Raw genomic sequence first — 55,301 nt, forward strand, 5'->3', positions numbered from 1 at the left:
CAACCGTACGGGTTGCAAGAAAGAACGGTCCGACCCAGATCCCAGCGCTCTCCCACGGGCTTGAGGTCCCAGAGGGCAGTCGGGCTACTGAGCCGGTCCAAATCCCAACCATTAAGATACAAGGGCAGCCGACCGAAGCGGTCGACTTGCCGATCAGCCCTTGCGCCCCAGCCGCCAGAGCGAAGTCGTCTCCGCCGCGCGCGCCGCATGCAGCGGGTCTTCGGCATCGCTGGCACGCGAATGCCGCGGCTTGATGTCGATGCGCCCCAGCACGGCCAGTCCCGCGCCGTCGATCCATTCCATCAGCGCCTCTCGCGTGCGCAGCTGCAAATGCTCGGCAAGGTCGGACAGGATCAGCCAGCCTTCGCCACCCTCGTCCAGATGACCGGCCAGACCGGACAGGAAACCGCGCAGCATGCGGCTGTCCGGATCGTAGATGGCATGCTCGATGGGCGCGTTGGCGCGCGCCGGGACCCAGGGCGGATTGCAGACGATCAGCGGCGCCTGTCCCTCGGGAAACAGGTCGGCCCGCACGATCTCGACTTGTCCTGCCAGCCCCAGTCTGGCGATGTTCTCGCCGGCGCAGCCCAGCGCCCGCGGGTCCTGGTCCGTCGCGACGACCCGCTTGACGCCCCGACGAGCGAGCATCGCGGCAATCACGCCGGTGCCGGTGCCGATGTCGAAGGCGAGAGACCGCGCTGTCATTGCCCTGGGCAGCGGCGCCTGGGCGATCAGATCGACGTACTCGCCGCGCACCGGCGAAAACACGCCATACCAGGGATGGATCCGCTCCCCGAGCGCCGGCACGGGTACGCCCTTCTTGCGCCATTCATGTGCACCGATCAGCCCGAGCAGCTCGCGCATCGACGCGACATAGGGCTGGTCGGCTGCGCCATAGGCCTCGGCGCAGGCCTCCCGCACGTCCGGCGCCCGCCGCAGCGGTACCGTGTGGTCGGCGTCGAACGGCAGCAACAGCATGGCCAGCGTGCGGGCACGTTGCGCCTGCGCCTGCCTGTGCAGGTGGAAGGCCTGTGCGGGCGAGGCGGGGGGCGCGGCCGACTTCGCCTGCCGCTGGGCACGCCGCGGCTTGCGCTCGGTGCGGCGGGCCATGGCCTGTAGCAATTGCCGCGCATTGTGATAATCGCCGCGCCAGAGGAGGGCCGTTCCCTCGCATGCCAGCCGGTAGGCGGTGTCGGCATCGGTACGGTCGTCGGCGATGACCACGCGCCGAGGCGGCGGCATATTGGCCTCCGAACGCCAGCGGGCGTGGTGCGTCTGCCCGTCTTCTTCCCAGTGCAGCATCGGCTGGGCGTCGTCGGCGGGCCGGTCCTGGTTCATTTGCGTCACGGCTTGGGTCACAGTTCGTAGGCCTCGTGGTCGCCGGACATCGCCTGCTCGACGAGCTTGCGGTTCAGCGTCGGCGAAAACAGCTCGATAAAGGTATAAACGAAGCTGCGCAGATAGGCGCCCTGCTTGACGGCCAGATGCGTCACATTGGTGCCGAACAGGTGGCCGACCGGGATGCCGCGCAGGCCGCGGTCCCGCTCCGGATCGAAGGCGACCCCGGCGACGATGCCGATGCCCAGGCCGATCTCGACATAGGTCTTGATGACGTCCGCGTCGATCGCTTCGAGCACGATGTCCGGCTTGAGCTGGCGCAGCTCGAACGCCTTGTCGATCTTCGGGCGACCGGCGAAGTTCGGGTCGTAGGTGATGATGGGATAGCCCATCAGGTCTTCCAGCGAGATGTGCGCCTTTTCCAGCAGCGGATGGTCGGGCGGCGTCACCACGGTGTGCTGCCACTGATAACCGGGCAGGGAGACCAGATTCTTGTCGCGGGAGACGCCTTCGGTCGCAATGGCAATGTCAGCCTGGTCGTGCAGCACCATGTCGGCAATCTGCGCGGGATTGCCCTGCTGAATCGACAGGCGGACCTTCGGGTAGCGCTTGGTGAACTCGCCAATCACGCGGGGGAGGGCGTAGCGCGCCTGCGTATGGGTGGTGGCAATGGTGAAGTTGCCCTGGTCCTGTGCGGCGTAGTCCTTGCCGACCCGCTTCAGGCTCTCGACCTCCTGCAGGATCTTCTCTACCGAGACGAGGATTCGGCGGCCGGGCTCGGTCAGGCTGCGAATCCGCTTGCCGTGGCGCGTGAAGATGTCGACGCCCAGCTCCTCTTCCAGCTCGATAATCGCCTTCGATACGCCCGGTTGTGACGTATATAGCGCTTTCGCGGCCTCGGTAAGGTTGAAATTCTGTCGGACGGCCTCGCGTACGAAGCGAAATTGGTGGAGGTTCATATATCCGCGTCCGTATAAACAAACAACTTCTTATTAGTTTGAGATATGAGGCCAGTTTATTACGATTTGCGGACTTTGTTAATGAACGGCTAGTCCCCGTGCGCCCAACGTAGCTCCCGGCGCCGCACGTGAAGGGGACGCCACTCGGTGCGCCCCCATGTCCCTGGCCTTTACCGTTTCCGGTCTGCTGGTAGGCGTCCTCGTCGGTCTGACCGGCGTGGGCGGGGGCTCGCTGATGACGCCGCTGCTGACGCTGCTGTTCGGCTTTTCGCCGGCGACCGCGGTCGGCACCGACCTGGCCTTTGCGGCCATCACCAAGAGTTTCGGCACCCTTGCCCACCGCGCTCACGGCCATGTGCAGTGGCATGTCGTGCGGCGCCTGTGCCTGGGCAGCCTGCCCACCGCGCTGATCACCATTCTCGTGCTCAAGAGCGCCGGCGAGCTCGACGCGGGATGGTTGCATGCCATTCGCGTGTCGATCGGCGTGTCGGTGATCCTGACGGTGCTGTCGCTGCTGTTCCGCCGCCAGTTGCTGGAGTGGCTGGCCCGCAATCCCCGTTTTCAGCTGGAAGGCCGCCGTCAGGCGATTGCCACCGTCCTGGTTGGCGCGGTGATCGGCGTGCTGGTCACCGTGTCGTCGATCGGTGCTGGCGCCGTCGGCGCGACGCTGATCCTGCTGCTGTACCCGAACATGAAGCCGGCGCAGGTCGCCGGCACCGATATCGCCTACGCGGTGCCCCTGACCGCGCTGGCGGGCCTGGGCCACGTCTGGCTGGGCACCGTCGACTGGAACCTGCTGCTGGCCCTGCTGGTCGGCTCCATCCCCGGCATCTGGCTTGGCACGCAGCTCTCGCGCGCGCTGCCCGAGCGGCTGGTGCGCGGCGCGCTTGCCACCACGCTGACGCTGGTGGCGATCAAGCTGGTTTCCTGAGCGCGGGCACGAACAACAACGCATCCAACGCATACTGAACGGACCTCACACCATGTATCAGTACGACCAATATGACCAGCGCATCGTCGAAGAGCGCGTGGCCCAGTTTCGTGACCAGGTGCGCCGCCGCCTGTCGGGCGAACTGACCGAGGAAGAGTTCCTGCCGCTGCGCCTGCAGAACGGCCTCTATCTGCAACGCCACGCCTATATGTTGCGCGTGGCGATTCCCTATGGCCTGCTGGCATCGCGGCAGCTGCGCATGCTGGCGCATCTGGCGCGTGACTACGACCGTGGCTACGGTCACTTCTCCACGCGGCAGAACATCCAGTACAACTGGATGGAGCTGGAGCGCGTGCCCGATGCGCTGGCCGACCTGGCCTCGGTGCAGATGCATGCGATCCAGACCTCGGGCAACTGCGTGCGCAATATCACTACCGACCACTTCGCCGGCGTCGCGCCGGACGAGGCGGTGGATCCGCGCCCGCTGGCCGAACTGCTGCGCCAGTGGAGCACCTTCCAGCCGGAGTTCGCCTTCCTGCCGCGCAAGTTCAAGATCGCCATTTCCGCTTCCGCGGACGACCGTGCGGTGGTCCAGATGCACGACATCGGCGTCTATGCCTATCGCAATGCGCAAGGCGAGCTGCGCCTGCGCATCCTCGCCGGTGGCGGCCTGGGCCGCACGCCGATTCTCGGCTCGATCATCAAGGACGACCTGCCGTGGCAGCACATGCTGACCTATATCGAATCGGCGATCCGGGTCTACAACCGCTATGGCCGCCGCGACAACAAGTACAAGGCGCGCATCAAGATCCTGGTCAAGGCACTCGGCGTGGAGAAGTTTGCCGAGGAAGTCGAGGCCGAATGGCAGCACAGCAAGGATGGTCCGGCCACGCTGACGCAGGCCGAGTTCGACCGCGTTGCCGCCCAGTTCGCGCCGCCCGCCTACGACAAGCTGCCTGACACCGACGCCAGCTTTGAAAAGCACCTGCTGGAAGACAAGGCGTTTGCCCGCTGGGTGCGCCGCAGCGTGCATGGTCACAAGGCGCCCGGCTACGCCGCGGTCACGCTGTCGACCAAGCCCGGCATCGCCGCGCCTCCGGGCGATGTCACCGCCGAGCAGATGGAGCTGGTGGCCGACTGGGCCGACCGTTTCGGCTACGGCGAACTGCGCGTCGCGCACGAGCAGAACCTGGTGCTGCCGGACGTGCGCAAGCGCGACGTGTACACCCTGTGGCAGCTCGCGCGCGATGCGGGCCTTGCCACCGCCAACATCGGCCTGCTGACCGACATCATCGCCTGCCCGGGCGGCGACTTCTGCTCGCTGGCCAACGCGAAGTCGATCCCGATCGCGCAGGCCATTCAGCAGCGCTTCGAGGATCTGGACTTCGTCCATGACCTGGGCGAGATCTCGCTGAACATCTCGGGCTGCATCAACGCCTGCGGCCACCACCACGTCGGCAATATCGGCGTGCTGGGCGTCGACAAGGATGGCGAGGAGTGGTACCAGGTCACGCTCGGCGGCGCCCAGGGCAACCAGACCGCGCTGGGCAAGGTGATCGGGCCCTCGTTCAAGGCCGAGGAAATGCCCGACGTGGTCAGCCGCATTATCGAGACCTTCGTCGAGCACCGCATCGAGGACGAGCGTTTCATCGAGACGCTGACGCGAATCGGCATCGCGCCGTTCAAGGAACGCGTCTACGCCGACAAGCGCAACGACCGGCGCGAACGCGCCGAGGCGTAAGGAACCCGCGGAGAGAATGCAAATGGCAAAGATCATCAAGCTGCAAGCCGGCGCCGACGGCAAGGCCACCGTGCCGGCCATCGTCGAGGACGCATGGACCGTGCTGCGTGGGGAAGAGGGTGCTGCCCCGACCGATGAGCAGATCGCGGCCGCCGCTGCCGGCGACGCATCCGTACTGTTCCCGTTGGCCGTGTGGAAGGCACACCGCGACGGCCTGCTGGCCAACCGCGCCGTGGAAACTACCGGCATCTGGCTCGCGCCGGACGATGAGCCCGCGGACGCCGAGAGCGAGTTCGGCCGCATCGCGGTGCTCGCGGTGGACTTCCCGGTATTCCGCGACGGCCGCGGCTTTTCGACGGCTTACCTGCTGCGCAGCCGCTACGGCTGGAAGGGCGAGCTGCGCGCCATCGGCGACGTGCTGCGTGACCAGCTGAACTTCATGAAGCGCTGCGGCTTCGATGCATTCGCCGTGCGCGCGGACAAGAACATCGAGGACGCGATCAAGGGCTTCAGCGAATTCACCGTGGCCTACCAGGCAGCGGTCGACGAGCCGCTGCCGCTGTTCCGCCGGGCCCGTACCGCGCAGAAGGAAACGGCATGAGCGCGATTCCTGTGGCGATTCCCGTCGTGCCGCTGGCCGAGGGTGCGGGCGAAGCCGCGGCCCCGGTATCGGTACTGCGCCCGTCGCTGTGGACGCCGCCTGCGTATGACGGCAGCGAAGCCGAGCTGGATCGCAAGGAGCGCGAGCTGAACGCGCGCCTTGCCGAGATCGCGGCGCGATTCTACCGGGCGCGCTTCGCCTCCAGCCTGGCGGCCGAAGACATGGTGATTACCGACGCGATCCTGCGTGGGCCCGAAGCCGTGCGCTCGGGCATCCGCGTCTTCACGCTGGAAACGGGTCGGCTGCACGCCGAGACGCTGGCGATGCTGGACGAGGTGAAGGCGCGCTATGGCTATGACATCGAGCGCTTCACGCCGGACCCGGATGCGGTTGCCGCCTATGTCGAGCGCCACGGGCTGAACGCCTTCTACGACGGCGTCGAGATGCGCAAGCAGTGCTGCGGCATCCGCAAGGTCGAGCCACTGAACCGGGCGCTGTCGCATGCCGATGCCTGGCTGACCGGCCAGCGCCGCGAGCAGGCCGTCACGCGCACCGAGCTGCCGTTCGAGGAACAGGACGAGGCGCGCGGCATCCCCAAGTTCAATCCGCTGGCGGACTGGACCGAGGCCGAAGTCTGGGCCTACCTGCGGCGCCACGCGGTGCCGGTGAACGCGCTGCACGCCAAGGGCTATCCCAGCATCGGCTGCGAGCCCTGTACCCGTGCCGTGCGCGCGGGCGAGGATCTGCGCGCGGGACGCTGGTGGTGGGAAAGCCGCGACTCCAAGGAGTGCGGCCTGCATGAACAGAACATCAAGCATTGAGGCCAAGATGGGCATCATGAACGAACTTCAGGCGAACGCGGCGCAAGCACGCGATGTCGCCCACCTGACCACGGTACAGAACGACCATCTGGACCGGCTCGAGGCCGAGTCGATCTACATCATCCGCGAGGTGGTGGCCGAATGCCGCAATCCGGCGCTGCTGTTCTCCGGCGGCAAGGATTCCATCGTGATGCTGCATCTCGCGCTCAAGGCGTTCCGCCTGGGTGAGCGCAAGATCGAGCTGCCGTTTCCGCTGGTGCATATCGACACGGGCCACAACTATCCGGAAGTGATCGCCTTCCGCGACCAGCGCGTGGCGGAAATCGGCGCGCGGCTGGTGGTCGGCCACGTCGAGGACTCGATCAAGCGCGGCACGGTGCGCCTGCGCAAGGAAACCGACTCACGCAACGCCGCGCAGGCGGTCACGCTGCTGGAAACCATCGAGGCGCACCAGTATGACGCTCTGATGGGCGGCGCCCGCCGCGACGAGGAGAAGGCGCGCGCCAAGGAGCGGATCTTCTCGTTCCGGGACGAGTTTGGCCAATGGGATCCGAAGGCCCAGCGCCCCGAGCTGTGGAGCCTGTACAACGCGCGCATGGCCGCGGGTGAGCAGATGCGGGTGTTCCCGATTTCCAACTGGACCGAGCTGGACGTGTGGCAGTACATCGCGCGCGAGAACCTGGCGCTGCCGCCGATCTATTACGCGCATCAGCGCGAGGTGGTGCGGCGCAACGGTCTGCTGGTGCCGGTCACGCCGATCACGCCCAAGCAGGACGGCGACCAGAGCGAAGTGCTGTCGGTCCGCTTCCGGACCGTTGGCGACATCAGCTGCACCTGCCCGGTGGCCAGCACGGCGGCAACGCCCATCGACATCATCGCGGAAACCGCGGTGACGGAAATCACCGAGCGCGGCGCCACGCGGATGGACGACCAGACCAGCGAGGCGTCGATGGAACGCCGCAAGAAGGAAGGCTACTTCTGAACAGGATTTGCATCATGACGAACCAGGCCACCCCCCAGGGGCTTCTCCGCTTCATTACCGCCGGCTCGGTGGACGACGGCAAGAGCACGCTGATCGGCCGCCTGCTGTTCGACAGCAAGGCGGTGCTGTCGGATCAGCTCAGCGCCCTCGCCAACGCGCGCAACAAGCGCACCGCTGGCGAACAGATCGATTTCTCGCTGCTGACCGACGGCCTCGAAGCCGAGCGCGAGCAGGGCATCACCATCGACGTTGCGTATCGCTATTTCTCGACCGCGCGCCGCAAGTTCATCATCGCGGATACCCCCGGCCATGAGCAGTACACCCGCAACATGGTGACCGGCGCCTCCACGGCGCATGCGGCCATCGTGCTGATCGACGCGACGCGCGTCACGGTCGAGAACGGCCGCGCGCAGCTGCTGGCGCAGACCAAGCGCCACTCCGCGATCGTGCGTCTGCTGGAACTGCAGCACGTGATCGTCGCGGTCAACAAGATGGACCTGGTCGACTACAGCGAGCAGCGCTTCGACGAGATTCGCGCCGCCTATGGCGAACTGGCCAGCCAGCTCGGCCTGCGCGACGTGCGCTACGTACCGGTCTCCGCGCTGCGGGGCGACAACATCGTGCACGCCAGCGAGGCGATGCCGTGGTACCAGGGCGAGCCGCTGCTGCAGCTGCTGGAAGACCTCACGGTCGAAGACAGCGCATCGCGCGACGAGACGGCCCTGCGTTTCCCGGTACAGCTGGTGATCCGCCAGGACGGCGCGCAGGCCGACGACTTCCGCGGCTACGCGGGACGCGTCGAGGCGGGCACCGTGCGAATCGGCCAGAGGGTGCGCGTGCTGCCCGCCAACCGCGAAGCGGAGGTGGCCGAAGTGCTGACGCCCAACGGCGCCGCCGAGTCGGCCGCTGCCGGAGAAACCGTCACGGTGCGCCTGAGCGAAGATGTGGACGTGTCGCGCGGCGATATGTTCGTCGCCGCGGAGAGCGAGCCCAATGCCGCCCGCAAGCTGCAGGCGGACCTGTGCTGGTTCGATGACGCCGCGCTGAACCCGGCGCGCAAATACGTGCTCAAGCACACCACGGCCAGCGTGTTCGCGCGGGTGTCCGCGGTGGAGCGCGTGCTCGACGTGCATACGCTGTCGCACGAAACCGGCCGTCACGACATCGGCCTGAACGATATCGGCTCCGTGCAGATCACGCTGCAAAAGCCGGTGGTGTGCGACACCTACAGCGCCAACCCGGCCACCGGCGCCTTCGTGCTGATCGACGAGACCACGAATCACACCGTGGCCGCGGGCATGATCCGTGCATATTCCTGAAGCACGAACCTGACGGACGACACGAGGAGCAGCAAATGGGCAAGGTCTACCTGATCGGCGCCGGTCCCGGCGCCGCAGACCTCATTACGGTGCGCGGTGCACGGATTCTGGGCGAGGCCCAGGTGGTGCTGCACGACGCGCTGGTTTCGCCCGAGATGCTGCAGTGGTGTCCGCAGGCGCAGTTGATCGAGGTCGGCAAGCGCTGCGGCAAGCGCTCGACCGCGCAGCGCTTCATCAACCGGCAGATCGTCGATCTCGCCGGCAAGCATGAGCGCGTGGTGCGCCTGAAGGGCGGTGATCCGATGCTGTTCGGGCGCGCCGACGAAGAGCTGCAGGCGCTGGAGGAAGCCGGGATCGAGTACGAGATTGTGCCCGGCATCACCGCCGCGCTGGCCGCCGCATCGGCCATCGCCCGGCCGCTGACGCGCCGGGGCATCGCCCGCAGCGTCGCCTTTGCCACGCAGGCCAAGGCGCCGGACACCGAGGACGCCCAGCTGGACGCCAGTGCCGACACGCTGGTCTACTACATGGGCCGCGACCAGGCCGCCGCCATCGCCGCGCGCCTGATCGGGCAGGGCCGCTCGCCGGCCACGCCGGCATGGGTGGTCGAGGCCGCATCGACCCCGCATCAGCGCAGCCGCCAGTTCACGCTGCGGCAGATGGCCGCCGGCGAAGCGGCCGCCTGGATCGATCCCGAGCATCCCAGCCTGCTGATGATTGGCGAGGCGCTGGGCATGCGCGCCTGCGAGGCTGCGCCAGAGGGACTGGACGCCGCCCGCGAGTCCCGCGCCGCCTGATCCTGGCCGGGCCGGGGACATTTCCCCGGCGTGCTCCCTGCAAGACCGGCCATTTCCGGTATAAGGTTGCTAGCAGCCGTTGCCGGAGTCGAGCCATGTCCTGGTCCCCCAGCCAATACCTCCAGTTCGAGGACGAACGCACCCGCCCGGTGCGTGACCTGCTCGCGGCCGTGCCCGAGCCGCCGGCGGACCGCGTCGCGCGCGTGGCCGATCTCGGCTGCGGTCCCGGCAACTCCACGGAACTGCTCGCCGCCCGTTTCCCTGGTGCCGACCTCGTCGGCATCGACAACTCGCCAGACATGATCGCCGCTGCCCGGCAGCGCTTGCCCCAGGTCCGCTTCGATCTCGCCGACATTGCCGCCTGGCAGCCGCCCCACGCCTTCGATCTGTTGCTTGCCAATGCCTCGCTGCAGTGGGTGCCCGAACACGAGCGCCTGATGCCCGCACTCGCTGCGAGCCTGGAGGAGGGCGGCACGCTTGCCATCCAGATGCCGGACAACCTGGAGGAGCCGGCACACCGGCTGATGCGCACCGTCGCCGCACAGGGCGAGTGGGCCGCGGCGCTGGCCGATGCGGTGCAGGCGCGCACGGTGCTGCCGCCCGCGGGCTGGTATTACGACCTGCTCCGCCCGCTATGCAGGCGGGTCGATATCTGGCGTACCGTCTATCATCATCCGCTGGCTGGCGCCCCTGCCGCGGTCGAGTGGTTCAAGGGGTCGGGGCTGCGGCCATTCCTGCAGCGGCTGGACGAGGCGCAACAGGCGGGCTTTCTGGCCCGCTATACCGATGCGCTGGCGATGGCCTACCCAATTCGCGCGGACGGCACGTTGCTGTTGCCGTTCCCGAGACTGTTCATCGTGGCGACGCGCTGACAAGCCGGCACGCCCACCGTCATTTCAGCGGGCCGGCGAGGCAAGGAGAAGTTCGGCGCTGCAATAGGCGGCGATCGCGTCCAGCACGCTGTCGGCTTCGCCCACGGCCTGGGCACAGGCAATTCGCACATCGGGAAGCGCGGCCCGGCACTCGTCCAGCAGTGCCGGCAGATCGCGGCGCAGATGACCGCCCTGACCGAAGAACACCGGCACCACCAGCATGTCGCGCACGCCTTCGCCGGCGAGCTCGCGCAGCACGTCGGGCAGGGCAGGTGTCATCAGTTCGAGAAAGGCCAGGCGTACGGCATGACCGGGCAGGGATGCGGCCAGACGGGCTTGCAGGCGATCGAACGGCTCGCGCCAGCGCACGTCCCGGGCCCCGTGGGCGAACAGGACGAGTGCGCGGGCTGGCGGCTTGCCGCCTGCCTGGCTGGTGTGGATGGCGCTGGAGATCGTCATGCGGTTTCCCTTGGTATGCTGCCCTCTCCCCCGGCCCCTCTCCCGCAAGCGGGCGAGGGGAGCAAACCAGCGGCGCTGGATCGACTGCCGGTTCTCGTTCCTCTCCCGCAAGCTGGCGAGGGGAGCAGAACAGTGATGCTGCACAATCTGCCGGTTTTCTCCCCTCTCCCGCTTGCGGGAGAGGGGCGGGGGAGAGGGCCGCCGGGAGTCTCTAGTGCCGGTCCACCCAGCGCAGCGCCGTCAGCGCCACCAGCAGATACAGCGTGCCCGGCAGCAGCGCCGACACGATCGGCGGCCACGTATGCAGCAGCCCCACATGCGAGAACAGCGTGTTGGACAGGTGGAACGACAGCCCCAGCATGATGCCGCCGAACACCTTGACGCCGACCGCCCCGGCACGCGCATGCAGGTAGGCGAAGGGCAGCGCCAGCGCCACCATCACGAACAGGGTCAGCGGGTAGACCACCTTCTTCCAGAAGGCGATCTCGTAGCGCTGCGTATCCTGCTTGTTGTCGCGCAGGTGGCGGATATAGCGGAACAGGTCCAGCGTGGACATGCGTTCCGGCGTGACGAGCAGGACCGAGAGGATCTGCGGCGTCAGCTCCGACACCATTCGCATGTTGCCGAACGACTCGCGCGTGGCGCGAAACGCCGCCGCCAGGGGGTCGCGGTTGCCTCCTGCATTGGCGGCTTCGGCGAAGCGAGTCTCCGTCACCTTCGACAGCTGCCACGACTGGTTGCCCTCGTAGTGACCTTCCTCCGCTACGCGAATCACGCTGAGCCGATAGTCGCTGTCGAACTCGTAGATGGTGATGCCGTTGATCGACTGGTCCGGCCGCAGCCCGGCGACGTTGACAAAGCGCGTCAGCTCGCCGCCGTTGGCATCGCGGGCGCGGTCCTTGACCCAGACGCCCGAGCGGAACCCGGACGACACCGTGGCGCCGAGCGAGTCGAGCTTGACCTTCTGCGCATACTGCTCGGTCTGCGGCCCGATGAACTCGCCGAACAGGAAGGTGGCGATCGCCAGCGGCACCGCCAGCTTGAACAGCGAGAACAGCGCCTGCCGGGTATTCAACCCGGCCACCCGGAAGATCGTGAACTCGGACTGGCTTGCCAGTTGCGAGAAGACGTAGATCGCGCTGATCAGCGCCGCGATCGGCAGCACCTCGTAGATCCGCGTCGGCGCCTGCAGCACCACGTGGAAGAAGGCGATCAGCGAGGTATAGCCGCCAGTGACGTTCTCCAGCTCGTTGAGCATGTCGAAGAACACGAACAGCGCCAGCACCGCGAACAGGATGAAGGCGAAGACGCTATAGATCAGCCGGGCAAAATAGCGCTCGTAGACGTGCAGCACCCTCATGCGGCTTCTCCCGCGCGCAGCCGGCGGCGCAGGCCGAACACCGCGCGCCATCCGCCCAGCGCGAACTTCTGCCGGTAGCGGAACAGCATCACCGCGCCGAGGAAGGCCAGCAGGTGGAACGGCCACCATGCCATCGCGAACGGCAGCGAGCCGGAGCGCACCCAGGCCTGCGACAGGTTGATCAGGTTGCTGTAGGTCAGGTAGATCAGCACGGCAAACACCAGGGGGGTATAGCGGCCGAGCCGGGGATTGACATAGGCGAGCGGGATGGCGATCAGCACGAAATTGAAGGCGAGGATCGGCAGCGACAGCCGCCAGATCAGCTCACCGAGATTCTCGTTGGTGGGATTGCGCAGCAGTTCCATGGTCGGCCGGCTCTTGACCGGCAGCGTGGCATCGGTCTCGGGCGGCTTGCTGTCGACCTTGACTGCGTAGCGGTCGAATTCCACGATGCGGTAGTCCAGCTTGCCGGGCGTGCCGGCGTAGCGACGGCCGTCTTCCATCACCACCAGCCGGTCGCCGTTCGGCATGGTCTCGAACTGACCCTGGTGCGCCAGCGCGACGCCGATCTCGCCCGCCTCCGAATTGGCCACGAAGACGTTGCGGGCGTGCCGCATGTCGCCGTCGATGCTCTCGATGAACAGGACGTAGTTGGCATTGGCCGGCTCGATGAAGCGGCCCGCGGCGATCATCGACAGCACGCCGCGCTGCTGGAAGCGGTCACGGAACAGCGCGCTCTGCTGGTTGGCCCAGGGCCAGGCGAAGGCGCCCAGGAACAGCGCCAGCACCACGAAGGGCGCGGCGAACTGCAACACCGGCTTGATGAAGTCGCGCAGGGACAGGCCGGCCGAGAACCAGACCACCATCTCGGAGTCCTTGTACCAGCGCGTCAGCACGATCAGCGTCGAGATGAACAGCGTCGCGCACAGCAGGATCGACAGGTAGCCGAGCGCGGCCAGGCCGATCAGCATCAGGACGTCGTTCGGGCTGGCACGGCCGGTCGCGGCCATGCCGAGAATGCGGATCACGAGCGAGGTCAGCATGAATGTCAGCATGACCAGGAACACCGCCCCGGCGGTGTAGGCGAGCTCGCGACGCAAGGCTTGTTGGAAAATCATGCGAAGTCGGTTCCAGGCGGCGAGTCAGCGCGGCGAGCGGCGGCCGGAAGCTCGGATGGGGCTGCGGACATGACAACGTCGGCGCCTGCGGGCCTGCGGCGGCCAGTCGCTGCTCGTGACTGCCAGAAGTTCGCGAAGCAAAATCGCGGATAATGGAGGCTTTCGTCCTAAACGAGCCCCTGGAAGGAAGCGCGATGGAATTTAGCACAAAAGCCCTGGATTTGAGCAAAGCTGGCCAGAATGGTTTCCTGGCGAGCAGGACCGACTGCCTGGTGGTCGGAATGTTCGAAGGCCAGAGCTTGAGTGGGGTGGCCAAGGCGCTCGATACCGCAACCAGGGGCCTTGTCACGCGGCTGGTCAAGCTGGGCGATTTCGAAGGCAAGCGCGGCTCGCACCTGCTGCTGCACGAGGTCGCCGGGATCGGCGCCACCCGCGTGCTGCTGGTCGGCCTGGGCAAGGAAGCCGAGTTTGGCGACAAGGCCTTCGCCGAGGCGGCCCGTACGGCTCTGCGTGCTCTGAACGGCACGCGAGCCGCCAACGTGATCTGGTGCCTGGCCCAGTCCATGCCGCAGCTGCCGCAGGTCCCGGCCCAGGGCGCGGCCCACGACGTGCAATGGCGGGTCATCACCACCATCGCGCTGATCCGCGAGGCCGGCTACCGGCTGCTCGAGCGCCATCCCGAACTGCGCCGCAACGGCGCCAAGGCGGCCGACAAGCCGTTCGGCCTGCGCAAGGTCGTGCTGACGGTGGACGCCGCAGAGGCCAAGGTTGCCGCCCAGGCGGTGGTGCGCGGCATGGCCATCGCCAACGGCGTCGAGTTGACCAAGGATCTGGGCAACCTGCCCTCCAACATCTGCACGCCGACGTACCTGGCCGATACCGCCCGCGGCATCGCCCGCCGCTTCAAGCTGAAGGTGGAAGTGCTCGGCCGCAAGCAGATCGAGGCGCTGAAGATGGGCGCCTTCCTGGCGGTCACCAAGGGCGCCGCCGAGCCGCCCCAGTTCATCGTGCTGCGCTACGACGGCGCGGGCGTGCGCCAGGCACCGGTGGTGCTGGTGGGCAAGGGCATCACCTTCGATACCGGTGGCATTTCGCTGAAGCCGGGCGAGGGCATGGACGAGATGAAGTACGACATGTGCGGGGCCGCCTCGGTGCTGGGCACCATCCAGGCGGTGGCCGAGATGGGCCTGAAGCTCAATGTCGTGGCCATCATCCCGACCTGCGAGAACATGCCAAGCGGCACGGCGACCAAGCCGGGCGACGTGGTCACCAGCATGTCGGGCCAGACCATCGAGATCCTGAATACCGACGCGGAAGGCCGGCTGATCCTGTGCGATGCGCTGACCTACGCCGAGCGCTTCAAGCCCGCGGCCGTGGTTGACGTGGCCACCCTGACCGGCGCCTGCATCATTGCGCTGGGCCACCACAACACCGGTCTCTATGCGCGCAGCGACGCGCTCGCCGACCAGCTGCTGCAGGCCGGACGCAAGTCGCTCGACACCGCCTGGCGCATGCCGCTGGACGACGAGTACCAGGAGCAGCTGAAGTCCAACTTCGCCGACATGGCCAACATCGGCGGCCGCCCGGCGGGCAGCGTCACCGCGGCCTGCTTCCTGGCGCGCTTCACCGACAAGTACGACTGGGCTCACCTCGATATCGCGGGCACTGCCTGGAAGAGCGGGGCGGCCAAGGGCGCAACGGGCCGCCCGGTGCCGATGCTGACCCAGTTCCTGATGGATCGGGCTGGCTGATGCCCATGCCCCGGGCAGCATGCCGCTGCCCGGGGCAATCGCAACCTCCCCTGTCATGACGCGCATCGACTTCCACAGCAACGTCCCCGACAAGCTCGCCTACGTATGCCGACTGGTCCGCAAGGCCTACGGTGCTGGCCAGAAGATGGTGGTCCACGCCGAGCCGGAGGTGCTGGCGCGGCTGGACGGGCAGCTGTGGACCTTCTCCGCGCTGGACTTCCTTCCGCACTGCGGCGTCGACAGCCCGCAGGCCGGACAAACGCCGATCCTGCTCGCCGCGACGCTCGAGGCGGCGCCGCATCACGAACTGCTGATCAACCTGTCCGCCGACACGCCGCGCGGCTTTGCCACCTTCGAGCGCATGATCGAAGTCGTCGGCGCCGACGAGCAGGACCGTACCGCCGGGCGCGAACGCTATCGGCAATACCGCGAACGGGGCTATCCGCTGGCGCACCACGACCTGGCCGCAGGGGCGGAATCGCGGCGCTAGCCCGCGCCATCGAATGGCGCCTCGATTATCCTCATCGAGCGGCGTCCACAATGTTGATTTCCGCGCAGGTTTCCGCAAGAACGTAGCCAATGGGCTGGCATTGTCTGGGCTTCACAGCTCATCGAACGATGCCATGCGCTACGACACTGCGGAAGTACCCGGCGGGGGATGCTCGCCGTACTTCAGCCCGCCGTATTCCCCACTTTACCTCGTCCCCCCTGCCTGGAACGACTGGCATTGCGCGCAGGACCTGCTGCCCTACGACACGGGTAGCAACGGCCGCCAGCACGACGCGTCCTACAAGCTGCTGTTTTCGTTTCGAGAGATGGTCGCCGACCTGATCCGCGGCTTCCTGCCCGATGGAGGGCGCGCGGCGCTGGATTTCGACTCGCTGGAACCGGTCTCGTCCAACTTCATATCGGATCAGTTGCGGCAAGGCTGCAGTGACGCCGTATGGCGCATCGATGTGGAGGGGCGCAACACGCCGCTGTACCTGCTGCTGGAATTTCAGAGCCGCTACGACCCCACCATGCCGGCTCGCATGCTCAGCTATGTCGGACTGTTCTATCGCGATCTGGGCCGCCGCGTCGGGTCTGGCCATTCGTCGCGCTATCCGCCCGTATTGCCTATCGTGCTTTACAACGGCGCGCGGCCGTGGCGCGGGCCGACGGATATCCACCGCCTGATCCGGCAAGCCCCCGCGTTCGCAGCGGATCACCAGCCCCGGTTGACCTATGTCCTGATCGACGCGAGGCGCTATGACGACGCCGACCTCGCTTCACGTCGCAATCTGCTGGCGGCGGTCATGCGCCTTGAAAAGGGCCGCTCCGCCGAGGAGCTCGCTGCAGCCGCACAGCTGGCCTGCGAACTGGCCGCTCATAACCCGAGCCTGGACCGGGCCCTGTCTGCCTGGCTCGTCTCGCTGTTCCGCAGGGAAAGCGAAGGCAGAGTCTAATTGTCCGATGTCCACAACTTGATGGAGGTAACGATGGCACTGTCACCAAGGTTTGAACGTTGGGGGAGGGAGTACGCGGCGGTCCAGATTGCCGAGAGGGACCGCGCGTTGGAGAGGGCAGAGGCGGAAAGGGCGAGGGCAGAGGCGGAAGGGGCGAGGGCAGAGGCGGAAGGGGCGAGGGCAGGGGCGGAAAGGGCGAGGGCAGAGGCGGAAAGGGCGAGAGCAGAGGCGGAAAGGGCGAGGGCAGAGTCTCTACAGGAGCAGCTTGCGAAGGCGCTCTGCGCTTTGCTTCGCGTCAAATTCGGTTCTCTGCCGGCCGGGATGGTGCTACGCATCGAGTCCGCTACGCCGGGGCAGTTGCAATCGTGGGCTGACAACGCTATCGACGCCGCCTCATTGGAAGAGGTGTTCGAGCAAGACCGGTTATGAGGGATGGGAAGGACCGGGCCCGGGTGGAGCGAGCGCAAATCAAGGGGTCTTACCGTCAGACGCCAGGAACGGATGGAGGTAGAAATGGCACTGTCGCCGAGGTTCGAACGTTGGGGAAGGGAGTACGCTGCGGTGCAGGTCGCCGAGAGGGACCGGGCGCTGGAGAGGGCGGAGGAGGCGAGCCGACTCGTTCAGGCGCTACAGCAGCAGCTCCCGAAGGCGCTCTGCGCATTGCTTCGCGTCAAATTCGGTTCTCTGCCGGCCGGGATGGTACGACGCATCGAGTCCGCTACGCCGGATCAGTTGCAATCGTGGGCTGACAACGCAATCGACGCCGCCTCATTGGAAGAGGTGTTCGAGCAGGACCGGTAATCCAGCCACCCCATACCTTCCTGCTCGACGGCTGGCCGCTACGCCGGGCGGCACGCCCCCTCAATCCGTCACCGCCCCCTTGCTCGCACTGGACGCCAGCTTCGAGAACTTGGCCAGCACGCCGCGGTGATAACGCGGCGCGGGCGGCTTCCATGCCGCGCGCCGCCGCGCAAGCTCTTCATCGCTGACATTCAATTGCAGCAGCAACTGGTGCGCGTCGATGGTAATCGAGTCGCCTTCCTGCACGAGTCCGATGGTCCCGCCGACAAACGCCTCCGGCGCCACGTGGCCAACCACCATTCCCCAGGTCCCGCCCGAGAAGCGGCCATCGGTGATGAAGCCGACGGATTCACCCAGCCCCTTGCCGATGATCGCTGACGTCGGCGCCAGCATTTCCGGCATGCCGGGTCCGCCCTTGGGGCCGAGATAGCGCAGCACCAGCACGTCGCCCGCGCGGATCTGATCGGCGAGGATCGCATCCATCGCGCTCTGCTCGTCGTCGAACACACGCGCCGGCCCGGTGATGACGGGATGCTTCAGGCCGGTGATCTTCGCGACCGCGCCTTCTTCCGCCAGATTGCCCTTGAGGATGGCGAGATGGCCCTGCTTGTACAGCGCCTTGTCGATAGGCAGGATCACTTCCTGATCGGCGCGCGGCTGGGCGGGAACGTGTTCCAGTCCCTCCGCCAGGGTGCGGCCGGTAATGGTCAGGCAGTCCCCATGCAGCAGACCGGCATCGAGCAGGATCTTCATCACCTGCGGAATCCCGCCCGCCCGATGCAGATCGGTGGCGACATATTGGCCCGACGGCTTGAGGTTGCAGATCACCGGCACCTTGCGGCGAATGCGCTCGAAGTCGTCGATGGTCCATTCCACTTCCGCTGCATGCGCGATGGCCAGATAGTGCAGCACCGCGTTGGTGGAGCCGCCGGTCGCCATGATGAGGCTGACCGCGTTCTCGATGGACCGACGGTTGATGATGTCGCGCGGCTTGATGTCGCGCTTGATGGCTTCGACCAGCACGCCCGCCGACTCCGCCGCGCTGTCGACCTTCTCCTGGTCCGGGTTGGCCATCGTCGAGGAATACAGCAGCGCCATGCCCAGCGCCTCGAAGGACGAGCTCATGGTGTTGGCCGTATACATGCCACCGCAGGACCCGGTCGAGGGGCAGGCATTGCGCTCGACGCCTTCGAAGTCTTCCTGGCTCATTCGCCCGGCGGTGAACTCGCCCACCGCCTCGAAGGAGGAGACGATGGTCAGGTCCTTGCCTTTCCAGTTGCCGGGCTTGATCGTGCCGCCATAGACGTAGATGCCCGGCACATTGGTCCGTGCCAGCGCGATCATGCCGCCGGGCATGTTCTTGTCGCAGCCGCCGATCACCACCACGCCGTCCATCCACTGGCCTTGCGCCGCCGTCTCGATGCAGTCGGCAATGACCTCGCGCGAGATCAACGAGTACTTCATGCCTTCGGTGCCCATCGACATGCCATCGGAAATCGTCGGCGTGCCGAAGATCTGCGGATTGGCGCCCGCCGCACGAATGGCCTCCACGGCCGCGTCCGCGAGCTTCTGCAGCCCGGCATTGCAGGGAGTGATGGTGGAGTGCCCGTTGGCGATGCCCACCATCGGCTTGTCGAAGTCTTCCTTCTGGTAGCCGAGGGCGTAGTACATCGAGCGATTGGGCGAGCGGGCCACGCCTTGCGTGATGTTCTGCGAGCGCCTGTTGTATGCCATGGTGTCTCCGGGGATGTTGCGCATGGTCGCGCCGCCGGCACCATCGCCGGGTGCCCGCCACGCTTTGGTGAACGCCAGCATGCCGGCTGCAATATCACGTGTCAAATATATTATTCCGACGATATCCGGCGCCCGGACTGGCTCTCCGGCGCAGCATCGCGCGCTTTCATGACATCATTACCGGTTACCATCCGCGCCACGCGCGCTCGTGCCGGCGCTCTTGCAAGAATCCAAGACAGAGGTCCACACCACTCATGCTGATTCATCCGAACTTCGATCCGGTAGCCATCCATCTGGGACCCCTGGCGATTCGCTGGTACGGCTTGATGTACCTGGCCGGGTTCCTGATGTTTCTCGGATTCGGCCGGCTTCGCCTGCGACAGCCGCATATCGCGGGTCAGGGCTGGGTCGCCCGGGACCTGGACGACATGCTGTTCTTCGGCGTGCTGGGCGTGATCCTGGGCGGTCGGCTCGGCTACGTGCTGTTCTACAAGCCGTCGTTCTACCTGTCCAACCCGCTCGAGATCTTCAAGGTGTGGGAGGGCGGCATGGCCTTCCACGGTGGCTTCCTTGGCGTGGTGGTGGCGATGTGGCTGTTCGCGCGTCTGCGCGGGCGGCACTGGATGGAAGTGACGGACTTCATCGCCCCGATGATCCCCTGCGGCCTGGCCGCCGGGCGCCTGGGCAACTTCATCAACGGCGAACTGTGGGGACGGCCCACCGACGTGCCCTGGGGCATGGTTTTCCCGCAGGCGGGAGACAACATCGCACGCCATCCGTCCCAGCTTTATCAGTTCGCCGGCGAAGGGGTCGCGCTGTTCGTGCTGTTGTGGCTGTATTCGCGCCATCCGCGCCCGATGGGCGCGGTGTCGGGCGCGTTCCTGCTCGGCTACGGCGTGTTCCGCTTCCTGGCGGAATTCGCGCGCGAGCCGGACAACTTCCTGGGCCTGCTGGCGCTCAACTTCTCGATGGGGCAGTGGTTGAGCCTGCCGATGATCCTTGCCGGCGCCGCCCTGATGTGGTGGTCCTACCGCCGCCAGCCGCAGATCGCGGCCTGATCCTGCCGTTCCGGGCGGCGTCGGCCGGCGCCGCCCAAGCTCCTTCCCGTGCGCTCAAGGGGCGGCTTTTCCGCCGCCGCGCGCACCGCCAGTTCCCAAGCCTGACCTCGCTTGTGCCGGAGCCGAACGGCCTCGGCAGGGTAAACACGCGCCTCGCTTGGCCGAAAATTCCTTGCAAAGCGGTCCGTTATCCATAATTATGAATTACAGCAGTCGCCCGCCCTGGGCGGCCGCCCGACGCCAGACCCCACCGAGACAGCATGCGAATCATCCGCCAGGCCCTGTATCTCGAAGTTGCCGACCGGCTGCGCCAGATGATCGACGAGCGCTTGCTGGAGCCCGGCGCGTGGATCGACGAGGCGGCGCTGGCGACCACGCTGGGCATCTCCCGCACGCCGCTGCGCGAGGCGCTCAAGGTGCTGGCCGCCGAAGGCATGGTGCGGCTGGAACCCCACCGCGGCTGCTTCGTCAACAAGCTCTCCGAGCAGGACCTGGACGAGATCTTCCCGCTGATGGCGCTGCTCGAAGGGCGCTGCGCCTATGAGGCCGCGGTGCACGCGACCGCCGCCGATCTCGAGGCGCTGGAGGGCCTGCACGAGGAGCTGGCGCGCCATGCCCGCGAAGGGCGCATCGACGCCTATTACGAGGCCAACTACCAGATCCACGAAGCCATCCAGCGGCTGGCCGGCAACCGTTGGCTGTCCGGCCTGATCGGCGACCTGCGCAAGGTGCTGCGGTTGTCCCGGCACAAGAGCCTGCAGTTGCCGGGCCGCATCGCCGAGTCCTGTGCCGAGCATCTGTCGGTGTTCGCCGCGCTCAAGGCGCACGATCCCGAAGGGGCGGAGGCAATGATGAAGACGCATCTGCTGCGCCAGCGCATGGCGCTCAAGACGCTGAACGCCGCGGCTGCCGAACCGCCGGCCGCGCCCCAGCACCGGCGGGGTGGCGGGCTGCGCCTCGCGGCCAAGGAGCAGGACGGCTAGCTTCGGAAGTCCTATTTCCCTTTCTTTCGCAACCTTTCTTGCCCGGCAGGTAATACATGACCGCATTCGATACTGGAGACAAGACCCTCGTCGCCCCGCTGGGTGTCAACGAGACCGCAGCGGGGGAAGCGAGCGATACCTTGCTGGCCCGGTTCGGCCGCTGGTGGAGCCGCAAGGGGGGCTCCCCGGAAACCAAGGTCACGCGCGACGCCAAGGCGCGCGCGACGCAGCCGGCGACGTTGCCGACGCGGGTGCTGCGCCGCCAGCAGGACCAGCTGCGCCAGTGCTTCGATGCCCGCCTGACCGACAGTGCCGCCAATGCCGCGGCGCAGGCCTGGCGTGAGGAGTACGAGTCCGCCGACGAAGCGCACCGGCAGGCGATGCTCGGGGTGCTGGCGGAAGTCGCCGGCAACGGCAACCAGTCCGGCAGTGCCGGGGCCGCGCCCCCCTCCGGTTCGGGCCTGACCCACGCGCTGTCCAACGCCCGCATCCGTTTCTTCAAGCGCATCTCCGGCCTGCACGGCAAGGGCCCGGCGACGGCCTGCGGCTTGCACTTCCTGATCCACCTGCGTGCCGACATGCTGCGCTGGAACAAGCGCATCGTCGGCCTGGGCGCACTCGACGAAGACCTGGAAGCGCTGCTGTCGAACTGGTTCGATGTCGGCCTGCTGGAACTGCAGCCGATCACCTGGGATTCACCGGCCTCGCTGCTGGAGAAGCTGATCCGCTACGAGGCCGTGCATGAGATCGCCTCATGGGCCGACCTGCGCAACCGGCTCGATTCGGACCGCCGCTGCTACGCGTTCTTCCACCCCCGCATTCCGCGCGAGCCGCTGATCTTCGTCGAGGTGGCCTTCGTCCCCGAGATGGCGGCGGACGTGCACAGCCTGCTGGACGAAGCCGCGCCGCAGGAGGACCTGCGCCGGATCAAATGGGCGATCTTCTACTCGATTTCCAATACACAGCAGGGTCTGCGCGGCGTCAGCTTCGGCAACTTCCTGCTCAAGCGGGTCATCGAGGAATTGCAGCGCGAGTTTCCCAAGCTCAAGCAGTTCGCCACGCTCTCGCCAATCCCGGGTTTTGCCGAGTGGCTCAAGAAGCAGGACGGCGATACCGTGGCGAAGCTGTTGAGCCCGAAATGCCTGCAGCGCTGGCAGCAGCGCGCTGGCGAGGCCGGGGGCAATACCGACGGCAGGGACACGGCAGCCCAGGGTGGGGCGGCGCAGCCGGCGCCCGTGCCGACCTCGGGTGCGGAATGGCTGGCGGCACTGCCTGCCGGGTCCGACGATCCCCTGGTGCGCGACACCGCGATGACGCTCGCCGCCCACTTCCTGGTGCGCGAGCGCAAGGGCGGCCTGCCCGCCGATCCGGTGGCGCGCTTTCACCTGGGCAATGGGGCCTGCGTGGAGCGCCTGAACTGGAGCGCCGATTTGTCGCCCAAGGGCCGCGCGCAGTCGTGCGGCATGATGGTCAATTACGTCTACGTGCCCGAGGCGCTCGACGACAATCTGGCCAAGCTGGGCGAAGGCAACCCGCGCATCAGCCGCTCGATTGGCAAGCTGCTGACGCGGACCTGAGCAAGCGGGCGGCGGGAATCCTGCAAGACACGCCCGGCGCCATGGCGCCGCGGCGGCATAAAGCTGGTCGGTAGACAGGTTGATGAAAGGGGCCGCCATCAGGCTGGGGTGGCGGACCCGGCTTCGCTTCCAGCCGAACCACAATACATACAAGGAGACATCACCATGGTACGTCGTCAGTTCTTGCTGGCAGCGCGCATTCTCACGCTCGCGGCAGGCGCGGCCCTGCTGGCACCGGCCATGGCGGCCGACCCCTGGCCGTCCAAGCCGGTCACCGTCATCGTGCCGTTTCCCGCCGGCGGGGGCACCGATGCCTTCGCCCGTCCGCTGATGGCCCAGCTCTCCAAGCAGCTGGGCAAGCAGTTCGTGATCGACAATCGGGGCGGCGCGGGCGGCACCGTCGGCGCCAGCCTCGCGTCCAAGGCCGCCCCTGACGGCTACACCATCTTCATCGGCGGCGCCCATCACGTGATCGCGCCGTCGTTCTACAAGAAGCTCGACTACGACATCGAGAAGGACTTCGTTCCGATCACGGTCATCGCGCAGCCGCCGCAGGTGGTGGTCGTCAATCCGAAGGTCCAGGCCAACACGCTGCAGGAGCTGATCGCCTATGCGAAGCAGAACCCCGGCAAGCTGAACTACGGTTCGGCGGGCAACGGTTCCTCGCACCATCTGGCCGGCGAGCTGTTCAAGCTGCAGACCAAGACCTTCATCACCCATATCCCCTACAAGGGGGCCGGCCCGGCGCTTTCCGACCTGATTGCCGGTCAGGTGGATATCGTCTATGACGGCCTGGGGTCCTCGGCGCAACACATTCGCTCGGGCAAGATCAAGGCGCTCGCCGTGGCTGCGCCGAAGCGCTCGCCGGCGTTCCCCAACGTGCCGACCGCGGCGGAAGCCGGCGTGCCCAACTACGAAGTCTCGACCTGGTACGCCATGTGGGCGCCGAAGGGCACGCCCAAGGACATCACCGACAAGCTGTATGCCGAAGTCACCAAGGCGCTGAACTCGCCCGAGATGAAGCAGATCTGGCTGAACAACGGCTCGGAGACGCCGCAGTTCACGCAGCAGCAGTTCGCGCAGTTCCAGGAGGCCGAGATCAAGCGCTGGGCGCAGGTGGTCCAGCAATCCGGCGCAAAGATGGACTGAACGCGATGCGTCGAACCGTCGAGAGCCAGGCAGGGGGAAAGCCGTGAGTGGCACCGTTTCCATCGAACGGGAGGACGAGATCGCCTTCGTCACGCTGGCCAATCCCGGCAAGCTGAACGCCATCTCGGTGACCATGTGGCAGTCGCTGGCCGGCGCTTTCGAGCGCCTGTCGGCCGACCGCAGCCTGCGTTGCGTGGTGCTGCGCGGGGCCGACGGCAATTTCGCCGCCGGCGCCGACATCGCGGAGTTTCCGCAGGTGCGCGGCGATTTCGATTCGGTGCGCGCCTATCATCTCTCGACGCTGGCGCCCGCCCTGCGGGCGATCGCGCAGTGCGTGCATCCGACCGTGGCGGCCATCGAGGGCGTCTGTGTCGGCGGCGGGCTGGAGATCGCCTGCCAGTGCGACCTGCGCATCGCCGCGGAGGGCAGCCGTTTCGGCGTGCCGATCAACAAGCTGGGCTTTCCGATGGCGCCCGACGAGCTGCGCGGACTGCTGGCGCTGGCCGGGCGCGCGGCGACGCTCGAGATCCTGCTCGAAGGGCGCGTCTTCGACGCCCAGGAGGCGCTGGCCAAAGGCCTGCTGACGCGCGTGGTGGCGGCCGCCGACCTGCCCGCGCAGGCGCTCGCCACCGCCCGTCGCATCGTCGCCGGGGCGCCGCTGGCCGCCCGCATCAACAAGCTCACCATCCGGCGCCTGACCCCCGAGCCGGAGCCGCTGTCGGAGGAGGAACTGCGCGCGCATTTCTCCTATGCCGACAGCGCCGACCACCAGGAGGGCGTCAGCGCGTTTCTTGCGCGACGACCGCCGCGTTTCAAGGGGTGACGGCGGCGGCCAGCCCGCGCCGTCCATCCCCGCATCCTTTTTGTTGCTCTTGCCGATTGACCATGAACGCCAACCTGTTCGCCCTGTTCGAATCCCGTTTCCCTGCCGATCGCGATGCCTGCTGCATCGAGACGCATGACGGCCTCTACTACAGCTGGAACGACCTCGATCGCGCCACCGCCAAGCTGGCCAACCTGCTCGTTTCGCTGGACCTGCCGGAAGGCTCGCGCGTCGCGGTCCAGGTGGAGAAGTCGCCCGAGGCGCTGTTCCTGTACCTGGCGACGCTGCGCGCGGGCTATGTCTACCTGCCGCTGAACACCGCCTACCAGGAAGCAGAAATCGATTACTTCATCGGCAACGCCGAGCCGGCCGTGGTCGTCTGCAGCACCGCCAACTTCGGCTGGGTCTCCAGGATCGCCTTCAGGCATGGCACCCGCAACGTGTTCTCGCTGGATGAGGACCGCGCGGGCACGTTGCTGGAACGGGCGTCCTCCCAGCCGGACCGCTTTGACACGGTACAGCGCAATGCCGACGACCTCGCCGCGATCCTGTACACCTCCGGCACCACCGGCCGCAGCAAGGGGGCCATGCTCAGCCATGGCAACCTGTCGTCCAACGCGCTGACGCTGCACCAGGCCTGGGGCTGGCGCAGCGACGACGTGCTGCTGCACATGCTGCCGATCTTCCACGTGCACGGCCTGTTCGTCGCCTCGCATGGCGCGCTGCTGGCCGGCGCGAAGATGATCTGGGCGCCGAAGCTCGACATGAACCAGCTGCTCGAATACCTGCCGCGCTCCACCGTGATGATGGGCGTGCCGACCTACTACGTGCGGATGCTGCAGGAACCGCGCTTCACGGCCGAGACCTGCCGCAACATGCGGCTGTTCATCTCGGGCTCGGCGCCGCTGCTGCTGGAGACCTTCGATGCCTTCCGCGAGCGCTCGGGCCACACCATCCTGGAGCGCTACGGCATGAGCGAAACCGTGATGCTGGTGTCGAACCCATACGACAAGGCCGAAGGCGAGCGCATCGGCGGCACGGTGGGCCGCCCGCTGCCCGGTGTGCAGGTTCGCGTGGTCAACGACGAGGGCAAGCCGTGCCCGGTGGGCGAGATCGGCAATGTCGAGGTCAAGGGCCCGAACGTGTTCCAGGGCTATTGGCGCATGCCCGAGAAGACGCGCGAGGAGTTCACCGCGGACGGCTGGTTCAAGACCGGCGACGTGGGCCGCTTCGGCGGCGCCATTGTCGGCATGTCGGGCGAGCGCAAGGTGCCGGACGACTACCTGACCATCGTTGGCCGCAGCAAGGACCTGATCATCTCCGGCGGCTATAACGTTTATCCGAAGGAGATCGAGAGCTTCCTCGATGAAATGCCGGGCGTGCAGGAAAGCGCGGTGATCGGCGTGCCGCACGCGGACTTCGGCGAAGCGGTGATTGCAGTGGTGGTCGGCAAGCCGGGCGCGCAGCTGGACGAAGCGGCGCTGATCGGCACGCTGAAGCACCGCATCGCCAACTTCAAGGTGCCCAAGCGCATCCATGTCGTGCCCGAGCTGCCGCGCAACACGATGGGCAAGGTACAGAAAAACGTGCTGCGCCAGCAGTTCGGCGGCTGATCGCTCATCCGGCCAGTTCCCGGCCGCGCGCGATCGCGGCGGCGATCGCCGCGACGATCTCCTCGCGCCTGGCGTCGTCATCGACACGCAGCGCGTAGGAGGGGTGCCAGGTGGCGATCAGCCATGCGTCGGCCAGGCGCACCGGCTCCTGCATATAGTCGCGCAGGCTGGCCTTGCGGTGCAGGACCGCGCCCAGCGCGGTCCCACCGAGCGTAACGATGACGGTGGGCCGCAACCGGGTCCGTTCCTCGTCCAGCCAGTGCGCGCACGCTTCCACTTCCTGCTGGGCCGGCGTCTTGTGCAGACGCCGCTTGCCCCGGGCGATCCATTTGAAATGCTTGACCGCGTTGGTCAGATAGACCGTGTCGGCGCCCACGCCGGCGCGGCGCAGCGCATCCTCCAGTACCTTGCCAGCGGGGCCGACGAAGGCGCGGCCCATCAGGTCTTCCTGATCGCCGGGCTGCTCGCCGACGAGCATCAGGCGCGCCGCGTCGGGGCCGCGACCGGGTACCGCCTGGGTAGCATGGCGCCACAGCTCGCAGCGCCGGCAGGCGTCCAGCGATGATGGAATTTCCCGCACCGGCTGCGCGCGCTGCGCGTCCACCGCGACCTGCTTGCCCGGCATGCTGCCAACCGCGTTGGCCTGCCCGACGCGCCGGGCGCCGTTGCGCGCTTCGGCGACCATCGACGGGATCAGTCTGCCTTCGGGCAAGCCCTTCCAGAAGCGCACCGGCATATGCTGCTGCAGTGCCGCCTCGTTCAGCCGCGCGGGATTGAAGATGCTGCGATAGTAGGCGAGCCACATCGCTTCGACCTGGTCTGCGCCGGCGTCGGCGCGCAACGACGCGGCATCGCTGGCCGTGTCGGCGGCGGCGTTGGCGTATTGCAGCGTCTTGCCGTCCCACAGCGCGCTGCCCTGCGGTGTGCCGATCCACCAGGTGGTCATCCCCATCCGGCGTGCGAAGTGATCGGCCGCCCAGGCCAGCACGTCATGTTCGGGTTCGTACCACGCCAGGTATTCCGGTACCGCACCGTTGTCGCGACGGTGGAATCGCACATAGGCGATCATGTCGTGCTTGGCCCGGCGCACCGATTTGGCCATGCCGTACAGCCGCGCGCCATCCTCGTCGGCGGCGGAGGCCACCGCCCGGTCGCCCTGGTACCAGCGCCACAACACGCGGTAGAGAAAGGCCCAGCGCTGGGGGGAGCGGTACAGCGCCGCGTCCTGCAGCAGGGCAGCCAGTTCCTTCGAGATCCGCACGTCGGGAAGAGGGCGGTCAACCCCGCGCTCGTCCTGCTTGCTCGAGTCCGCCAGTACTGCCGAGGCACCGGGGGAGGTGTACTCCAGGCCCAACTGCTGCCCGCCCAATGCCTCGGCGTCGCGCCGATCCGACCATTGCACCGCCTCCGGCGGCCAGCCTGACGCCAGTGCACGCAACGCCTGCGCGCGCCAATCCGGGTAGCCGCCTTCGACGATCAGGACCGGGCCGCCGCGATGCGTCACAGCAGGGACAGCTGCACGGGAGCCGGCGAAAGGGCTCGCCGCAACTGCTCGGAGGGCGGGTCCCCCACGCCGGGCCGGTAATCCTGTACGACCACGAACGGCTTGAGCTTGTCCATCGGGCAGCGCAGTCGCACCAGGTCTTGCCAGCGCACGGCGCGGGCACGGCGCAGCTCGACGATCCGCCTCGCATTGCGCATGCCGATGCCGGGCACCCGCGCAATCAGCCGTTGCGGCGCGCGGTTCAGATCGACCGGGAACGCGTCGCGGTGCGACAGCGCCCAGGCCAGCTTCGGGTCGATGTCCAGTGGCAGGTCGCCCTCGTTCTCCAGCAGTTCCTCGGCGCGGAATCCGTAGCCGCGCATCAGGAAGTCGGCCTGGTAAAGCCGGTGCTCGCGCAGCAGCGGCGGTGCCTTGGCTGGCAGCGCCGACGGACTGTCCGGAATCGGGCTGAACGCGGAGTAGTACACCCGCTTGAGCTTGTAGGCGCCGTACAGGGTTTGCGCGGTCTGCAGGATCGTGCGGTCGCTGGCGTCGTCGGCGCCGACGATCATCTGCGTGCTTTGCCCCGCCGGCGCGCGCACATCGGCGCGCTTGTCATGCTCGGCTTCTTCCTGCGCCAGGCGAATCGACCCCATCGCCCGCTTGATGGTGTGCGCGTTTTTCTCCGGTGCCAACCGCTGCAGGCCGCCGTCGGTCGGCAGTTCGATATTGACGCTGAGACGGTCGGCATGGCGGCCCGCCTCCGCAATCAATGCCGGGTCGGCATCCGGGATGGTTTTCAGATGGATATAGCCGCGGAACTGATGCTCCTCCCGCAGCGAGCGGGCCACCTGCACCAGCTGCTCCATCGTGTAGTTGGCGCTGCGGATGATGCCGGAACTGAGGAACAGGCCGTCGATGTAGTTGCGGCGGTAGAAGTCGAGCGTCAGGTTGACGACTTCCTGCGGCAGGAAGCGGGCGCGCGGCACATTGCTGGAGCGCCGGTTGACGCAATACTGGCAATCGTACTGACAGAAGTTGGTCAGCAGGATCTTCAGCAGCGACACGCAGCGGCCATCCGGCGTGAAGCTATGGCAGATGCCGGCGCCGGTGCTCGCGCCAAGGCCGGGGCCGCCCAGCGAATCCCGCTTGGGCGCGCCGCTGCTGGCGCACGAGGCGTCGTACTTCGCCGCATCCGCGAGGATTTCGAGCTTGGTGAGCAGTTCCATCTGCGTGAGACTGTATGGATATACAGTATTATACGCAGATCCGGCAGCGTCACCGTACCTTCTTCAACGCCTCTTCCTTGTGAATCGCCGACTTGCCGCTGCGGGCGCTTTTCACTTCATATTGCGGCTCGTCCGGCGATGCCTTGGCGACGTGCCCGCCCGCACGGGCGGTCCCGGTCACCTTGCGCGTCACCGTGCCTTCCGTGCTGCCCTGCGAAGTATTCCACTTCACCTTGTCGCCCTTGCTCAGCGTGGCCATGTCGCTCTCCTTTGCCGCGGGCGGCTCGCTGCCGCCCCGCGGAAAAGGAAGCAATGACCATGCCGCGGCAAGGATGCCGGGAGCGGGGCCTCAGCGCAGCATCTGCACCGAGCCGTTGACCGTCACCGTCACCTGCGCCTTGCCACCCTCCATCGGCACCGGCGCGGCTTCGGCCATCATCGCCTTGGCCGCATAGGCGCGTGGCATCGGCGGCTGCATGCCGGTTTCGCCGACCTGCACATGGCGCACCGTGTAGCTGCCGTAGCCGAACAGCTTGGTGGTCGCCTCGGCCTTGTTGCGGAAGGCGGCAACCGCCTGCTCGGTCAGGGTCCGTTCAGCCGCCAGGCGCGCCTCGCGCGACAGCGAGAAGCTGATGTTCTGCACCTGCATCTGGTTGGCCAGTTCGCCGGCCAGCCGCGACGCCGCGCTGAAGTCGCGCGACTGCAGCACGACCTCGGCGCGCCCGCGCCACGTGCTGATGCGGCCGTTGCGGTCGGTACTCGGGTAGATGGTGAATCCGCCAGATTCGGCCTGGATGCCGGTGATACGCTTGGCCTGCGCAATGACCTGCTGCGCCTTGGCCGACAGCGACGACGAGATTGCCGCCGGTTCCGCGCCTTCCTGCTCGGCGGCGAGCGTGACGCGGACCACGTCCGTCGGTACCTCGGACTGGGCCTCCGCGGACAAGGTCAGCACCCCGGCGGGGGGCTGCCAGCCCTCCGGCGGCACCGGCATGGGCTGCGCGGTGGCGGCCAGCGCAGTGGTCCCGAGCAGGGAGGCGGCAAGCAGTTGCTTCATGGGATCTCCATCAGAATCGCAATGGGAGTCAGACGCGCGAGCCTCGCGTGGGGTTCCCGGCACATTGGAAATCAGAACGTGCGCCAGGCCTTCCACAGCATGTAGGCGGCCAGGCAGAACAGCATGCCCGAGAACACGCGCTTGAGCCGCACCACGTCCATCCGGTGGGCCGTGCGGGCCCCGAGCGGGGCGGTCAGCACGCTGGCTACGGCGACCACGGCGAGCGCGGGCAGATAGACATAGCCGACCGACCCGGTCGGCAGGCCGGTCTGCTGCAGGCCGCTCCAGACATAGCCGATCACGCTGGCGACCGCGATCGGAAAGCCCAGCGCGGCGGAGGTTGCCACGGCATTGTGGATCGGCACATTGCACCAGGTCATGAACGGCACGGAAACGAAACCGCCGCCGGCACCGACCAGGCTCGACAGAAATCCGATGAAGGTTCCCGCGCCGACCATGCCGGGGGCGCCGGGCAGCTGCCGGCTCGCGGGCGGCTTGCGATTGCGCAGCATTTGCCAGGCGGAGAAACCGACGAAGACGGCGAACAGCAGCGACAGCCAGCCGGTCTTCAGGGCCGCGAACACCTTGCCGCCGCCGATGATGCCGCCGATCACAATGCCCGGTGCCAGGGCCAGCACCACGTTCCACTTCACCGCGCCACGCTTGTGGTGCGCGCGGACGGAAGACAGGGACGTGAACAGGATGGTGGACATCGAGGTGGCGATCGCCATATGGACGATCGCCTCTTGCGGAAAGGCCAGCGCGGTGAACAGCAGCGTCAGGAACGGCACCATGATCATGCCGCCTCCCACGCCGAGCAGGCCGGCGCAGAAGCCGGTGAATGCGCCAAGGGCCAGCAGCGGGGGAATCAGGGAAAGGTTCATTGGAAGGTTGTCTCGCTCGATTTTGTTATGGGAATGATCACGCCGCGCCTTTCCATCGGTCGGCGGCGGGGGAAGTCAGGGGGATGTCAGCGGGGCGCCAGTCGCGTGGTGATGAACTGCCATTCCGCCTCGGTAACCGGTGTGATCGACAGCCGGTTGCCACGGCGCAGCACCACCATGTCGGCGAGCGCCTCGTGCTCGCGCAGCATCGCGAGGGAAATCAGCGGGGTCTTGCGCACGAAGCGGACATCGACCAGCATCCACCTGGGCTTGTCGGGGGAGGCCGCCGCGTCGTGGTACTTGCTGTCGGGATCGAACTGGGTAGGATCGGGATACGGCGCGGAGCAGACTTCGGCCAGGCCCGCGATGCCCGGCTGCGGGCAGGACGAGTGGTAGAACAGCACGCCGTCGCCGATCCGCATCTGGTCGCGCATGAAGTTGCGCGCCTGGTAGTTGCGCACGCCGGTCCACGGCAGCTGGCCCTGCTCGGCCAGCGTGTCGATGCTGGCCTCGTCTGGCTCGGATTTCATCAGCCAGTACTGGCGGCCCTGCCCCTTGGGCGGCGAGGCGGACTTGCTCGGCGATGGACTCATGGATGCGCGAAAGCGGATGCGGAACGCAAAAGCACGACGGGAAGCGCAAAGCATACCGTGAAAGCGGGGCTTCCGCCTGCAACGGCAGGGAAGGCGCGGGGAAAGGCGGAGAGAGGAAAGGCAGGGAAGGGGGCGTGCCGCGGCGACTGCCGGGGGCAAGAGGCCGGGGACAAAAAGAAAGGGCGGTGGTTCATCACCACCGCCCTCTGCATGGGTCCCCGCCTCGGCCGTTAGGTCGGCATCCTGAACCCAAGTGAGGTTCAGTGTGGCAGCGGAAGCCGCATTTCGGGTACATCGCTTACTCAGGGAGCCCAGGCGTGACCTGGGCTATGAATACCGCGACGCGCTCGCCCACACGGCATCATCCCGCACCATGCTATGCATATCGGTTCAAGGAATTATGACCTTCGCGAACCAGGCAGGGAAACTGTCAAACGTCTGGCCTCCGCTGGTGCTGCTGTCGGAGACATCCATCGGGATGCCAGAGGTTTGCCGTTTCGGCTTGCTGCTCCGGTTTGACGGAGCAGCGTGCTGGGAGTTCTGACACTTCGCAAAAAAATCGACGGCGAAATTGCGATGCATCTGTGGTCCCGCGACTGCTTGCCGGTGCAGTGGCTCCACTATACACGCCTGCGTCGGCGAGTCAAAGCGGGCCTCCGCGCGTCGTTACATTTCCCCGACGCACCTGGTGGACGAGCGGCAGCACAAGCACATCCGTGCTGCCGGAACGTCCGCCATGCCCGCCGGCTATAGGCATACGCGCGCTCAGATGGGCTCGTTCTGCACTGCCGTGCCGACGTGCGCATACTGCCGCAGTGCTTCGTCGGCCCGGTCATTGAGCTCCTGGATTCGTGCACGAATGGCATCGACCGGGATGGCGCCGTCCTCGACCTGCTTGCGACGCATCGCCAGCAGATCGGAGGCAATGCTGATGGCCGCCATCACGGCGACGCGCTCGACGCCTTTGGCCGCCGCGCCGGCCTTCATCCGCATCATCTGTTCATCGACCAGCGCCACCGCTTCCAGCAGTGCCGCCTCGTTCTCGGGGGCGATGGCGAAGCGATAGGGCTGGCCCGCGATGGTCACTTCAATCTGCTTGTTGCCGCTCATGCGTGTTCTCCGGGGGCGTGGGCGCCATTGTCAGGATGGCCTGGCTGCGTCAGCGCCTCTTCCGCGCCGATCAGCTCCATTTGCCGGGTGTCGCTGGCCGTGGGCAGCTTGTCGAGAATCGACTGGATGCGAACCTGCGCCTCCTCGATCTTGATATGCAGCAGTTCGCGATCCGCTGCCATCGCTTCGCGCTCGCTGCGCAGCTGGGCCGCCTCGCCCTGCAGCCGCTCGATTTCGTCGCGCAGCCGCTGGTTTTCGGCTGCCAGCGTATCGGCGTGATGCAGCACGCGGCCGATTTTTGCGGCGAGTTGTTCAAGTTCGGTGAGCATAAACGCCTGTGTGTCCGATGGTCTCAGTTATCCCGCGATTTTAGCCGATCGACAGGGTGCGTACGGGGAATTCCCGTCGCCCGGCCGAGGGCGCGGGACCGTCTGTGACCCGCGCAACCCCACGAAAGTTGCATGTCTTTTCGTGTGGCATGCCGCACTGCCGTCCCGGGATGAGGCCATGTCGGCTTTCCGGCCAAGACCGCTTGCCATTGACGCGGCATGCCGAACTCCCTACACTCACGCGCGTTTTCAGGTGCTCGCAATCCCACCTCGCCTGGGATTGCAGTTAAACGGGAAACAGGAAGCTCCACCGCGTCGGCCCAATTCGCCTCGGACGCGCCGGGCCAACCTGTGCTGCCCCCGCAACGGTAAGCGACCGCGTTCGCCGCCATGCCCTCCGGACATGGCACCGGCATCGCATCACGCCCTTCAAGCCACTGAGCCTGCGCTCGGGAAGGCGGGCGTCGAGAGGGTCGCCAGCCCGGATACCGGCCTGGAAAGTGGCCGGCGCCGCGGCATGCTGCAGCCGGTCCCATGCCAGACGGTCCGCGGGGGAACGGACCAGGCTACACCACCTGTTTTTCATACCATGCCTGTATTGCCCAACCGGCGCCGCCCGCTTTCGCGGGATCGCGGCCTGACCTCGGCCATCCGCGCGCCCGGCGCGCTGGCCCTGCCGCTGGCTTCTCTCGTTCTTGCCGGCTATCCGGCGTCCCACGCGCACGCACAGGCGGCACAGTCGCCAGTCCTCGAGCCCGTGGTGGTCAGTGCTTCGCGGACTGCCGAGCCGCTGGAGGAGGCGCTGCCGCATACCACCGTCATCACCCAGCAGGACATCGCCAATACGCAGGCGCCGGACCTGCGCTCGCTGCTGCGCACCCAGGCCGGGGTCGAGCTGACCACCAATGGCGGCATGGGCGCCAATACCTCGCTGTTCCTGCGTGGCGCCAACTCGAACCAGACGCTGATCCTGATCGACGGCGTGCGCATTGCGTCGGCCAGCAGCGGCACCGCGCAACTGGCAAACATCCTGCCGGACGAGATCGATCGCATCGAAGTGGTGCGCGGTAACGTCTCCGCGCTGTACGGCTCGGACGCCATCGGCGGTGTGGTGCAGATCTTCACCAGGAGCGGGGCAGGCAAGGCGCCAGGCGCGAATGCGCAGGTCGAATACGGCAGCGACAATACGCGCCGCGCCACTGCCGGCTACGGTGGACAGGTCGGCGACACGTCGTTCAACCTGACCGGCTCGATCTACCGCACCGACGGCTTCTCGGCGATCAACACGGCGCAGCAGCCGCGCGCCAATCCGAACAACAATCCCTACGAGAACAAGAGCGTCACGGGCCAGGTGCGGCACCGCTTCGGCCAGGACTGGGAGGCCGGCATCAGCGGCTACTACTCGCGCAGCGAGCTGTCGTACGACAATTCCTTCGGCCGGCCGACGGACGTGCTGTGGATGGACAGCGAGCTCTACACGCTGTCCGCGTTCGCGAAGGGGAAGCTGACGCCCGACTGGACCACGGAGTTCCGCGTCGCGCAAAGCGAGGACCGCACCTCCAACACGCTGAACGGCCTGCCGGATGGCACCTTCAACACGCGCACGCGGCAGTACACCTGGCAGAACGAGTACGCGCTGAACCGCGCGCACCAGCTGCAGTTCGGCGCGGAGTACATGCAGCAGTCGTTCGATTCCGATTCGTACGGCGCGCCGAACCGCAATGTGGCCTCCGTCCTTGCCGGGTACAAGGGCCGGGTGGGTGCGCACCAGCTGCAACTGAACGTCCGCAACGACCACTACTCGGATTTCGGCGACAAGGCGAGCTACTACGCGGGATACGGCTACAACGTGACGCCCGCCTTCAAGCTGACGGCCAGCGCGAGCAATGCCTTCCGCGCGCCGACCTTCAACGAGCTCTATTTCCCGAACTACGGTCAGCCGGGCCTGCAGCCGGAGCGTGCGCGCTCGCTGGAAGTGGGCATGCAGTACGATACGCCGCAAACCGGTCTGCTGCGCGTGACGGCGTTCCGCACCCGCTACGACAACCTGATCACCTCGGCGTTGCAACCGAGCGGCCTCTATCTGGCGGAGAACGTCAATCGCGCCAAGGTGGAGGGCATCGAGCTGTCGTGGCGCGCGAAGGTGATGGGCAACGACGTGGGTGCCAGCGTGACGTTCCAGAATCCGGTGGACGAGCAGAGCAACACCATGCTGCTGCGTCGTGCCCGGCGCCATGCGGCGCTCGACCTTGGCCGCCAGATGGGCAAGTTCCGCCTGGGCGGGCAGTGGATCGTCTCCTCCGAGCGCAACGACAGCGGCGGCCGTACGCTCGGCGGCTACGGCATCTTCAACCTGAACGCTCGCTATGACATCGACAGGCAGTGGTTCATCGGCGCGCGCGTCGAGAACCTGTTCGACAAGGACTACCAGCTCACCTACCCGTACAACACGCAAGGGCGGGCGGCGTTCGTCACGCTGGGATGGCGCCAGCGGTAAGGCCACGCGGGTAGCGCGGTCCTGGCAGTGGCAGCGATGACCGGCATGCCCGCGCAGCGCACGTCCGGCATGCGCCGGGCGCTGGGAATCTGGACGCTGCTGGCCCTTGCCGGGCTGGCGGCGTTCGTGCTCTCGCTTGCCATTGGCAGCGCCGGGCTGTCGCTACCCCAGGTCTGGTCGGCGCTCACCGGCGGGGCGGACGGCGGCGACACCGCGGCGGCCATCGTGCGCGAGCTGCGGCTGCCCCGCGCCGCCGCGGCGTACTGCTGCGGCGCGCTGCTCGCGCTCTCCGGCGCGCTGATGCAGGTGCTGGTGCGCAATCCGCTCGCCGAGCCCTATGTGCTGGGGGTGTCCGGCGGCGCGTCCACCGGCGCGCTGCTGGCGATGCTGGCCGCGTGGCCGTTGTGGACGGTGCAGGCGGGGGCGGCGCTTGGCGCGCTGCTGTCGATGGCACTGCTCGCCATGCTGGCACGCCGCGATCTGCTGCATCCGCACGTGCAGGGCGGCCACCACGAGACAGGTTCGCGGCTGCTGCTGACCGGGGTGATCCTGGCGGCGGGCTGGGGCGCCATCATCACGCTGATCCTGAGCATCGCTCCCGAAGCGCGGCTGCGCGGCATGCTGTTCTGGCTGACCGGCGACCTGAGCGGTACGTCCAGCTACGGCATGGCACTGGCGGCTCTGGTCGCGGCGCTCGGGCTGGCGATGCCGATGGCGCGTTCGCTGAACGTCATGCTGCTGGGCGAGACCGTTGCGCGCGCGCTGGGCGTACGCGCGGAACGCGTGCGTCTGTCGGTATTCCTGCTGGCCTCCGTGGCGATCGGCGTTTCCATTACCACCGCCGGCTCGATCGGCTTTGTCGGGCTGGTGGTGCCGCATCTGGTGCGGCTTGCCTGCGGCAACGACCAGCGCCTGCTGCTGCCGGCTTCGGCCCTGCTCGGTGGCGTGCTGCTGACGGTGGCCGATCTGATCGCGCGCACCGTTATTGCCCCCAGCCAGCTGCCGGTCGGCGTCATCACCGCGCTGCTCGGCGTGCCCACCTTCCTGTTCCTGCTGCTGCGGAGGCAACGATGAGCGAGACGGCTGACTGGCGCCTGCCCGCGACCGCTTGCCCGCGGCTGACGGTGCACGAGCTCGCCTTGCGGGCCGGACGCCGTACCCTGGTGTCGGCGCTCGACATGACGGTGAACGCCGGCGAGCTGTGGTGCGTGGTCGGACCGAATGGGGTGGGCAAGTCCACCTTGATGTCGGTGCTCGCAGGCCTTCGGCAGGCCGAGGCGGGCCAGGTGCGCCTTGACGGTGACGCGCTGGCCGCACTGGCGCGGCATGCGCCGGACGATCTGGCCCGGCGGCGCGCCTACCTGCCACAGGCCGTGCATGACACCTTCTCCATGTCGGTGCGCGACGCCGTGCGCATCGGCCGCTTCCCGCATCTGTCGGGATGGGGGTGGACCGACCTGCAGGACGAGGCGGTGGTGCAAGCGCTGCTGGCGGAATTCGACCTGCTCGCGCTGCAGGCGCGCGACGTGATGACGTTGTCCGGCGGCGAGCGCCAGCGCGTGTCGCTGGCCACGCTGCTGGCCCAGCAGGCGCCACTGCTGCTGCTCGACGAGCCCCTCGCGCACCTGGACCTGCGTCACCAGATCCAGGTGCTGGACACCCTGGCACGGCTGGCGCGCGCCGGCCGCCATGCCGTCGTGCTGATCGTGCACGACCTCAACCTCGCCCGGCGCTACGCCACCCACGCGCTGCTGATGGGGGAAGATGGCCGTTGCCTGCAGGGCCCGGCGGCCTCGGTGCTGACGCCGGAGCATTGCTCGCGTGCGCTCGGCACGACCATCGTCAGCGTTGCCGATGGCGCCCATACCGCATTGATTGCCAATGGCCAGAACTGGCCCACCCGCTGAAACGATGGAACACGACAAGGACATTCCGGCTCCGGCCGATGACGCTGCGCATGACGCTGCCGATAACGCCGCAGATAATGGCCGCGACGCTCGCCACAAGGCGCGCATGGTGCGCAAGAAGGACGTGGTCGATGCGAAGATCGCCGCGGCGCAACAGGACCGCGGCGTCATCGTGGTCAATACCGGCAATGGAAAGGGAAAGTCGAGCTCGGGGTTCGGCATGGTGATGCGCGCGCTCGGCCACGGCATGCAGGCCGGCGTGGTGCAGTTCATCAAGGGTGCCATCCCCACCGGCGAGGAACTGTTCCTGCGCCAGTACGCACCGCATTGCCGCTTCCATGTCATGGGAGAGGGCTACACCTGGGAAACGCAGGATCGCGCGCGCGATGTTGCCAAGGCGGAAGCGGCGTGGGAAGTCGCCCGCGCGATGCTGCGCGACGAGGCGGTCGAGCTGGTGCTGCTCGACGAGCTGAACATCGCCTTGAAGCTGCATTACCTTGACACCGACACCGTCATCGAAGACCTGCTCGCCCGCCCGCCAATGCAGCATGTGGTGATCACCGGGCGCGGCGCGCCGCAGGCGTTGCTGGACGTGGCCGATACCGTTACCGACATGACGCTGGTGCGCCATGCCTTCCAGCAAGGCGTGCGGGCGCAGCGCGGCGTTGAAATGTAGGAGCTTCCCCTTACCATGCGTTCCCGTTCCCGCCTCCCGGTGCCGCGCATCGCCCCGCCGGACGACGCGATCCGCCCTGCGTTGCAGGCTGCCATCGACCAGAAGACCAAGCCGGTCGGGGCGCTGGGGCAGCTGGAGTCGCTGGCGCTTCGCCTCGGCCTGATCCAGCAGACCCTGCAGCCGGAACTGCGCAGGCCCGCCGTGCTGGTGTTCGCCGCCGACCATGGCATCGCGCGCGCCGGCGTCAGCGCCTACCCGGCGGAGGTCACCGCCCAGATGGTGCGCAACTTCATCGCGGGTGGCGCGGCCATCAACGTATTCGCGCGCCAGCACGGCTTCGCGCTGGAAGTGGTGGACGCCGGCATCCTCGCCCCGCTGCGGGACCCGGCCGGATGGATCGACTGCCGGATGGGCGCGGGCACCGCCAGTTTCCTCGACGGACCGGCGATGCCGGTCGAGACGGCAAGGGCGGCCCTCGAGGCTGGCATGGGCCGCGTGGCGTACCAGGCCGCGCAGGGGACCAACGTGATCTGCGTCGGCGAAATGGGCATCGGCAACACATCGTCGGCGGCCTGCCTGACCAGCGTGCTGGCCGGCATTGCGCTGGACGAGTGCGTGGGCGCGGGCACGGGTCTGGACGCGGCGGGCCTGCAGCGCAAGCGCGACGTTCTCGCGCAGGCGTTGCGGCGCCATGCTGGCCTCTCGGCGCCCGATGCCGATCCGGTCCAGGTGCTGGCGGCGCTCGGCGGCTTCGAGATCGCGATGATGGCCGGAGCGTTTCTGGAGGCGGCATCCCGCCGCATGGTGATCGTGGTGGACGGCTTCATTGCTTCGGCCGCGCTGCTGGTCGCCCAGCGGATCGCGCCGCACGTGCTGCACTACTGCGTGTTCTCGCATCGCTCGCATGAACGCGGACACGGTGCCCTGCTCGCGCACTTCCAGGCGCAGCCGTTGCTCGCGCTGGACCTGCGGCTGGGCGAGGGGACTGGCGCGGCGCTGGCCTATCCGTTGCTGGTGTCCGCGGTGGCCTTCCTGCGCGAGATGGCGACCTTCGGCTCGGCGGCCGTCAGCACCGCGGTGGCGCCCGGCGGCAGCGCCGCGGCCTGAGCGGGGCGGCGATGGCGGACGATCCCCAGGCCTCGGCGAGCCGGTCGAACTCGCGGGCCCGACAGGAACTGCGCATCTTCCTGACGGCGCTGGGCTATTTCACCCGCGTGCCGATTCCCGCCTGGGTGGGTTTTCATCCGGAGGATCTGCATGCGTCGGCGCGGCACTTCCCGCTGGTCGGCGTGATGGTCGGCATGGCGGGCGCGCTGGCGACACACCTTGGGCTGGGCTGGTGGCCGCTACCGGTGGCGGTGCTGCTTGGCATGGCCACCACGCTGCTGCTGACCGGTGCCTTCCATGAAGATGGTCTGGCCGACAGCGCCGATGCGTTCGGCGGGGGCTGGCAGCGCGAGGACGTGCTGCGCATCATGCACGATTCCCGCATCGGCACGTTCGGCGCGCTGGCGCTGGGCATGGCGCTGCTGCTCAAGTGGCAACTGCTGGTGGCGCTCGCCGGGCAGGCGGGCGCGGGCACGATGCTGCTGGCGCTGGTCGGCGCGCACGGCGCAAGTCGCGCCATGGCGGTCAGCCTGCTGGCGACGCTCGAGTACGTGCGGCCGGAGGGCAAGGCCAAGCCCGTGGCCCAGCGGCTGGGCGGCAAGGGGCTGCTGTTCGCGCTGCTGTGCGGCGCGGCGCCCCTGCTGGCGCTCGGGCCCGGCTTCCTGCTCGCCACGGTCGCGCTGCTGGCGCTGCTGCGGCTGGCGCTGGGCCGCTACTTTGTCCGCCGCATCGGCGGCTATACCGGCGATTGCCTGGGCATGGCGCAGCAGTTGGGCGAGTTGCTGGTGTATCTGCTGGCGGCGGCATGGACCTGGTCCTGATCCGGCACGCCCGGCCTGCCTGCGGCAGCGACGTCTGCTACGGCGCGCTGGAGGTGGCGCTGGCTGTGCCGATGGCTCCCTCTGGCGAGCACATCCGGGACGCCGCCCATGCTGCCGCGCAATCGTGGGCAATGCCGGCGCCCAGCGCAATCCTGGCCAGTCCGGCCCTGCGCGCCAGAGACACCGCCGATGCGGTGGCACAGGCGTGGCACCGTGCCGGCCACGGCAACGTGTCGGTCCGCCACGAGCCGCGCCTGCGCGAAATGGACTTCGGCCGATGGGAAGGGCGGCGCTGGGATGCGGTATCCCGCGACGAGCTCGACCAGTGGGCTGCCGATCTGCTCGATGCCCGCCCGCACGGCGGCGAGAGCGCACGCCAGGCGATGTGCCGGGTAACGGCCTGGGCGGATCAGCTGATGCAGGGGGATCCGCAGGACGGAGGCAGCCTGTGGGTGGTCGGCCACGCTGGCCCGATGCGGCTGCTTGCCGCGCACTGGCTTGGGCTGCCGTTGGCGCAGCTCCTGCAATGGCGTCTGGACTGGGGAGCGAGCTGCGGCTTCCGTCTCGCTGCCGGGGCGGGGCCGCAGGCGCGCCTGTTGTGGTGGAACCGGGCGCCGGCATGAGGGCGCCGTCATCGCCGGCGGCTAGTGCGCGGGCCGGCGCGACCTGGCGGTTTCCAGATGCTCGCACAGCGCCGCGGTGGCATCGACCGCGCGCGGTCCCGCGCGATTGAGCAGATCGCCGTCAATGGTGAACAGGTTGCCGCGGGCGACCGCAGTCAGCTGCTTCCAGCGCATCCATTGCGAGAAGTCCCCCAGCGGCTGATCCGACCGGGTGGCGCCCATCGACGCGGCCAGCATCGCTTCAGGATTGCGCGCGAGCACCGCTTCCGGCGACACGGTCGGCACCAGCGGTGCCTGATCGGCGAAGACATTGCGCCCCCCGCAGACTTCCAGCATTTCGCTGACCAGATGCTGCCCGTTCAGTGTCATCAGCGGCTGCTGCCAGACCTGGTAGAACACCGTGACGGCCGGGCGGGCGGCGTAGCGCTGCCGCAGCGAGGCGACGCGCTCGCGCAGCGCCGTGGCGGCCTGCTGCGCCGCCGGCGCGGTCCCCAGCAGGATGCCGAGTTTCTCCAGATTCCGCGCGATGTCGTCCAGCCGCCGGGGCTCGCTGTGGAACACCGGAATTCCCAGCCCGCGCAGCTGCTCGATCTGCTTCCTGGCATTGCCGTGGCGCCACAGCACGATCAGATCCGGTTTCAAGGCGGCAATCCGCTCCAGATCCAGTGCCTTGTTGTCGCCCACGCGCGGGATGTCGCGCGCCGCCGGGGGGTAGTCGCTGTAGTGCACGGTGCCGACGATGCGTGCGCCTGCGCCGGCGGCATAGATCAGTTCGGTGGCGTGCGGCGCCAGCGAGACGATGCGCTGCGCGGCGACGGGCAGCGTGACGGTCTGGCCGATATCGTCAACGGTGGAGACCGTGGCACGGGCGGGAGCGGCGATGGCGAGCGTTGCGGCCAGCGCAGCGGCAAGCAGCGCCTTCGGCGCGGCGCGCGGTCGTGTCCAGGCAAAGGGGTGAGCGGGCATGGCGAACTCGGGGCGGATCATCGATGTGCCGATGCGTCTTGCAGCGCGCCGCGCATGCCGTCCGCGAGACGCGACCAGGCGGCATCGCTGTCGGGAGGCAGTCCGAGCCGAAGGCTCGGACTGCCGGCAGGGCGGCCGGAGGCCGCTGCGGGCGGCTTGTCGAAGAGCCGGGTCCAGATGCCGCGGCGCGCTAGCGCCTCGTGAATCCGTGGGGCCTCGGCATGCGCGAACCAGGCAAACAGCGGCACCGTGACCGGCGCCAGGCCATGCGCGTGCAGCAGCCCGTCCAGGCGTTGGCTGGCGGATTGGAGCCGGCCGCGGGTCGCGGCCTGCCACCGCAAATCGTTCAGCGCCAGCCGGGCGACCGCGCGAGCGGGACCGGAGACGCTCCAGTGTCCGAGGCGTTGCGCCAGTTGCCGCAGCAGCGTGGGGGACGCCAGCACGAAGCCGCAGCGCACGCCTGCCAGTCCATAGAACTTGCCCAGCGAGCGCAGCACGACCAGGCCCTCGCGGCCGCTGTGCGCCGCCACCGACAGCTGCGGCATGGCGTCGGCGAACGCTTCGTCCACCAGCAGCGTGCCGCCTCGCGCGGCGAGCGCGTCGTGCCACATCAGCAGGCGCTCCGGCGGGATACAGCGCCCGGTGGGATTGTTCGGATTGACCACCACCAGATGGTCGAGCCGTCCCGCGAGGGTGGAATCGGCAAAGTCCGCTTCGTCCAGCCACACCACTTGGTGCCCCGCGCCCGCAAAGGCCGGCGCGTACTCGCTGTAGCCAAGCCCGGCGATGCCGGTCCTGCCTGGCGGCAGCAGGGCGGGCACCAGCCGGATCGCGGCCTGCGAGCCCGCCACGGGCAGCGCGGCAGGCGCGCCGTAGGCGGTGGCGGCCAGCTCGGCCAGCCCGTCGTCGTCCTGCGGCAGTCGCTGCCAGCAATCGGCGGGTAGCGGCGGCACCGGATAGCCGTCGGGATTGATGCCGGTGGACAGGTCCAGCCAGTCCGCTGGCGCACGCCCGTAGCGCTGGGACGCGCGCAGCAGGTCCCCGCCGTGGCGGATTGGCGCCGCGGTCTGCGCCGGGTCTTCGCCGATTCGCACCGTCATGCCGGCACTCCCGCCGCCAGCCGCGCCAGGCCCAGTGCGAACAGCACCGCCAGCCACAGGCTCAGGGTGCGGCGCACCAGCTCCAGGCTGGCGCGGATATGCGAGGCGGTCGGCGCGGCGCCGGTGCCCAGCGGCGGACGCTCTTCCCACTGGCCGTGATAGCGCGCGGGACCGCCCAGCCTGACACCGAGTGCTCCGGCTCCGGCCGCCATCACCGGCCCGGCGTTCGGACTCGACCACGCCGGGGCCTGCCTGCGCCAGCAATGCAGCGCCTGGCCGGTGGCGCCCAGCAGCGCATACGACAGGGCGGTGAGGCGGGCAGGCGCCAGATTGAGCAGGTCGTCGAGGCGTGCGGCGGCCCAGCCGAAATCGCGCAGCGCGTCGGTCCGGTAGCCCCACATCGCATCCAGCGTATTGGCAAGGCGGTAAGCGATGGCGGCGGGGGCGCCGCCCAGGGCGAACCAAAATACCGCGCCGAATACCGCGTCGTTGCCGTTCTCCAGCGCGGATTCGCATGCCGCCCGCGCCAACGCTTCGGCGTCGGCATCGGCGGTATCGCGCGAGACGATGCGCGCGGTCAGGACGCGGGCGAGCGGCAGGTCAGCCTCGCGCAAGGCCTGGGCGATCGGGGCGATATGTTCGCGCAGGCTGCGGGCGCCGAGTGCCAGGTAGAGCCCAGCCGCGTGCAGCAGCCAGCCAAGCCAGGGATCGAGCCGGCTGCACAGCGCGATCAGCGCCGCGCTGGCGATCGCGGGAACGCCAACCAGCGCGAGCCAGGCAACGGCCCCCAGCAGCCGGCGCGATGAAGCCGAGCGCGGCCGTCCAGCGGCATCCTCGCGCCGGTTCAGGCGCCGCTCCAGCACGGTGGCAAGCTGTCCGAATCCGCTGAGCGGATGCCAGCGGCGCGGCTCGCCCAGCAGGGCATCGAGCGCGACCGCGGCGAGGGCGGCAGCGGCGACGGACAGCGCCAGCGCGTCGCCATGCCGAAGGAGCGCGAGGGCCTGCGCGATGGCGCCGGCCGCGTCAAATGCGATATCGGGAGCGACAAGTGCCGGCGTGGCGGGCCACAGCACTTGCCATGGCCAGCTCACCATGCGGGATCGGGGCCCTTGACGGCGACCGGGAGCCCGGCGACCAGCAGGCGGACCCGGTCGGCCAGCGCGGCCAGCTTCTGGTTCAGCCGTCCCAGTTCGTCCACATAGAAGCGGCTGACCGAGCCCATCGGCACGACGCCCAGGCCGATCTCGTTCGACACCAGCACCACGTGCCCGGGCAGCGTGGGCAGGGCGGCGAGCAGCGCGTCGGTTTCCTCGGTGAAGGCCGGCGGCGGCGTGATCAGGCCGTGTTCGGGGTACGGTTTGTTGTCGAGGAACAGCAGGTTGTTGAGCCACAACGTGATGCAGTCGACCACGATGCAGCCCTCCCGGCGCGCATGCGCGTACAGCGCGTCGGCGAGATGCACCGGCTCTTCGACCACTTGCCAGTCGGGCGGGCGGCGCGCGCGGTGCAGGGCAATGCGCAGCTGCATCTCCTCGTCCGCCACGTCGTCGTCCGCAAGGGCGGTGGCGATGTAGGTCACTGGCCCGCCGGTGATTGTCGCGTGGTCGGTCGCGATCTGCTCGGCATAGTGGCTCTTGCCCGAGCGGGCGCCGCCCAGCACCAGCGTCAACTGACGCGGGCCGTGGGAGATCGGACCGGGAATCGGGCTGGATACCGGGCGCGGGGCAATGTCCGCGTCCGCGGAGGGGTCGGAGGCCGTGCTCATCCGCGTATTGTAGCGGGCGCTTTCCGCGATGCCAGCCCGATATGCGATGGGTGAGTTGGGGGGCGATGCGATAATCCCGCCATGCCACCGACTGCTCCCCGTTCCCCTTTCAGCGCACCGCCGCCATTGCCTGGGGGCATGCGCGGTACCCTGATGATCCAGGGCACGACGTCCGATGCCGGCAAGAGTACGGTGGTGGCAGGCCTGTGCCGCCTGCTCGCCCGCGACGGCATCAGCGTCGCGCCGTTCAAGCCGCAGAACATGGCGCTGAACAGCGCGGTCACCGCGGACGGCGGGGAGATCGGCCGGGCGCAGGCGCTGCAGGCGTTCGCTGCCGGCCTGCAGCCCCACACCGACATGAATCCCGTGCTGCTCAAGCCCAGCAGCGACATCGGCGCGCAGGTCATCATCCACGGACACGCCCGCTTCGATCTCGATGCACGCGCCTATCACGACTACAAGCCGGTCGCGATGCAGGCCGTGCTCGCCTCGCACCAGCGGCTGCGTGCCCGCCATGATGTGGTGCTGGTCGAAGGCGCCGGCAGCCCGGCCGAAGTGAACCTGCGCGACCGCGATATCGCCAACATGGGGTTTGCCGAGCGGGTGGATTGCCCGGTCGTGCTGGTGGCGGATATCGACCGGGGCGGTGTCTTTGCCCACCTGGTCGGCACGCTCGCATGCCTGTCGGAAAGCGAGCGCGGCCGTATCAAGGGGTTCCTGATCAATCGCTTTCGCGGCGACCTGTCGCTGCTGCAGCCCGGGCTGGACTGGCTCGAGCAGCAGACCGGCAAGCCGGTGTTCGGCGTGCTGCCGTACCTGCACGGCTTGCAACTCGATGCCGAGGACGCCATCGCCACTCAAACCGGCAGCGTGTCAGCGGCGGGCGAGCGCCTGCGCGTCGTCGTGCCGGTCCTGCCGCGCATCTCCAACCACACCGACTTCGACGCGCTGCGCGCCAATCCGCAAGTCGATCTGCGCTTCGTCGGCCCCGGCACGGCGATTCCGCCCGCGGACCTGATCGTCCTGCCTGGCAGCAAGAGCGTGCGGGCGGATCTGGCGTTCCTGCGCGAGCACGGTTGGGAGCGCGCGCTGCTGCGGCATCTGCGTTATGGTGGCAAGGTCATCGGCATCTGCGGCGGCATGCAGATGCTGGGACGCCGGATCGACGATCCCCATGGGCTGGAGGGGGCGCCCGGCACCAGCGCGGGCCTCGGCCTGCTGGAAATGGAAACGGTGTTGCAGCCGCACAAGCAGTTGCGGCAGGTGCAAGGCGTGCTATCGCTGCCGGGCGAGGAAGCGGGCGCGCCGGTGCAGGGATACGAGATCCACATGGGGGTGACGACCGGCCCCGCGCTGGCACGGCCCCCACTGCGATTGCAGGGCGAGGACCCGGACGGTCGCCCGGATGGCGCCTTGTCGGAGGACGGGCAGATTCTCGCCACCTATGTCCACGGCTTGTTCGACCATCCCGAGGCAAGTGCTGCACTGCTGCGCTGGTGCGGTCAGGTCCAGGCGAGCGGCATTGACCTCGCCGCCAGCCGCGACAGGTCGTTGCACCAGCTCGCCGACACCATCGCCGCGCACGTCGATGTGGCGGCGATGCTGGCGCCTCTGCAGCAAGAGCGGAGCGGTATTTCAGCGAAAGCACGCTGATTTCCGCTTCTTGCACTAGTGCAGGCAGTGCAGGGCGGCTTTGGCCACTATGAGTGTCAATTGCGCTCCATAGGCTGTTGGCTTGACAGACTGAAGGGGGTTGGACGGTGACAGAATCGTTGGTTCACGTATTTTTTTGTTAGCCACTACGATCACGCGCGATAGGCTCCGCGGCTTGTTGATGACAGCTATGGACCTTGCGCCTCATGCCTCTTCATTCCGATACGCAACTTGACCTTGCCATCCACGCCGTACTCTTCGACGGCCATCAGCCCGACGTCTGGCTGACCACCGCTGCCGTCGCGGAAGCATTGGAGCTGCCGCGGCAGCGGCGCCCACGAACCGAGACGGTCCAGCAGCGGCTCACGCTGATGCTGGCGGAGCGGCAGGTGGCATGCCGCATCGAGGGCGGCGAACTGGTGTGGCGACGCAGCAGCGGTACCGGCCGGGCGCTCGCCGATGCCGCGACGTGGCTCAATGACGACGAAGCGCTCGCCTTGCAGGCACTCAGGCGATTCTGCCACCGCCAGCTACTGACCGCGCTAATCTCGCCGCTGCAAGGCCTGTTCGATGCGGCAGAGGCGCGCTTGATGCGCAGCGGGCGCGATGGCGGCAACTGCGCGGTCGCCTGGCACAAGAAGATCATGCTGCTCGAGCGCACCACGCCGCTGATTCCGCCGCGCCTGAGCGATGCCGTGCTGGTGCCGGTGATGACCGCGCTGTTCGAGGAGCGGCAGCTGGAAGTGGTCTACCGGCCCCGCAACGGCCGGACCCAGCGAAAATGCCTGATGCCGCTCGGGCTGATAGAGCGCGCGTCGATCGTCCATCTGGTGGCCCTCGAGGCTGACAAGGCCGAGCCGGTCTGCCTGCAGATGGACCGCGTGCGCAGCGCCTTCGCCATGAAGGTCGGCTTCAGCTACCCGGATACCTTCTTTCTGCCGGAGTTCGTCAGCGATACCGAGCTGTTCGGACTCAAGTCGAAGGGCGCCATCCAGCTCGGCATGCGGTTCAAGAAGGGATATGGCGACATCGTCAGGGATGCACCCCTGTCGGCTGACCAGAGGCAGGAGGTTGGCACCGACGGCTCTCTCATCATCCACTGCACCACCGAATGGAACGACCGCCTGGTGCATTTTCTGCGCGGGTTCGGACCGATGGTGGAGGTGATGGCGCCCTTGTCGCTGCGACGGATATTGGCAGCGGACGCGAGGCTGCTGTACCGGATGTACCACTAGGCAGCGGCGGGGCGCATCGAAGCCCAAAGCAAAAAGCCGCGAACCCTTACGGGAACGCGGCTTCTGCTTGAAACTGGTGGCGAATCAGGGACTCGAACCCCGGACCTGCGGATTATGATTCCGTCGCTCTAACCGACTGAGCTAATTCGCCGACGAAGACCGCCATTATACGGGCCTCGGAACGGTTGTCAACACCTGTGCGCAAAAAAGTGCCGAACCGGTCCGGCCCCAAAAAAAGGCGGCGGTCCCTGTGAGGGAACCGCCGCTTCTTCTGGCCTTCAAGGCGACGGCATCAGTCCCGGGCGTAGATATCCACGTCCTTGGTCTCGCGGATGAACAGCGAGCCGATCACCAGCGTCAGGCCGGCGATGACGATCGGATACCACAGGCCGTAGTAGATGTTGCCGTTCTGCGCGACCAGGGCGAAGGAGATGGTCGGCAGCAGCCCGCCGAACCAGCCGTTGCCGATGTGGTACGGCAGCGACATCGAGGTGTAGCGGATGCGGGTCGGGAACATTTCGACCAGCATGGCCGCGATCGGGCCGTACACCATCGTCACGTAGAGCACCAGGATGACCAGGATCACCAGCACCATCACGGTGTTCATCTGGGCCGGATCGGCCTTGGTCGGGTAACCGGCGGCCGACATCGCCGAGGCGACTTCCTTCTTGAAGGCGGCGATCCTTGCCGCGCTCTCCGGCTCGAAGCTGTGACCGGCGGCGACCAGCGACGCGTTGAAGGCCGGGATTTCCTTGTCGCCGATCTTCACGGTGGCAGTGGTGCCGGCGGGAGCCTCGACCACTTCATAGCTGGCCGACGACTGCGCCAGCGTGCGCTTGGCGATGTCGCAGGAGCTGCGGAAGTCGATCTCGCGGGCGATCGGGCTGCCCTGGAACGAGCACTGGCGCGGATCGGCGGTGACGACGATCTGTGCGGTCTGCTGGGCGCGCTCCAGCGCCGGGTTCGCGTAGTGAGTCAGCGCCTTGAACAGCGGGAAGTAGGTCAGCATGGCCAGCGCGCAGCCCCCCATGATGATCCACTTGCGGCCGATCTTGTCCGACAGCGCGCCGAAGAAGATGAAGAACGGCGTGCCGATGACCAGGGCGCCGGCGATCAGCAGGTTGGCGGTCTTCGCGTCGACCTTCAGCACCTGCGTGAGGAAGAACAGCGCATAGAACTGGCCGGTGTACCAAACCACCGCCTGGCCGGCGGTCAGGCCGACCAGCGCCAGGATGACGATCTTCAGGTTGCGCCACTGGCCGAAGGATTCGGTCAGCGGGGCCTTCGAGGTCTTGCCTTCGGCCTTCATCTTCTGGAAGGCCGGCGACTCGCTCATCGAAAGGCGGATATAGACCGAGACGCCCAGCAGCACGATCGAGAGCAGGAACGGAATGCGCCAGCCCCAGGTGTCGAAGGCCGGTCCGGTCAGCTCGCGACAGATCAGGATCACGATCAGGGACAGGAACAGGCCCATGGTGGCCGTGGTCTGGATCCACGAGGTATAGGAGCCGCGCTTGCCTTGCGGCGCGTGCTCGGCCACGTAGGTTGCGGCGCCGCCATACTCCCCGCCCAGCGCCAGGCCCTGCAGCATGCGCAGCAGGATCAGGATGATCGGAGCTGCCCAGCCGATCGTCGCGTAGCTGGGAAGCAGGCCGACGATGAAGGTGGACACGCCCATGATCAGGATGGTGATCAGGAAGGTGTACTTGCGGCCGATCATGTCGCCGAGGCGGCCAAACACCAGTGCGCCGAAGGGCCGCACAAGAAAGCCGGCCGCAAAGGCCAGCAGCGCGAAGATGAACGCCGAGGTCGGATCGAGCCCGGCGAAGAACTGCTTGGCGATGATCGCAGCCAGCGAGCCGTACAGGTAAAAGTCGTACCACTCGAAAACGGTGCCGAGCGACGAAGCGACGATGACTTTTCTTTCTTCGGCTGTCATCGCCGTGTTCTGCGCGCCGCCTCCCGGCATCGCGACGTTTTGGGCGTTTGCCATGTTGTCTCCTCCTACTGTTCAGGGGTCGTTCGCACGCCGGCGGGCGGTGCTCAGGCATGGCGCATGGCCCGCACCTTCCGGCCGTGGAATGCAGACGATTCTGGGAGGCGAAACTTACGGCGTTCTGACAGGGAGGGGCAGGGATTGCCCGGGGGTGGCGGGGCACGCGGCGCGCTGCTGGAGCTGCTGCACTGCAGTATCCGGCGGTGCGCCACAGCGGCGCCGGCGCTCAGTGTCCGCGCCCCGGGCGGGAGGCAGCAGCGTCGCTGTCGTGGCGATATTCGTCACCATGGCCATGCGCTTCCGGCTCTGCACCCGCGAGCCGGTCGGCGCGATTCATCCGCCAGGCGTAGATCGCCGCCATTGCCACGTAAAGCAGCAGCAGTCCCTGCGCACCGGCCCAGAACGAAAAGGGCCAGCCAAAGAAGTCGAAGCGCAGCTCGCGCGCATACCAGCTCAGGCAAAACGTGCTGCCGAACCACAAGGCGAGCAGCGCCACCGTCCAGCGCAGATTGACCTTCCACGGGGCAGTGGCGGGCCGGTGCGGCCCGAGGTCTGGCATCCGGCTTTCCATCAGGCGGGGTTCTCCACCGGCGGACGGTGCAGCGTGACAGATACCCGCGTGCCGGCGAGCGGCGGGGCATCCTGATAGACGTGGTCGTCGATGGCGACCTCGCCGCCGTGCTGCTGCACGATCTCGCGCACGATCGCCAGTCCCAGTCCGCTGCCTTCGGCGCTGGTGCCCAGCACCCGATAGAAGCGCTCCATCACGCGCTCGCGCTCGCCGGCCGGAATGCCCGGGCCGGTGTCCTCCACTTCGATGCGCGCCAGCGCCACCGCGCCGTCGTCGACGACCCGCACGGTAGCGTGGCCGCCCTGGGGCGTATAGCGGATGGCATTGTCGATCAGGTTGTTCAGCATCTCGGTCAGCATCAGCCGGTTGCCCATCACCAGCACCGGCGCATCCGGCGCGTCCAGGCCCAGGTCGATGCGCCGGGTCCAGGCGCGTGGCAGCCAGTCCTTGACGATCTCGCGCGCCAGTTCGGCGATGTCCATCGGCGCGAGCTTGCCCGCGCCGGCATAGTTTTCCATGCGGGCCAGCGCCAGCAGCTGGGTGACCAGGTGCGCCGTCCGCTCCGAGCTGCCGGCGATCTGCGCCAGTGAGCGGCGAAGTTCCTCGGGGGACTGCTCGCGCTGCGCCAGTTCGGCCTGCATGCGCAGCCCGGCAAGGGGCGTCTTCATCTGATGGGCGGCATCGGCGATGAAGCGCTTCTGCGTCTGCACGGATTGCTCGAGCTGCTCCAGCAGTTCGTTGAACGAGGCGACCAGCGGGGTGATTTCCTGCGGGGCCGCCTGTTCGTCGATGGGGCTGGTGTCGCCGGGCTTGCGCGTACGGATGCGCTGCTGGATCGCGGTCAGCGGAGCGAGTCCTCGCGAGAGGCCGAACCAGACCAGCAGCACTGCCAGTGGCAGGATGACGAACTGCGGCAGGATGACGCCCTTGATGATCTCGTTGGCCAGGCGCGCACGCTTGTCCAGCGTTTCCGCGACCTGCACCAGCACCGGCTGGCCGCCCTTCCATTCCGGCAGTGCCACGTAGGTATAGGCGACGCGCACGTCGTTGCCGCCGATACGGTCATCGCGCAGCGAGACCAGGCCCGCGTGCCCGCGGTCCTCCTCGTCGGGCAGCGGCAGGTCGGCGTCGCCGGCGACGAATTCGCCGCGGCGGCCCAGTACCTGGTAGTAGACCGCATCGGTCTCGTCGGCGCGCAGGATCTCCCGGGCGGACAGCGGCAGCTGCAGCGTCACCCGGCCATTGACCTCGCGCACCTGCTGGGACAGCACGATGGCGCTCGATTCCAGCGCGCGATCATAGGGGCCGTTGGCGATCGACTTGGCAACCAGATAGGTGACGGCGATGCTCAGCGGCCACAGCAGCAGCAGCGGCGCCAGCATCCAGTCGAGGATCTCGCCGAACAGCGAGCGCGGCGGGGAGGGCGCGGCGTCGTCCTCCAGATGCGGAAGAATGTCGGCGAGGCTCGGGCCGGGAGCCGAAGGCGCCGGCGCCGGCTTTCGGCGAAGTCGCAGCGATTGCATGGATGACTGGACGCCGTGGTGCGATCAGAGCCGCGGATGCGCCGACGGGCAAGCCACGGCTTCAGTGGGCGGCCGGGACGGCGGACAGTGCCGACGCTCCCGATCCATGGGCGCCGTTCGTGCCGGCGGCGGCGCCTGGAGAGGCGTCCGCCGCTCCCTGGAATTTCTCCAGGCAATAGCCGAGCCCGCGCACGGTGGCGATGCGGATGCCGCCGATCTCGATCTTCTTGCGCAACCGGTGCACATAGACTTCGATCGCATTGTTGCTGACTTCCTCGCCCCATTCGCACAGGTGGTCGACCAGCTGCTCCTTCGACACCAGCCGGCCGCTGCGCGTGAGCAGGATTTCGAGCAGCCCGAGCTCGCGCGCCGACAGCTCGATCATCTGGTCGTTCAGATACGCGATCCGTCCCACCTGGTCGAAGGCCAGCGGCCCGTGCCGCATCAGCGTGGCGCCGCCCCCGGTGCCGCGGCGCACCAGCGCCCGCACGCGCGCCTCCAGTTCCGACAGCGCAAAGGGCTTGGCCATGTAGTCGTCCGCGCCCAGGTCCAGCCCCTTGACGCGCTCGTCGACGCTGTCGGCGGCGGTCAGGATCAGCACCGGCATCATCGCGCCACGCGCACGCAGCCGCTTCAGCACCTCGAGGCCGGGCATTCGGGGCAGGCCCAGGTCCAGGATCAGCAGGTCGAAGGTCTGGGTGGAAAGCGCCGAATCGGCCTCCATGCCGTTGGCGACATGATCGACCGCGTAGCCGGAGTGGCGCAGTGAGCGTGTCAGGCCGTCGGCCAGTACGTCGTCGTCCTCGGCGATCAGAATCCGCATGGTAGTCTCCCCTGCGCTGGCGCCCGAACGCGCTCCCGGTGAGCGGCAAAGAAGGGGCTTGCCAAGCATACTGTTTTTTTATACAGTACCCGCTGATTCCGGGTCGGGTACCGGGGTTCGGCGCTGCCTGCGGTTCGGCGCTGCCGATCCGCCAACCGGCCCCCCCGGCGCAGCGGTCCACTGGCGTGGCTGCGGCGCGGGATTTGAGCCTCGGCTGATGGGCCTTGGCCAACTCCACCGTTAGGATTGCGTCGACCGGCGCGCGGGCCCGCAGGATGGGCGGCGCGTCATATGCGGCCTATTTATACACCATTGATGGAAGGACGACCATGGCCATGGATGACGGCAAGAAGGGCGCGGGCGTGAGCGCCGAGAAGCAGAAGGCGCTGGCTGCCGCGCTCGCCCAGATCGAGAAGCAGTTCGGCAAGGGCTCGATCATGCGCATGGGCGACGGCGACGTCGAGAAGGATATCCAGGTCGTGTCGACCGGTTCGCTGGGCCTGGACATTGCGCTGGGCGTCGGTGGGCTGCCGCGCGGCCGGGTCGTCGAGATCTACGGGCCGGAATCGTCGGGCAAGACCACGCTGACGCTGCAGGTGGTCGCCGAGATGCAGAAGCTGGGCGGCACCTGCGCGTTCATCGACGCCGAGCATGCGCTGGACGTCAACTATGCCGGCAAGCTGGGCGTGGACGTGGGCGAGCTGCTGATCTCGCAGCCGGACACCGGCGAACAGGCGTTGGAGATCGCCGATGCACTGGTGCGTTCCGGCTCGATCGACCTGATCGTCATCGACTCGGTGGCGGCGCTGGTGCCCAAGGCCGAAATCGAGGGCGAGATGGGCGATTCGCTGCCTGGCCTGCAGGCACGCCTGATGAGCCAGGCGCTGCGCAAGCTGACCGGCACCATCAAGCGCACCAATTGCCTGGTGATCTTCATCAACCAGATCCGGATGAAGATCGGTGTGATGTTCGGTTCGCCGGAAACCACGACCGGCGGCAATGCGCTGAAGTTCTACGCCTCGGTGCGCCTGGACATCCGCCGGATCGGCTCGATCAAGAAGGGCGACGACGTCATCGGCAACGAAACCAAGGTCAAGGTGGTCAAGAACAAGGTCTCGCCGCCGTTCCGCGAGGCGTTCTTCGACATCCTCTACGGTGCCGGTATCTCGCGCCAGGGCGAAATCATCGACCTGGGCGTCGATGCCAAGATCGTCGAGAAGGCGGGCGCCTGGTACAGCTACAACGGCGAGAAAATTGGCCAGGGCAAGGACAACGCCCGCGAATTCCTGCGCGAGAATCCGGACATCGCCCAGGAAATCGAGAACAAGGTGCGCCAGGTGTATGGCGTGGTGCCGATGAACGGCACGCCCGCGCTGGCCGAAGAGTAAGCACGGCCCCCGGGCCCGCTTGCCCTCTCCCCCGACCCCTCTCCCGCAGGGGCGGGAGAGGGGAGCGAACCCACAGCGTTCGACAGGCCATCGGTCTGCTCCCCCCACGCGCCCGCGGCAGAGGGGCAAACCGGCAGCATCCGACAGGCCATCGGTTTGCTCCCCTCGCCCGCTTGCGGGAGAGGGGCCGGGGGAGAGGGCCTGCAGCGCCTCTTTACCCCACAACTGTGCAAATCGCCCCGCGGGCCTGACGCCTCGACATGCCCCGTCCCCCACTTTCCCTGAAGGCACGCGCCGTCGGCTACCTGTCCCGGCGGGAACACAGCCGCGCCGAACTGGCCCGCAAGCTGGCACCACACGCCGAATCCCCGGAGCAGCTCGAACAATTGCTGGACGCCCTGGAGCGCGAAAACTGGCTGTCCAATGCCCGCTTTGCCGAAAGTCTGCTGCACCGGCGCGCCTCGCGTTATGGCGCGGCCCGGGTACTGCAGGAAGCAAAGACACACCAGCTCGACGACGGGCAGATCTCCGAGTTGCGCGAACGGCTGCAGGCCAGCGAACTGGACCGTGCCATCGCGGTCTGGTCCCGTCGCTTCGGCGCGCCACCGACCGCAGTGGAGGAGCGCGCGCGCCAATTCCGCTTTCTCGCTGCACGCGGTTTCTCGCAGGCCATCATCGGGCGGGTCTTTCGGCTGGCCGAGGCCGGCGAGATCGGCAATGGCAAGTTGTATGACGACGAGCCGGACAGCAACACCTGATTCCTGGGGTCTTGCCGGATCCCACTCGCTGGCGTGTTAAACTCCTCGGGTTTTCCGCAAGCGCGGTGCTTTTTCGCGTGCGTATTCCCCTGGGGACGTGCATGACGAGGTCGGGCGCCGTGCCGTGGAAGGCCTGCGCGTTTTCTTCGTTTTTGCCTGGTCTCATGCCGCTTTCCACTCCCGTCAACCGCGCCTTGCGTCACCGCCGCGCCATCGCGGCCGAGGCCTATCTGCGCGACGATGGGCTGTGGGACATCGAGGCGCGGCTGACCGACACCAAGCCCCGCGACATTCCGCTTGCCGGTGGCGGCGTCCGTCCGCAAGGACAGCCGCTGCACGATCTTTGGCTGCGCGTGACGATCGATCTGCAGATGAACGTGGTCGACGCGGATGCCTGCTCCGATTGGGTTCCCTATCCCGGTCACTGCGACACCATCGGGCCGGCGTACAAGTCACTGGTCGGCCTGAACCTGATGCGCGGCTTTCGCAAGGCGGTGCGGGAACGGCTCGGCGGCGTCGCCGGCTGCACCCATTTGACCGAGCTGGCATCGGTGCTGCCCACCACGGCGATCCAGGCCTTCGCCGGAGATGTTTTCAAGATTCGCGACGGCGCCGAAGATGACGGCGAAAGCCAGCCTCCCTATCAGCTGCATGGCTGCCATGCGCTGCATTTCGAGGGAGAGGTGGTGCGTCAGTTTTATCCGCGCTGGTATGGCTACCAGCCGAAGCCGAAGAACGGGCCGGACCGGCCCGCGACGGCGAAGCCCGGGGAAGGGATACCCCCGGATACTGGGGAGCCGACGCAACGGTCGACCGGAACCTCGGGCTAAGCGGATGGGCACGCAAGTGCCGACCTCCTGGCCAACCGGCGATTCCGGCCCACGTGTCACCACCCACGCTTTTTCATCCAACCATTTCTACCCATCACGCCTACCCGAAAGGAAACACGCATGAATATCCATGAGTACCAAGGCA

54 protein-coding genes, 1 tRNA gene and 1 riboswitch (1 of these 56 running past the window's edge) are annotated in these 55,301 nt (G+C 67.5%); of the genes, 32 read left to right on the plus strand and 23 right to left on the minus strand.

Annotated elements, in window-relative coordinates; genetic code table 11:
• Positions 1-153: 153 nt before the first annotated feature.
• Positions 154-1,338, minus strand: a complete 1,185-nt coding sequence (locus K6V06_RS00005; RefSeq protein ID WP_222239951.1) for a class I SAM-dependent methyltransferase — start codon at positions 1,336-1,338, stop codon at positions 154-156.
• A 17-nt stretch (positions 1,339-1,355) separates the two neighbouring features.
• Entirely contained in the window at positions 1,356-2,297 is a 942-nt protein-coding gene (locus K6V06_RS00010) for a CysB family HTH-type transcriptional regulator (RefSeq protein ID WP_222239526.1), read from the minus strand.
• A gap of 157 nt (positions 2,298-2,454) precedes the next feature.
• On the opposite strand from K6V06_RS00010, the gene K6V06_RS00015 reads away from it, so the two are divergent.
• The 8 genes from K6V06_RS00015 to tam all read left to right on the plus strand — a co-directional run bounded on the left by K6V06_RS00015 (position 2,455) and on the right by tam (position 10,361).
• Complete coding sequence (locus K6V06_RS00015; RefSeq protein ID WP_222239527.1) at positions 2,455-3,228, plus strand: sulfite exporter TauE/SafE family protein; 774 nt, start codon at positions 2,455-2,457, stop codon at positions 3,226-3,228.
• Between the two features lie 52 nt (positions 3,229-3,280).
• Complete coding sequence (locus K6V06_RS00020) at positions 3,281-4,969, plus strand: nitrite/sulfite reductase (protein WP_222239528.1); 1,689 nt, start codon at positions 3,281-3,283, stop codon at positions 4,967-4,969.
• 22 nt (positions 4,970-4,991) lie between these two features.
• Complete coding sequence (locus K6V06_RS00025) at positions 4,992-5,570, plus strand: DUF934 domain-containing protein (RefSeq protein WP_222239529.1); 579 nt, start codon at positions 4,992-4,994, stop codon at positions 5,568-5,570.
• Complete coding sequence (locus K6V06_RS00030) at positions 5,567-6,391, plus strand: phosphoadenylyl-sulfate reductase (protein ID WP_222239530.1); 825 nt, start codon at positions 5,567-5,569, stop codon at positions 6,389-6,391. The genes K6V06_RS00025 and K6V06_RS00030 overlap by 4 nt, the downstream gene beginning before the upstream one ends.
• Positions 6,392-6,398: 7 nt before the next feature.
• The gene (gene cysD, locus K6V06_RS00035; protein ID WP_222239952.1) at positions 6,399-7,373 is read left to right on the plus strand and encodes a sulfate adenylyltransferase subunit CysD; all 975 of its coding nucleotides are present in this window, start codon (positions 6,399-6,401) and stop codon (positions 7,371-7,373) included.
• A 14-nt stretch (positions 7,374-7,387) separates the two neighbouring features.
• Positions 7,388-8,692: a sulfate adenylyltransferase subunit 1 gene (locus K6V06_RS00040; protein WP_222239531.1), complete on the plus strand. Its 1,305-nt coding sequence runs from the start codon at positions 7,388-7,390 to the stop codon at positions 8,690-8,692.
• Between the two features lie 35 nt (positions 8,693-8,727).
• Positions 8,728-9,489: a uroporphyrinogen-III C-methyltransferase gene (gene cobA / locus K6V06_RS00045; protein WP_222239532.1), complete on the plus strand. Its 762-nt coding sequence runs from the start codon at positions 8,728-8,730 to the stop codon at positions 9,487-9,489.
• Positions 9,490-9,584: 95 nt separating this feature from the next.
• A complete protein-coding gene (gene tam / locus K6V06_RS00050) occupies positions 9,585-10,361 on the plus strand; it encodes a trans-aconitate 2-methyltransferase (RefSeq protein ID WP_222239533.1) in 777 nt (258 codons plus the stop codon).
• A 24-nt stretch (positions 10,362-10,385) separates the two neighbouring features.
• On the opposite strand, the gene K6V06_RS00055 is transcribed toward tam, so the two are convergent.
• From K6V06_RS00055 to lptF, 3 genes are all read right to left on the minus strand, one after another.
• Positions 10,386-10,820 carry a sirohydrochlorin chelatase gene (locus K6V06_RS00055; RefSeq protein WP_222239534.1) on the minus strand — a complete coding sequence of 145 codons (435 nt, stop codon included), beginning with the start codon at positions 10,818-10,820 and terminating at the stop codon, positions 10,386-10,388.
• 211 nt (positions 10,821-11,031) lie between these two features.
• Positions 11,032-12,180 (minus strand): LPS export ABC transporter permease LptG, encoded by a 1,149-nt coding sequence (lptG, locus tag K6V06_RS00060; RefSeq protein WP_222239535.1) that lies wholly within the window; start codon positions 12,178-12,180, stop codon positions 11,032-11,034.
• Positions 12,177-13,298 carry an LPS export ABC transporter permease LptF gene (gene lptF / locus K6V06_RS00065; protein WP_222239536.1) on the minus strand — a complete coding sequence of 374 codons (1,122 nt, stop codon included), beginning with the start codon at positions 13,296-13,298 and terminating at the stop codon, positions 12,177-12,179. Before lptF ends, lptG begins: the two co-directional genes overlap by 4 nt.
• A 194-nt stretch (positions 13,299-13,492) precedes the next feature.
• Between lptF and K6V06_RS00070 the strand changes: the two genes are divergently transcribed.
• The 5 genes from K6V06_RS00070 to K6V06_RS00090 all read left to right on the plus strand — a co-directional run bounded on the left by K6V06_RS00070 (position 13,493) and on the right by K6V06_RS00090 (position 17,295).
• Positions 13,493-15,049, plus strand: coding sequence for a leucyl aminopeptidase (locus tag K6V06_RS00070; RefSeq protein WP_222239537.1), 1,557 nt, complete (start codon positions 13,493-13,495; stop codon positions 15,047-15,049).
• A 55-nt stretch (positions 15,050-15,104) separates the two neighbouring features.
• A complete protein-coding gene (locus K6V06_RS00075; RefSeq protein ID WP_222239538.1) occupies positions 15,105-15,539 on the plus strand; it encodes a DNA polymerase III subunit chi in 435 nt (144 codons plus the stop codon).
• Positions 15,540-15,672: 133 nt separating this feature from the next.
• Positions 15,673-16,494, plus strand: coding sequence for an Rpn family recombination-promoting nuclease/putative transposase (locus tag K6V06_RS00080; protein WP_222239539.1), 822 nt, complete (start codon positions 15,673-15,675; stop codon positions 16,492-16,494).
• Positions 16,495-16,923, plus strand: a complete 429-nt coding sequence (locus K6V06_RS00085) for a hypothetical protein (RefSeq protein ID WP_222239540.1) — start codon at positions 16,495-16,497, stop codon at positions 16,921-16,923.
• An 84-nt stretch (positions 16,924-17,007) separates the two neighbouring features.
• A complete protein-coding gene (locus K6V06_RS00090) occupies positions 17,008-17,295 on the plus strand; it encodes a hypothetical protein (RefSeq protein ID WP_222239541.1) in 288 nt (95 codons plus the stop codon).
• A gap of 60 nt (positions 17,296-17,355) precedes the next feature.
• Here K6V06_RS00090 and ilvD read toward each other — a convergent pair whose 3' ends face one another.
• The gene (ilvD, locus tag K6V06_RS00095) at positions 17,356-19,029 is read right to left on the minus strand and encodes a dihydroxy-acid dehydratase (RefSeq protein ID WP_222239542.1); all 1,674 of its coding nucleotides are present in this window, start codon (positions 19,027-19,029) and stop codon (positions 17,356-17,358) included.
• Positions 19,030-19,283: 254 nt separating this feature from the next.
• Between ilvD and lgt the strand changes: the two genes are divergently transcribed.
• The 6 genes from lgt to K6V06_RS00125 all read left to right on the plus strand — a co-directional run bounded on the left by lgt (position 19,284) and on the right by K6V06_RS00125 (position 26,232).
• Entirely contained in the window at positions 19,284-20,087 is an 804-nt protein-coding gene (gene lgt / locus K6V06_RS00100) for a prolipoprotein diacylglyceryl transferase (RefSeq protein WP_222239543.1), read from the plus strand.
• A 260-nt stretch (positions 20,088-20,347) separates the two neighbouring features.
• A complete protein-coding gene (locus K6V06_RS00105; protein WP_222239544.1) occupies positions 20,348-21,070 on the plus strand; it encodes a GntR family transcriptional regulator in 723 nt (240 codons plus the stop codon).
• Positions 21,071-21,126: 56 nt separating this feature from the next.
• Positions 21,127-22,647, plus strand: a complete 1,521-nt coding sequence (locus tag K6V06_RS00110) for a malonyl-CoA decarboxylase domain-containing protein (protein ID WP_222239545.1) — start codon at positions 21,127-21,129, stop codon at positions 22,645-22,647.
• A 165-nt stretch (positions 22,648-22,812) separates the two neighbouring features.
• Positions 22,813-23,796, plus strand: a complete 984-nt coding sequence (locus tag K6V06_RS00115; protein ID WP_222239546.1) for a tripartite tricarboxylate transporter substrate binding protein — start codon at positions 22,813-22,815, stop codon at positions 23,794-23,796.
• A gap of 43 nt (positions 23,797-23,839) precedes the next feature.
• A complete protein-coding gene (locus K6V06_RS00120; RefSeq protein ID WP_222239547.1) occupies positions 23,840-24,619 on the plus strand; it encodes an enoyl-CoA hydratase-related protein in 780 nt (259 codons plus the stop codon).
• A gap of 62 nt (positions 24,620-24,681) precedes the next feature.
• On the plus strand, positions 24,682-26,232 hold the full coding sequence (locus tag K6V06_RS00125; protein ID WP_222239548.1) for a malonyl-CoA synthase: 1,551 nt from the start codon (positions 24,682-24,684) through the stop codon (positions 26,230-26,232).
• Between the two features lie 4 nt (positions 26,233-26,236).
• Here the strand turns inward: K6V06_RS00125 and K6V06_RS00130 are convergent, their stop codons facing one another.
• From K6V06_RS00130 to K6V06_RS00165, 8 genes are all read right to left on the minus strand, one after another.
• The gene (locus K6V06_RS00130) at positions 26,237-27,736 is read right to left on the minus strand and encodes a UdgX family uracil-DNA binding protein (RefSeq protein WP_222239549.1); all 1,500 of its coding nucleotides are present in this window, start codon (positions 27,734-27,736) and stop codon (positions 26,237-26,239) included.
• Positions 27,733-28,944: a putative DNA modification/repair radical SAM protein gene (locus tag K6V06_RS00135; RefSeq protein ID WP_222239550.1), complete on the minus strand. Its 1,212-nt coding sequence runs from the start codon at positions 28,942-28,944 to the stop codon at positions 27,733-27,735. Before K6V06_RS00135 ends, K6V06_RS00130 begins: the two co-directional genes overlap by 4 nt.
• A 49-nt stretch (positions 28,945-28,993) precedes the next feature.
• Positions 28,994-29,203, minus strand: a complete 210-nt coding sequence (locus K6V06_RS00140; RefSeq protein WP_222239551.1) for a DUF2945 domain-containing protein — start codon at positions 29,201-29,203, stop codon at positions 28,994-28,996.
• Between the two features lie 90 nt (positions 29,204-29,293).
• Positions 29,294-30,001: an SIMPL domain-containing protein gene (locus tag K6V06_RS00145; protein WP_222239552.1), complete on the minus strand. Its 708-nt coding sequence runs from the start codon at positions 29,999-30,001 to the stop codon at positions 29,294-29,296.
• Positions 30,002-30,072: 71 nt separating this feature from the next.
• Positions 30,073-30,885: a sulfite exporter TauE/SafE family protein gene (locus tag K6V06_RS00150; protein ID WP_222239553.1), complete on the minus strand. Its 813-nt coding sequence runs from the start codon at positions 30,883-30,885 to the stop codon at positions 30,073-30,075.
• An 86-nt stretch (positions 30,886-30,971) separates the two neighbouring features.
• Positions 30,972-31,478, minus strand: coding sequence for an EVE domain-containing protein (locus K6V06_RS00155; RefSeq protein ID WP_222239554.1), 507 nt, complete (start codon positions 31,476-31,478; stop codon positions 30,972-30,974).
• A 765-nt stretch (positions 31,479-32,243) separates the two neighbouring features.
• Positions 32,244-32,588 (minus strand): cell division protein ZapA, encoded by a 345-nt coding sequence (locus K6V06_RS00160; RefSeq protein WP_222239555.1) that lies wholly within the window; start codon positions 32,586-32,588, stop codon positions 32,244-32,246.
• Complete coding sequence (locus K6V06_RS00165; protein WP_222239556.1) at positions 32,585-32,917, minus strand: hypothetical protein; 333 nt, start codon at positions 32,915-32,917, stop codon at positions 32,585-32,587. Before K6V06_RS00165 ends, K6V06_RS00160 begins: the two co-directional genes overlap by 4 nt.
• Before the next feature lie 234 nt (positions 32,918-33,151).
• A riboswitch (cobalamin riboswitch) is annotated at positions 33,152-33,429 on the plus strand.
• Positions 33,430-33,506: 77 nt separating this feature from the next.
• On the opposite strand from K6V06_RS00165, the gene K6V06_RS00170 reads away from it, so the two are divergent.
• The 7 genes from K6V06_RS00170 to K6V06_RS00200 are packed head-to-tail and all read left to right on the plus strand — an operon-like array spanning position 33,507 to position 40,548.
• Positions 33,507-35,414 carry a TonB-dependent receptor domain-containing protein gene (locus K6V06_RS00170; protein WP_222239557.1) on the plus strand — a complete coding sequence of 636 codons (1,908 nt, stop codon included), beginning with the start codon at positions 33,507-33,509 and terminating at the stop codon, positions 35,412-35,414.
• 45 nt (positions 35,415-35,459) lie between these two features.
• A complete protein-coding gene (locus K6V06_RS00175; protein ID WP_370637359.1) occupies positions 35,460-36,488 on the plus strand; it encodes a FecCD family ABC transporter permease in 1,029 nt (342 codons plus the stop codon).
• On the plus strand, positions 36,485-37,321 hold the full coding sequence (locus K6V06_RS00180; RefSeq protein ID WP_222239558.1) for an ABC transporter ATP-binding protein: 837 nt from the start codon (positions 36,485-36,487) through the stop codon (positions 37,319-37,321). The genes K6V06_RS00175 and K6V06_RS00180 overlap by 4 nt, the downstream gene beginning before the upstream one ends.
• 4 nt (positions 37,322-37,325) lie before the next feature.
• Entirely contained in the window at positions 37,326-37,997 is a 672-nt protein-coding gene (gene cobO, locus K6V06_RS00185) for a cob(I)yrinic acid a,c-diamide adenosyltransferase (RefSeq protein WP_222239559.1), read from the plus strand.
• 15 nt (positions 37,998-38,012) lie between these two features.
• Complete coding sequence (cobT, locus tag K6V06_RS00190; protein WP_222239560.1) at positions 38,013-39,104, plus strand: nicotinate-nucleotide--dimethylbenzimidazole phosphoribosyltransferase; 1,092 nt, start codon at positions 38,013-38,015, stop codon at positions 39,102-39,104.
• A gap of 11 nt (positions 39,105-39,115) precedes the next feature.
• A complete protein-coding gene (locus K6V06_RS00195; protein ID WP_222239561.1) occupies positions 39,116-39,925 on the plus strand; it encodes an adenosylcobinamide-GDP ribazoletransferase in 810 nt (269 codons plus the stop codon).
• Complete coding sequence (locus tag K6V06_RS00200; protein ID WP_222239562.1) at positions 39,910-40,548, plus strand: histidine phosphatase family protein; 639 nt, start codon at positions 39,910-39,912, stop codon at positions 40,546-40,548. The genes K6V06_RS00195 and K6V06_RS00200 overlap by 16 nt, the downstream gene beginning before the upstream one ends.
• 21 nt (positions 40,549-40,569) lie before the next feature.
• On the opposite strand, the gene K6V06_RS00205 is transcribed toward K6V06_RS00200, so the two are convergent.
• Genes K6V06_RS00205 through cobU form a run of 4 tightly spaced genes read right to left on the minus strand, consistent with a single transcriptional unit; the run spans position 40,570 to position 44,379 of the window.
• Entirely contained in the window at positions 40,570-41,514 is a 945-nt protein-coding gene (locus K6V06_RS00205; protein ID WP_222239563.1) for a cobalamin-binding protein, read from the minus strand.
• A gap of 17 nt (positions 41,515-41,531) precedes the next feature.
• Positions 41,532-42,614 carry a threonine-phosphate decarboxylase CobD gene (cobD, locus tag K6V06_RS00210; RefSeq protein ID WP_222239564.1) on the minus strand — a complete coding sequence of 361 codons (1,083 nt, stop codon included), beginning with the start codon at positions 42,612-42,614 and terminating at the stop codon, positions 41,532-41,534.
• Complete coding sequence (cbiB, locus tag K6V06_RS00215; protein WP_222239565.1) at positions 42,611-43,708, minus strand: adenosylcobinamide-phosphate synthase CbiB; 1,098 nt, start codon at positions 43,706-43,708, stop codon at positions 42,611-42,613. Before cbiB ends, cobD begins: the two co-directional genes overlap by 4 nt.
• Positions 43,702-44,379, minus strand: a complete 678-nt coding sequence (gene cobU / locus K6V06_RS00220) for a bifunctional adenosylcobinamide kinase/adenosylcobinamide-phosphate guanylyltransferase (RefSeq protein WP_222239566.1) — start codon at positions 44,377-44,379, stop codon at positions 43,702-43,704. Before cobU ends, cbiB begins: the two co-directional genes overlap by 7 nt.
• A 138-nt stretch (positions 44,380-44,517) precedes the next feature.
• On the opposite strand from cobU, the gene K6V06_RS00225 reads away from it, so the two are divergent.
• Positions 44,518-46,032 carry a cobyric acid synthase gene (locus tag K6V06_RS00225; protein ID WP_255581491.1) on the plus strand — a complete coding sequence of 505 codons (1,515 nt, stop codon included), beginning with the start codon at positions 44,518-44,520 and terminating at the stop codon, positions 46,030-46,032.
• 206 nt (positions 46,033-46,238) lie between these two features.
• Positions 46,239-47,267, plus strand: coding sequence for a YafY family protein (locus K6V06_RS00230; protein WP_222239567.1), 1,029 nt, complete (start codon positions 46,239-46,241; stop codon positions 47,265-47,267).
• A gap of 74 nt (positions 47,268-47,341) precedes the next feature.
• Here the strand turns inward: K6V06_RS00230 and K6V06_RS00235 are convergent.
• The 5 genes from K6V06_RS00235 to K6V06_RS00255 all read right to left on the minus strand — a co-directional run bounded on the left by K6V06_RS00235 (position 47,342) and on the right by K6V06_RS00255 (position 52,180).
• Positions 47,342-47,418, minus strand: a tRNA-Met gene (locus tag K6V06_RS00235).
• 141 nt (positions 47,419-47,559) lie between these two features.
• Positions 47,560-49,260: an MFS transporter gene (locus K6V06_RS00240; RefSeq protein ID WP_222239568.1), complete on the minus strand. Its 1,701-nt coding sequence runs from the start codon at positions 49,258-49,260 to the stop codon at positions 47,560-47,562.
• A gap of 229 nt (positions 49,261-49,489) precedes the next feature.
• Positions 49,490-49,822, minus strand: a complete 333-nt coding sequence (locus K6V06_RS00245; protein ID WP_222239569.1) for a DUF4212 domain-containing protein — start codon at positions 49,820-49,822, stop codon at positions 49,490-49,492.
• Positions 49,823-49,833: 11 nt separating this feature from the next.
• Positions 49,834-51,357 (minus strand): sensor histidine kinase, encoded by a 1,524-nt coding sequence (locus tag K6V06_RS00250; protein ID WP_222239570.1) that lies wholly within the window; start codon positions 51,355-51,357, stop codon positions 49,834-49,836.
• A 61-nt stretch (positions 51,358-51,418) separates the two neighbouring features.
• On the minus strand, positions 51,419-52,180 hold the full coding sequence (locus K6V06_RS00255; protein WP_222239571.1) for a response regulator transcription factor: 762 nt from the start codon (positions 52,178-52,180) through the stop codon (positions 51,419-51,421).
• A 335-nt stretch (positions 52,181-52,515) separates the two neighbouring features.
• Here K6V06_RS00255 and recA point away from each other — a divergent pair, with 335 nt between their 5' ends.
• The 4 genes from recA to sucC form a co-directional block, all read left to right on the plus strand.
• Positions 52,516-53,568: a recombinase RecA gene (gene recA / locus K6V06_RS00260; RefSeq protein ID WP_222239955.1), complete on the plus strand. Its 1,053-nt coding sequence runs from the start codon at positions 52,516-52,518 to the stop codon at positions 53,566-53,568.
• 260 nt (positions 53,569-53,828) lie between these two features.
• Complete coding sequence (gene recX / locus K6V06_RS00265) at positions 53,829-54,326, plus strand: recombination regulator RecX (RefSeq protein ID WP_222239572.1); 498 nt, start codon at positions 53,829-53,831, stop codon at positions 54,324-54,326.
• A 164-nt stretch (positions 54,327-54,490) separates the two neighbouring features.
• Positions 54,491-55,156, plus strand: a complete 666-nt coding sequence (locus tag K6V06_RS00270) for a DUF2889 domain-containing protein (RefSeq protein WP_222239956.1) — start codon at positions 54,491-54,493, stop codon at positions 55,154-55,156.
• Between the two features lie 120 nt (positions 55,157-55,276).
• On the plus strand, positions 55,277-55,301 hold the beginning of the coding sequence (gene sucC, locus K6V06_RS00275; RefSeq protein WP_222239573.1) for an ADP-forming succinate--CoA ligase subunit beta. 1,142 nt of this gene lie beyond the right edge of the window; 25 of the gene's 1,167 nt are visible here — the first part of the coding sequence; its start codon is at positions 55,277-55,279; its stop codon lies beyond the right edge, outside the window.

The sequence above is a fragment of the Cupriavidus sp. AU9028 genome (genome assembly GCF_019795295.1).
In the GTDB taxonomy this organism is placed as follows: domain Bacteria; phylum Pseudomonadota; class Gammaproteobacteria; order Burkholderiales; family Burkholderiaceae; genus Cupriavidus.

Coding starts and splice junctions, on each gene's coding strand:
- K6V06_RS00005 (WP_222239951.1), bottom strand. CDS start 1,338: ATGAACCAGGACCGGCCCGCCGACGACGCCCAGCCGATGCTGCACTGG.
- K6V06_RS00010 (WP_222239526.1), bottom strand. CDS start 2,297: ATGAACCTCCACCAATTTCGCTTCGTACGCGAGGCCGTCCGACAGAAT.
- K6V06_RS00015 (WP_222239527.1), top strand. CDS start 2,455: ATGTCCCTGGCCTTTACCGTTTCCGGTCTGCTGGTAGGCGTCCTCGTC.
- K6V06_RS00020 (WP_222239528.1), top strand. CDS start 3,281: ATGTATCAGTACGACCAATATGACCAGCGCATCGTCGAAGAGCGCGTG.
- K6V06_RS00025 (WP_222239529.1), top strand. CDS start 4,992: ATGGCAAAGATCATCAAGCTGCAAGCCGGCGCCGACGGCAAGGCCACC.
- K6V06_RS00030 (WP_222239530.1), top strand. CDS start 5,567: ATGAGCGCGATTCCTGTGGCGATTCCCGTCGTGCCGCTGGCCGAGGGT.
- cysD (WP_222239952.1), top strand. CDS start 6,399: ATGGGCATCATGAACGAACTTCAGGCGAACGCGGCGCAAGCACGCGAT.
- K6V06_RS00040 (WP_222239531.1), top strand. CDS start 7,388: ATGACGAACCAGGCCACCCCCCAGGGGCTTCTCCGCTTCATTACCGCC.
- cobA (WP_222239532.1), top strand. CDS start 8,728: ATGGGCAAGGTCTACCTGATCGGCGCCGGTCCCGGCGCCGCAGACCTC.
- tam (WP_222239533.1), top strand. CDS start 9,585: ATGTCCTGGTCCCCCAGCCAATACCTCCAGTTCGAGGACGAACGCACC.
- K6V06_RS00055 (WP_222239534.1), bottom strand. CDS start 10,820: ATGACGATCTCCAGCGCCATCCACACCAGCCAGGCAGGCGGCAAGCCG.
- lptG (WP_222239535.1), bottom strand. CDS start 12,180: ATGAGGGTGCTGCACGTCTACGAGCGCTATTTTGCCCGGCTGATCTAT.
- lptF (WP_222239536.1), bottom strand. CDS start 13,298: ATGATTTTCCAACAAGCCTTGCGTCGCGAGCTCGCCTACACCGCCGGG.
- K6V06_RS00070 (WP_222239537.1), top strand. CDS start 13,493: ATGGAATTTAGCACAAAAGCCCTGGATTTGAGCAAAGCTGGCCAGAAT.
- K6V06_RS00075 (WP_222239538.1), top strand. CDS start 15,105: ATGACGCGCATCGACTTCCACAGCAACGTCCCCGACAAGCTCGCCTAC.
- K6V06_RS00080 (WP_222239539.1), top strand. CDS start 15,673: ATGCGCTACGACACTGCGGAAGTACCCGGCGGGGGATGCTCGCCGTAC.
- K6V06_RS00090 (WP_222239541.1), top strand. CDS start 17,008: ATGGCACTGTCGCCGAGGTTCGAACGTTGGGGAAGGGAGTACGCTGCG.
- ilvD (WP_222239542.1), bottom strand. CDS start 19,029: ATGGCATACAACAGGCGCTCGCAGAACATCACGCAAGGCGTGGCCCGC.
- lgt (WP_222239543.1), top strand. CDS start 19,284: ATGCTGATTCATCCGAACTTCGATCCGGTAGCCATCCATCTGGGACCC.
- K6V06_RS00105 (WP_222239544.1), top strand. CDS start 20,348: ATGCGAATCATCCGCCAGGCCCTGTATCTCGAAGTTGCCGACCGGCTG.
- K6V06_RS00110 (WP_222239545.1), top strand. CDS start 21,127: ATGACCGCATTCGATACTGGAGACAAGACCCTCGTCGCCCCGCTGGGT.
- K6V06_RS00115 (WP_222239546.1), top strand. CDS start 22,813: ATGGTACGTCGTCAGTTCTTGCTGGCAGCGCGCATTCTCACGCTCGCG.
- K6V06_RS00125 (WP_222239548.1), top strand. CDS start 24,682: ATGAACGCCAACCTGTTCGCCCTGTTCGAATCCCGTTTCCCTGCCGAT.
- K6V06_RS00135 (WP_222239550.1), bottom strand. CDS start 28,944: ATGGAACTGCTCACCAAGCTCGAAATCCTCGCGGATGCGGCGAAGTAC.
- K6V06_RS00140 (WP_222239551.1), bottom strand. CDS start 29,203: ATGGCCACGCTGAGCAAGGGCGACAAGGTGAAGTGGAATACTTCGCAG.
- K6V06_RS00145 (WP_222239552.1), bottom strand. CDS start 30,001: ATGAAGCAACTGCTTGCCGCCTCCCTGCTCGGGACCACTGCGCTGGCC.
- K6V06_RS00150 (WP_222239553.1), bottom strand. CDS start 30,885: ATGAACCTTTCCCTGATTCCCCCGCTGCTGGCCCTTGGCGCATTCACC.
- K6V06_RS00155 (WP_222239554.1), bottom strand. CDS start 31,478: ATGAGTCCATCGCCGAGCAAGTCCGCCTCGCCGCCCAAGGGGCAGGGC.
- K6V06_RS00160 (WP_222239555.1), bottom strand. CDS start 32,588: ATGAGCGGCAACAAGCAGATTGAAGTGACCATCGCGGGCCAGCCCTAT.
- K6V06_RS00165 (WP_222239556.1), bottom strand. CDS start 32,917: ATGCTCACCGAACTTGAACAACTCGCCGCAAAAATCGGCCGCGTGCTG.
- K6V06_RS00170 (WP_222239557.1), top strand. CDS start 33,507: ATGCCTGTATTGCCCAACCGGCGCCGCCCGCTTTCGCGGGATCGCGGC.
- K6V06_RS00175 (WP_370637359.1), top strand. CDS start 35,460: ATGCCCGCGCAGCGCACGTCCGGCATGCGCCGGGCGCTGGGAATCTGG.
- K6V06_RS00180 (WP_222239558.1), top strand. CDS start 36,485: ATGAGCGAGACGGCTGACTGGCGCCTGCCCGCGACCGCTTGCCCGCGG.
- cobO (WP_222239559.1), top strand. CDS start 37,326: ATGGAACACGACAAGGACATTCCGGCTCCGGCCGATGACGCTGCGCAT.
- cobT (WP_222239560.1), top strand. CDS start 38,013: ATGCGTTCCCGTTCCCGCCTCCCGGTGCCGCGCATCGCCCCGCCGGAC.
- K6V06_RS00195 (WP_222239561.1), top strand. CDS start 39,116: ATGGCGGACGATCCCCAGGCCTCGGCGAGCCGGTCGAACTCGCGGGCC.
- K6V06_RS00200 (WP_222239562.1), top strand. CDS start 39,910: ATGGACCTGGTCCTGATCCGGCACGCCCGGCCTGCCTGCGGCAGCGAC.
- K6V06_RS00205 (WP_222239563.1), bottom strand. CDS start 41,514: ATGCCCGCTCACCCCTTTGCCTGGACACGACCGCGCGCCGCGCCGAAG.
- cobD (WP_222239564.1), bottom strand. CDS start 42,614: ATGACGGTGCGAATCGGCGAAGACCCGGCGCAGACCGCGGCGCCAATC.
- cbiB (WP_222239565.1), bottom strand. CDS start 43,708: ATGGTGAGCTGGCCATGGCAAGTGCTGTGGCCCGCCACGCCGGCACTT.
- cobU (WP_222239566.1), bottom strand. CDS start 44,379: ATGAGCACGGCCTCCGACCCCTCCGCGGACGCGGACATTGCCCCGCGC.
- K6V06_RS00225 (WP_255581491.1), top strand. CDS start 44,518: ATGCGCGGTACCCTGATGATCCAGGGCACGACGTCCGATGCCGGCAAG.
- K6V06_RS00230 (WP_222239567.1), top strand. CDS start 46,239: ATGCCTCTTCATTCCGATACGCAACTTGACCTTGCCATCCACGCCGTA.
- K6V06_RS00240 (WP_222239568.1), bottom strand. CDS start 49,260: ATGGCAAACGCCCAAAACGTCGCGATGCCGGGAGGCGGCGCGCAGAAC.
- K6V06_RS00245 (WP_222239569.1), bottom strand. CDS start 49,822: ATGCCAGACCTCGGGCCGCACCGGCCCGCCACTGCCCCGTGGAAGGTC.
- K6V06_RS00250 (WP_222239570.1), bottom strand. CDS start 51,357: ATGCAATCGCTGCGACTTCGCCGAAAGCCGGCGCCGGCGCCTTCGGCT.
- K6V06_RS00255 (WP_222239571.1), bottom strand. CDS start 52,180: ATGCGGATTCTGATCGCCGAGGACGACGACGTACTGGCCGACGGCCTG.
- recA (WP_222239955.1), top strand. CDS start 52,516: ATGGATGACGGCAAGAAGGGCGCGGGCGTGAGCGCCGAGAAGCAGAAG.
- recX (WP_222239572.1), top strand. CDS start 53,829: ATGCCCCGTCCCCCACTTTCCCTGAAGGCACGCGCCGTCGGCTACCTG.
- K6V06_RS00270 (WP_222239956.1), top strand. CDS start 54,491: ATGCCGCTTTCCACTCCCGTCAACCGCGCCTTGCGTCACCGCCGCGCC.